The sequence below is a fragment of the Halosimplex halophilum genome (genome assembly GCF_004698125.1).
In the GTDB taxonomy this organism is placed as follows: Archaea; Halobacteriota; Halobacteria; order Halobacteriales; family Haloarculaceae; genus Halosimplex; species Halosimplex halophilum.
In genome coordinates, this window is record NZ_SRHV01000005.1 from 165,652 (window position 1) to 223,322 (window position 57,671).

General features: G+C 69.7%; 43 protein-coding genes and 1 tRNA gene (2 of these 44 only partly in view). 24 read left to right on the forward strand and 20 right to left on the reverse strand.

The window, feature by feature from the left end; genetic code table 11:
* The 3 genes in view from E3328_RS17315 to pdhA are tightly spaced (at most 3 nt apart) and all read right to left on the reverse strand, a layout consistent with a single transcriptional unit that may run on beyond the window.
* On the reverse strand, nt 1-1,077 hold the 5' portion of the coding sequence (locus E3328_RS17315; RefSeq protein ID WP_135365895.1) for a dihydrolipoamide acetyltransferase family protein. Its footprint begins 630 nt before the window's first position; 1,077 of the gene's 1,707 nt are visible here — the first part of the coding sequence; its start codon is at nt 1,075-1,077; its stop codon lies beyond the left edge, outside the window.
* 3 nt (nt 1,078-1,080) lie between these two features.
* Nucleotides 1,081-2,115, reverse strand: coding sequence for an alpha-ketoacid dehydrogenase subunit beta (locus E3328_RS17320; RefSeq protein ID WP_135365896.1), 1,035 nt, complete (start codon nt 2,113-2,115; stop codon nt 1,081-1,083).
* 2 nt (nt 2,116-2,117) lie between these two features.
* Complete coding sequence (gene pdhA / locus E3328_RS17325; RefSeq protein WP_135365897.1) at nt 2,118-3,221, reverse strand: pyruvate dehydrogenase (acetyl-transferring) E1 component subunit alpha; 1,104 nt, start codon at nt 3,219-3,221, stop codon at nt 2,118-2,120.
* Between the two features lie 397 nt (nt 3,222-3,618).
* On the opposite strand from pdhA, the gene E3328_RS17330 reads away from it, so the two are divergent.
* The 3 genes from E3328_RS17330 to E3328_RS17340 are packed head-to-tail and all read left to right on the forward strand — an operon-like array spanning nt 3,619 to nt 7,263.
* Nucleotides 3,619-4,482 (forward strand): DUF8171 family membrane protein, encoded by an 864-nt coding sequence (locus tag E3328_RS17330; RefSeq protein WP_246023046.1) that lies wholly within the window; start codon nt 3,619-3,621, stop codon nt 4,480-4,482.
* A gap of 19 nt (nt 4,483-4,501) precedes the next feature.
* Nucleotides 4,502-6,307: an ABC transporter ATP-binding protein gene (locus E3328_RS17335; protein WP_135365898.1), complete on the forward strand. Its 1,806-nt coding sequence runs from the start codon at nt 4,502-4,504 to the stop codon at nt 6,305-6,307.
* Entirely contained in the window at nt 6,304-7,263 is a 960-nt protein-coding gene (locus tag E3328_RS17340; protein WP_135365899.1) for an energy-coupling factor transporter transmembrane component T family protein, read from the forward strand. Before E3328_RS17335 ends, E3328_RS17340 begins: the two co-directional genes overlap by 4 nt.
* 40 nt (nt 7,264-7,303) lie before the next feature.
* Here the strand turns inward: E3328_RS17340 and E3328_RS17345 are convergent, their stop codons facing one another.
* The 5 genes from E3328_RS17345 to E3328_RS17365 all read right to left on the reverse strand — a co-directional run bounded on the left by E3328_RS17345 (nt 7,304) and on the right by E3328_RS17365 (nt 11,965).
* Complete coding sequence (locus tag E3328_RS17345; RefSeq protein WP_135365900.1) at nt 7,304-8,080, reverse strand: PHP domain-containing protein; 777 nt, start codon at nt 8,078-8,080, stop codon at nt 7,304-7,306.
* Nucleotides 8,080-8,817, reverse strand: coding sequence for a 2-phosphosulfolactate phosphatase (locus E3328_RS17350; protein WP_135365901.1), 738 nt, complete (start codon nt 8,815-8,817; stop codon nt 8,080-8,082). The genes E3328_RS17345 and E3328_RS17350 overlap by 1 nt, the downstream gene beginning before the upstream one ends.
* 96 nt (nt 8,818-8,913) lie before the next feature.
* Nucleotides 8,914-9,843 carry a lipoyl synthase gene (gene lipA / locus E3328_RS17355; protein WP_135365902.1) on the reverse strand — a complete coding sequence of 310 codons (930 nt, stop codon included), beginning with the start codon at nt 9,841-9,843 and terminating at the stop codon, nt 8,914-8,916.
* 86 nt (nt 9,844-9,929) lie between these two features.
* Nucleotides 9,930-10,757, reverse strand: coding sequence for a class I SAM-dependent methyltransferase (locus E3328_RS17360; RefSeq protein ID WP_135365903.1), 828 nt, complete (start codon nt 10,755-10,757; stop codon nt 9,930-9,932).
* A 74-nt stretch (nt 10,758-10,831) separates the two neighbouring features.
* A complete protein-coding gene (locus E3328_RS17365) occupies nt 10,832-11,965 on the reverse strand; it encodes a M48 family metalloprotease (RefSeq protein ID WP_135365904.1) in 1,134 nt (377 codons plus the stop codon).
* Between the two features lie 106 nt (nt 11,966-12,071).
* Between E3328_RS17365 and E3328_RS17370 the strand changes: the two genes are divergently transcribed.
* The 4 genes from E3328_RS17370 (at nt 12,072) to E3328_RS17385 (ending at nt 17,484) form a co-directional block, all read left to right on the forward strand.
* Nucleotides 12,072-13,466 carry an MATE family efflux transporter gene (locus tag E3328_RS17370; protein ID WP_135365905.1) on the forward strand — a complete coding sequence of 465 codons (1,395 nt, stop codon included), beginning with the start codon at nt 12,072-12,074 and terminating at the stop codon, nt 13,464-13,466.
* Nucleotides 13,467-13,601: 135 nt separating this feature from the next.
* Nucleotides 13,602-15,944 (forward strand): DEAD/DEAH box helicase, encoded by a 2,343-nt coding sequence (locus E3328_RS17375; protein ID WP_135366445.1) that lies wholly within the window; start codon nt 13,602-13,604, stop codon nt 15,942-15,944.
* 354 nt (nt 15,945-16,298) lie between these two features.
* On the forward strand, nt 16,299-16,547 hold the full coding sequence (locus E3328_RS17380; RefSeq protein ID WP_135365906.1) for a DUF8028 family protein: 249 nt from the start codon (nt 16,299-16,301) through the stop codon (nt 16,545-16,547).
* Between the two features lie 217 nt (nt 16,548-16,764).
* Complete coding sequence (locus E3328_RS17385) at nt 16,765-17,484, forward strand: endonuclease NucS domain-containing protein (RefSeq protein ID WP_135365907.1); 720 nt, start codon at nt 16,765-16,767, stop codon at nt 17,482-17,484.
* Between the two features lie 12 nt (nt 17,485-17,496).
* Here E3328_RS17385 and E3328_RS17390 read toward each other — a convergent pair whose 3' ends face one another.
* A complete protein-coding gene (locus tag E3328_RS17390) occupies nt 17,497-18,150 on the reverse strand; it encodes an HAD family hydrolase (protein WP_135365908.1) in 654 nt (217 codons plus the stop codon).
* A gap of 93 nt (nt 18,151-18,243) precedes the next feature.
* Here E3328_RS17390 and endA point away from each other — a divergent pair, with 93 nt between their 5' ends.
* Nucleotides 18,244-19,311: a tRNA-intron lyase gene (gene endA / locus E3328_RS17395; RefSeq protein WP_135365909.1), complete on the forward strand. Its 1,068-nt coding sequence runs from the start codon at nt 18,244-18,246 to the stop codon at nt 19,309-19,311.
* Nucleotides 19,312-19,380: 69 nt separating this feature from the next.
* Here endA and E3328_RS17400 read toward each other — a convergent pair whose 3' ends face one another.
* A complete protein-coding gene (locus E3328_RS17400) occupies nt 19,381-20,163 on the reverse strand; it encodes an MBL fold metallo-hydrolase (protein ID WP_167837449.1) in 783 nt (260 codons plus the stop codon).
* A 417-nt stretch (nt 20,164-20,580) separates the two neighbouring features.
* Here E3328_RS17400 and E3328_RS17405 point away from each other — a divergent pair, with 417 nt between their 5' ends.
* Together E3328_RS17405 and E3328_RS17410 are read left to right on the forward strand one after the other, a co-directional pair.
* On the forward strand, nt 20,581-21,633 hold the full coding sequence (locus tag E3328_RS17405; protein ID WP_246023047.1) for an inorganic phosphate transporter: 1,053 nt from the start codon (nt 20,581-20,583) through the stop codon (nt 21,631-21,633).
* Nucleotides 21,634-21,653: 20 nt separating this feature from the next.
* A complete protein-coding gene (locus tag E3328_RS17410) occupies nt 21,654-22,259 on the forward strand; it encodes a hypothetical protein (protein ID WP_135365911.1) in 606 nt (201 codons plus the stop codon).
* Nucleotide 22,260: 1 nt separating this feature from the next.
* Here the strand turns inward: E3328_RS17410 and E3328_RS17415 are convergent, their stop codons facing one another.
* A complete protein-coding gene (locus tag E3328_RS17415) occupies nt 22,261-23,673 on the reverse strand; it encodes a signal recognition particle protein Srp54 (protein WP_135365912.1) in 1,413 nt (470 codons plus the stop codon).
* Between the two features lie 182 nt (nt 23,674-23,855).
* Between E3328_RS17415 and E3328_RS17420 the strand changes: the two genes are divergently transcribed.
* Together E3328_RS17420 and E3328_RS17425 are read left to right on the forward strand one after the other, a co-directional pair.
* The gene (locus E3328_RS17420) at nt 23,856-24,794 is read left to right on the forward strand and encodes an ABC transporter ATP-binding protein (protein ID WP_135365913.1); all 939 of its coding nucleotides are present in this window, start codon (nt 23,856-23,858) and stop codon (nt 24,792-24,794) included.
* Nucleotides 24,791-26,509 (forward strand): ABC transporter permease subunit, encoded by a 1,719-nt coding sequence (locus tag E3328_RS17425; protein ID WP_135365914.1) that lies wholly within the window; start codon nt 24,791-24,793, stop codon nt 26,507-26,509. The genes E3328_RS17420 and E3328_RS17425 overlap by 4 nt, the downstream gene beginning before the upstream one ends.
* A gap of 55 nt (nt 26,510-26,564) precedes the next feature.
* Here E3328_RS17425 and E3328_RS17430 read toward each other — a convergent pair whose 3' ends face one another.
* The 3 genes from E3328_RS17430 to E3328_RS17440 all read right to left on the reverse strand — a co-directional run bounded on the left by E3328_RS17430 (nt 26,565) and on the right by E3328_RS17440 (nt 29,589).
* On the reverse strand, nt 26,565-27,650 hold the full coding sequence (locus E3328_RS17430) for a type 2 periplasmic-binding domain-containing protein (protein WP_135365915.1): 1,086 nt from the start codon (nt 27,648-27,650) through the stop codon (nt 26,565-26,567).
* Between the two features lie 167 nt (nt 27,651-27,817).
* Entirely contained in the window at nt 27,818-28,666 is an 849-nt protein-coding gene (locus tag E3328_RS17435) for an ABC transporter permease subunit (protein ID WP_135365916.1), read from the reverse strand.
* Nucleotides 28,663-29,589, reverse strand: a complete 927-nt coding sequence (locus E3328_RS17440) for an ABC transporter ATP-binding protein (protein ID WP_135365917.1) — start codon at nt 29,587-29,589, stop codon at nt 28,663-28,665. The genes E3328_RS17435 and E3328_RS17440 overlap by 4 nt, the downstream gene beginning before the upstream one ends.
* Before the next feature lie 359 nt (nt 29,590-29,948).
* Between E3328_RS17440 and E3328_RS22165 the strand changes: the two genes are divergently transcribed.
* The 8 genes from E3328_RS22165 (at nt 29,949) to E3328_RS17475 (ending at nt 45,811) form a co-directional block, all read left to right on the forward strand.
* Nucleotides 29,949-30,119, forward strand: a complete 171-nt coding sequence (locus E3328_RS22165; RefSeq protein ID WP_167837450.1) for a DUF7331 family protein — start codon at nt 29,949-29,951, stop codon at nt 30,117-30,119.
* Between the two features lie 284 nt (nt 30,120-30,403).
* Nucleotides 30,404-30,475: transfer RNA gene (locus E3328_RS17445), tRNA-His, on the forward strand.
* A gap of 548 nt (nt 30,476-31,023) precedes the next feature.
* On the forward strand, nt 31,024-31,872 hold the full coding sequence (locus E3328_RS17450; RefSeq protein ID WP_246023048.1) for an ATP-binding protein: 849 nt from the start codon (nt 31,024-31,026) through the stop codon (nt 31,870-31,872).
* Nucleotides 31,873-33,768 (forward strand): vWA domain-containing protein, encoded by a 1,896-nt coding sequence (locus tag E3328_RS17455; RefSeq protein WP_135365919.1) that lies wholly within the window; start codon nt 31,873-31,875, stop codon nt 33,766-33,768. It begins immediately after the preceding gene.
* Nucleotides 33,769-33,772: 4 nt separating this feature from the next.
* On the forward strand, nt 33,773-38,212 hold the full coding sequence (locus E3328_RS17460; protein WP_135365920.1) for a HEAT repeat domain-containing protein: 4,440 nt from the start codon (nt 33,773-33,775) through the stop codon (nt 38,210-38,212).
* A gap of 221 nt (nt 38,213-38,433) precedes the next feature.
* Nucleotides 38,434-41,622: a coiled-coil domain-containing protein gene (locus E3328_RS17465; protein WP_167837451.1), complete on the forward strand. Its 3,189-nt coding sequence runs from the start codon at nt 38,434-38,436 to the stop codon at nt 41,620-41,622.
* Between the two features lie 337 nt (nt 41,623-41,959).
* Nucleotides 41,960-42,895, forward strand: coding sequence for an AAA family ATPase (locus tag E3328_RS17470; protein WP_167837452.1), 936 nt, complete (start codon nt 41,960-41,962; stop codon nt 42,893-42,895).
* A gap of 3 nt (nt 42,896-42,898) precedes the next feature.
* A complete protein-coding gene (locus E3328_RS17475) occupies nt 42,899-45,811 on the forward strand; it encodes a hypothetical protein (RefSeq protein ID WP_135365923.1) in 2,913 nt (970 codons plus the stop codon).
* A gap of 29 nt (nt 45,812-45,840) precedes the next feature.
* On the opposite strand, the gene E3328_RS17480 is transcribed toward E3328_RS17475, so the two are convergent.
* Together E3328_RS17480 and E3328_RS17485 are read right to left on the reverse strand one after the other, a co-directional pair.
* Nucleotides 45,841-46,296, reverse strand: a complete 456-nt coding sequence (locus E3328_RS17480; protein ID WP_167837453.1) for a GNAT family N-acetyltransferase — start codon at nt 46,294-46,296, stop codon at nt 45,841-45,843.
* A gap of 378 nt (nt 46,297-46,674) precedes the next feature.
* Nucleotides 46,675-47,667 carry an alpha/beta hydrolase gene (locus E3328_RS17485; RefSeq protein ID WP_135365925.1) on the reverse strand — a complete coding sequence of 331 codons (993 nt, stop codon included), beginning with the start codon at nt 47,665-47,667 and terminating at the stop codon, nt 46,675-46,677.
* Between the two features lie 267 nt (nt 47,668-47,934).
* Here E3328_RS17485 and E3328_RS17490 point away from each other — a divergent pair, with 267 nt between their 5' ends.
* Nucleotides 47,935-49,794 carry a hybrid sensor histidine kinase/response regulator gene (locus E3328_RS17490; RefSeq protein WP_135365926.1) on the forward strand — a complete coding sequence of 620 codons (1,860 nt, stop codon included), beginning with the start codon at nt 47,935-47,937 and terminating at the stop codon, nt 49,792-49,794.
* Nucleotides 49,795-50,021: 227 nt separating this feature from the next.
* Here the strand turns inward: E3328_RS17490 and E3328_RS17495 are convergent, their stop codons facing one another.
* Nucleotides 50,022-50,780 carry a class I SAM-dependent methyltransferase gene (locus E3328_RS17495; RefSeq protein ID WP_209452232.1) on the reverse strand — a complete coding sequence of 253 codons (759 nt, stop codon included), beginning with the start codon at nt 50,778-50,780 and terminating at the stop codon, nt 50,022-50,024.
* Between the two features lie 200 nt (nt 50,781-50,980).
* The gene (locus tag E3328_RS17500) at nt 50,981-51,883 is read right to left on the reverse strand and encodes a DUF7351 domain-containing protein (RefSeq protein WP_135365927.1); all 903 of its coding nucleotides are present in this window, start codon (nt 51,881-51,883) and stop codon (nt 50,981-50,983) included.
* A gap of 185 nt (nt 51,884-52,068) precedes the next feature.
* On the opposite strand from E3328_RS17500, the gene E3328_RS17505 reads away from it, so the two are divergent.
* Nucleotides 52,069-53,097 (forward strand): LLM class flavin-dependent oxidoreductase, encoded by a 1,029-nt coding sequence (locus E3328_RS17505; protein ID WP_135365928.1) that lies wholly within the window; start codon nt 52,069-52,071, stop codon nt 53,095-53,097.
* Between the two features lie 103 nt (nt 53,098-53,200).
* The gene (locus E3328_RS17510; RefSeq protein ID WP_135365929.1) at nt 53,201-54,523 is read left to right on the forward strand and encodes a hypothetical protein; all 1,323 of its coding nucleotides are present in this window, start codon (nt 53,201-53,203) and stop codon (nt 54,521-54,523) included.
* Nucleotides 54,524-54,601: 78 nt separating this feature from the next.
* On the opposite strand, the gene E3328_RS17515 is transcribed toward E3328_RS17510, so the two are convergent.
* Both E3328_RS17515 and E3328_RS17520 read right to left on the reverse strand, forming a co-directional pair.
* Entirely contained in the window at nt 54,602-56,740 is a 2,139-nt protein-coding gene (locus E3328_RS17515; RefSeq protein WP_135365930.1) for a coiled-coil domain-containing protein, read from the reverse strand.
* Nucleotides 56,737-57,339 (reverse strand): hypothetical protein, encoded by a 603-nt coding sequence (locus E3328_RS17520; RefSeq protein ID WP_135365931.1) that lies wholly within the window; start codon nt 57,337-57,339, stop codon nt 56,737-56,739. Before E3328_RS17520 ends, E3328_RS17515 begins: the two co-directional genes overlap by 4 nt.
* A gap of 137 nt (nt 57,340-57,476) precedes the next feature.
* Here E3328_RS17520 and E3328_RS17525 point away from each other — a divergent pair, with 137 nt between their 5' ends.
* Nucleotides 57,477-57,671, forward strand: partial view of a hypothetical protein gene (locus E3328_RS17525; protein WP_135365932.1) — the 5' portion only. It continues 93 nt past the right edge of the window; 195 of the gene's 288 nt are visible here — the first part of the coding sequence; it begins with the start codon at nt 57,477-57,479; the stop codon falls past the right edge of the window.

The window sequence follows — 57,671 nt, forward strand, 5'->3', positions numbered from 1 at the left end:
CTTCGCGCGCTCCATCGCCTGCCCGATGGTCTTGCGGACGCCCCGGTAGGGTTCGCGGCGGTCGCCCTCCGCCGCGTCGACCGTCCGGGCGGCGTCGCTCTCGGCCGCCCCCGCCGGTTCGGCGCCCGCGACGGGTTCGGCCTCGGTATCGCCGGCGCTCTCGGCCTCGGCGAGCGCCTCGGCGTCGGCCTGCTGGGCTTGCTTCTGGGCCTCGGCGTACTCGCGGACGGCGGCCTCGTCGACGAACGCCCGGCCGTCGCGCACCTCGTCGGTCGGCACGTCGTCGATGTCGACGCCCAGCTCGTCGGCGACCTTCCGGGTGGCCGGCGCGGCCAGCGTCCGCTCGCGCCCCGCGGCCTCGACGGAGGTCGCCCCGGCCCCGGCTCCGCCGGCGCTCTCGCCGTCGTCGACGCGGGAGACCGCCGACTTCAGCCCGTCGCCCACGCTCGATCTGCCGTCGCCGGACTCGCCGTCGTCGATCCGCGAGACGGCGGACTTGAGCTGTTTGCCGTCGTCGCTCTCGCTCCCGGCGGAGTCGCTCCCCCCGGTGCTGCCCGCGTCGTCCTCGGCCGCGGCGCGCACGTCGGCCTCGGTGACCCGGCCGCCGGGGCCGGACCCGTCGACCGCGGCGATGTCGACGCCGAGTTCGCGGGCGAGCCGCCGCGCGCTCGGCGCTGCGAAGACGCGGCCGCCCTTGCCGTTGACCGACGACTCCGCGGTCTCGGCGGCTGTGGCCCCGGTCTCACCCGACGACTCCGGGGCGGTCGCTCCCGCGTCGACCGCCTCGCCGGACGATTCGCTGTCGTCCGCCTCGGCCGCTGCCTCCGCCGGTTCCTCGCCCTCCACGTCGAAGGTGATGATGACCTCGCCGACCGGGACCACGTCGCCGGGCTCGGCGAGCAGCTCGCGGACGGTGCCGTTCACCGGGGCGGGCACGTCGACGACGGCCTTGTCGGTCTCGACCTCGGCGACGACCTGGTCCTCCGTGACCTGGTCGCCGGGCTCGACGTGCCACTCCAGCAGTTCGCCCTCGGCGACGCCCTCTCCCACGTCGGGGAGCTTGAACTCGCGGACCATGGCTCAGAAGTCGACTGCATCCCGTATGCCGTCTTCGATGCGCTCGGGCTCGGGGAGGTAGTAGTCCTCCAGCGCGTACAGCGGGTAGGGCACGTCGAAGCCCGTGATCCGCTCGACCGGCGCCTCCTGGTACAGCAGCGCCTCCTCCTGGATGGTCGCGGTGATCTCGCCGGCCAGCCCGCCGGTCTTGGGCGCCTCGTGGACGACGGCGGCGCGGCCGGTCTTCTTGAACGACTCGACGATGGTCTCCTCGTCCATCGGCGAGAGCGTCCGCAGGTCGACGACCTCTACGTCGACCTCGCCCGCCAGGTTCTCCGCGGCCTCCATCGTCGGCCGGGTCATCGCGCCCCAGGTGTAGACGGAGATGTCCGACCCCTCCCGTCGAACGGCGGCCTCGCCGAGCGGCACGGTGTAGTCGTCCTCGGGTACCTCCTCGCGGAACGCCCGGTAGATCAGTTTGGGTTCGAGGAAGATCACCGGGTCGGGGTCCCGGATGGCCGAGGCGAGCAGCCCCTTCGTGTCGTAGGGCGTGCTCGGGATCACCACTTTCAGGCCGGGCTCGTGGACGAAGAACGCCTCCTTCGACTCGGAGTGGTGCTCGGGCGCGCGGATCCCGCCGCCGTAGGGCGCCCGCACGACGAGCGGGCAGGTGAACTCCCCGCGCGAGCGGGTCCGCAGCCGCGCCGCGTGGGAGACGATCTGGTCGAAGGCGGGGTAGATGAACCCCATGAACTGGATCTCGGGCACCGGGCGCAGCCCGTAGGCGGCCATGCCGATGGCGGTGCCGACGATCCCCGATTCGGCCAGCGGCGTGTCGATCACGCGGTCCTCGCCGAACTCGTCGAGCAGGCCCTCGGTGGCGCGGAAGACGCCGCCGTTCTGGCCCACGTCCTCGCCCATCACGAGCACGCGGTCGTCGCGGGCCATCTCCGTCGCCAGCCCGTCCCGGACCGCCTGGACCAGCGTCAGGCTCTCCGTCTCGCCGCTCGATACGTCGTCGGTCTCGGTCGCGGTGTCGGATTCGGTGGTCTCGCTCATGGTCACTCCAGCAGGGCTTCGTCGCCGTGTCGTTCGCGCAGCCGCCGCAGGTACGCGAGCTGTTCGTCCAGCCGGTCGGGCATCCCCTCGTAGACGTGCGCGAACAGCTCCTCGGGGTCGGGCCGCTTGACCGACTCCGCCGCCGAGATGGCGTCGGCCACCTCGTCCTCGATCTCTTCCTGGATGGCCTCGACCCGCTCGTCGTCGAGGGTTCCCCGCTCGCGGAGGAACGTCTCCATCCGCGGGATGGGGTCTTTCGCCCGCCACTCCTCGACCTCCTCGTCGTCGCGGTAGACCGAGGGGTCGTCGGCCGTCGTGTGGGCGCCGAAGCGGTACTGCACCGCCTCGATCAGGGTCGGTCGCAGCTCGTCGGGGTTGGGGTGTCTGGCCTTCTCGACGGCGGCCTTCGTCACCTGGTAGACGGCCAGCGGGTCCATCCCGTCGACCTGCACGCCCTCGAAGCCGTAGGCGTCGGCCTTCTGTGCGAGCGTCTCGCTGGCGGTCTGGCGCTCCCGCGGGACCGAGATGGCCCACTGGTTGTTGTTACAGAAGAAGACCGCCGGCACGTCGAACACGCCCGCGAAGTTCAGCCCCTCGTGGAAGTCCCCCTCCGACGTGGCGCCGTCGCCGAAGTAACAGAGGAAGACCGTGTCCTCGTCCTGCAGCTTCGCGGCCCACGCCGCCCCCGTCGCGTGGGGGATCTGCGTGGCGATGGGCACCGCCACCGAGAAGACGTTCTCCCCGTCGCGGACGTTGCCCTCCTCGTGACCCATCCAGTACAGCAGGGTCTGTTTCAGCGACAGCCCCCTGTGGAGCATCGCGGCGTGCTCGCGGTAGCTCGGGAACAGCCAGTCGCCGTCGGCCAGCGCGTGGACGCTCCCGATCTGGGCGCCCTCCTGGCCGCTGAGCGGGGGATAGGTGCCCATCCGTCCCTGGCGCTGGAGGCTCACCGCCCGCTGGTCGAAGTGCCTGGCGAGTTTCATCTCCCGGTACATCTCGACGAGCCGCTCGTCGGACAGGTCCGGGACGGTCGCCCCCTCCCGTACCTGCCCGTCCTCGTCGAGGACCTGGACCCGGTCCTCCGGGTCGCGCTGTAGAGTACTCACGAAAACTCCCTCCTCGGGAACATACCCGAGTCAACGGGGGCTGTCGGCTTAAGGATTTTCGTAAATAGCTTTCGCTGTGGTCCATTCTTGCCGGTCGCGGTGGGCGAAACGGTCCGATCGGGGTCGAGATACCGACGATTTCCGCGTCTACGACGGGCGGAAACTGGTCATTCGTCCAGTCGGATGGATCTACCTTCGTGGGCGCGCCGGCCCGTTCGAGGAGCGGTTCCGCGCCGCTCGCCCGACCGTCGGTGACGTTGCGGGTCCGTCGGCTATCGTGACCGCTCAATAGGTATGGGGTCGTCTACCGTGCGGACGTTCGGGTACCGAACCCTCTGTTCGGCGATAGAGCGCTCATACCAGCGGTTAAGGGGTGTGTCGGTGGATCGCCGCCCGCATGGCAACGACTGCATCCGCCGAATCGGGTGGGGTGTTCAGCTTCGACCACAGGGACATGATGGCGTTCATCCTCGTCATGTCGCTGCACGGTCTGCAGAGTATGATCACGGAGCTCCTGCCGGAGTTCTCGGTCGGCGGCCTCGGCGTCTCGATCGGACCGTTCTGGTTCGTCGCGATGTCGGTCGTCCTCCTCTTTCGGTCCTTCTGGGCGTGTCTCGCGATCCCGGTCGGCGGGATCGTCTTCGGCGAGATCCTCATCGGCGATTTCAGCGCGCTGGGCGCCGTCGAGGGGCTCGTCGTCATCACGACCTCCTGGTTCTTCGCGATGTCGCTCATCACCGACCCGTCGGACGTGAAGCAGGTCGCGGCGGTCGGCTTCCTCGCGAAGGCGATGGAGGAGACCGCCGCGTGGTTCATCGACGTGGGGAAGTTCTACGTCGGCGTCGAGGAGCTGGAGGCCATCTCCTGGCTCCCCGCGACGGTCTGGGCGACCGAGGGGATGGGCGCGCTGGTGCAGATCGTCGTCGCGGGCGTCGTCTTCGGCGCGGTCCCGACGCTGTTCCTCTACCCGCGGCTGCGCGGGAAGATCGAGCCGCTGCTCGGCATGAACCCCGTCGAGGGCCGCGACGGTCCGATGTTCACGCGCACGTCGCTGAAGCGACTCGTCGCGTGGGTGGGGCTGCTGCCCGTGGCCTTCGCCGTCGAGACGCTCAGCGAGACCAGCGGCGGTCTCGTCACGTTCACGCCGCAGTTCGTCGAGACCTACGGGCAGACGTTCCTGTTCGTGCCGATCGCCGCCGCCGCCCTGATCGCGTTCGGCCTCGTCGCCTACCGCCAGCGCAAGGTCGAGGGCGGAGTGTAACCCGGACGGTCCCGTCTTCATGAGTTCATCAGACATCGTCGTCGAGGACCTGACGTTCCAGTACCCCGGGGGCGACGAGCCGGTGTTGCGCGACGCGACCCTGCGGATCGAGCCAGGCGAGTTCACGGCCGTCGTCGGCGGCAACGGCAGCGGCAAGACGACGCTGTGCAAGACGTTCAACGGGCTCGTCCCGCACTTCTTCGAGGGGCGGTTCGACGGGCGGGTGTCCGTCGCGGGCACGGACACCCGCGAGTCGGACGTGGCGGAACTCTCACAGACCGTCGGCTACGTCTTCCAGGACTTCGAGAACCAGCTCGTCCAGGAGACCGTCCGCGACGACGTGGAGTTCGCGCCCCTCAATCACGGCCTCGACGACTACGCCGAGCGGGCGACCCGCGCGCTGGAACTCGTCGGGCTCGACCACCTCGAAGACCGGTTCGTCTGGGAGCTGTCGGGCGGCCAGCAGCACCTCGTCGCGCTCGCGGGCGTGCTCGCGATGGACCCCGAGTTCGTCTTCGTCGACGAGCCCGCCGCCCAGCTGGACCCCCAGAACGCCCGCGAGACCTACGACCAGCTCCGGCGGCTCCACGAGGACCACGGCAAGACGGTGATCGTCATCGAGCACCACTCGGAGTTCATCGCCGACTACTGCGAGGAGATGGTCCTCGTGTCGGACGGCGGCGTCGCCTGGAAGGAACCCGTCGAGGTCGGGCTCAACCGGCTGGACGACCTGGAGGCCCACGACATCCACCCGCCGCAGGTCACGGGGATCGCCGCCGACCTGCCGGGGGGTGCGGGCCGACTGCCGGACGGCCGATACCCCGTCACCGTCGACGAGGCCGCGACCGCGTTCCCGTCCGCCGACGCGAGCGAACGGCAGGCAACTGCCGACGGCGGCGAACGGGGTCGTCACCGCGAGAAGCCGGCCGACGACGGCGCCCCCCTCGTCACGCTCGACGGGGTCGGCCACGGCTACCCGACGCTCCGGGAAGGGTACAACCGCGTCCTTGACGGCGTCGACCTCGACCTCTACGCGGGCGACCGGGTGGCGCTGGTCGGCGCCAACGGCGCCGGGAAGTCGACGCTGCTCCGGCTGATCACCGGGCTGGAGTCCCCCGACGAGGGGACGGTCACGGTCCTGGGGAAGGACACGAGCGAGACGCTGCCGGAGACGCTGGCCGACGACACCGTCTACATCCACCAGAACCCCGAGGAGATGTTCGTCGAGGACACCGTCCGGAAGGACATCGGCTACTACCTGCGGAATCGCGGTGCCGAGGGCGCCGACGAGCGGGTCGCGGAGATCGTCGACTACCTCGACCTCGAGGAGTTCGCCGACCGCGACGGTCGCCTGTTGAGTCTCGGCCAGCAGCGGCGCGCCTCGCTGGGGATCGGCCTCGCGACCGACCCGACGGTCGTCCTGCTGGACGAGCCGACCGGGAGTCTCGACCTGCAGAGCCGGCGCGAGGTGACCGGGATGCTCCGGAAGGCCGAGAGCCGCGTCGAGACGGTCGTCATCGCCTCCCACGACCTGCAGCTGGTCGCCGAGTGGGCGGACCGGGTCATCGTCATGGGCGACGGGGCGGTACTCGCCGACGCCGCGCCGGGCGTCGTCTTCGACGACCCCGACCTGCTGGCGCGGACCGGCCTGCGCCGCCCGCAGGTCGCCGAACTGAGCGACCGCCTGGGCGTCGACCCGCCCGCGCTGACCGCCGACGGGATGGTCGAGACGCTGACCGCCGCCGCCGAACGGGCCGACGCGCTCGCCGACGGCGGCTCGGATACCGGCGACGCCGGGAGGGACCGACGGGGTGACCGACGGTGAGATACGTCGACGCGGTCACCGACATCTCGATCGCCGACATCAAGGTCGACCTGATGCGGACGGCCTACGACAACGACCGGGCGCTGTTGAACTCCTTCGACCCGCGGGTCGTCCTGCTGTGGACGGTCCTGTTCATGATCGTCCCGTGGCTGTTCTACGACCCGCTCCCCCTCGCGGTCCTCCTCGCCGCGGCGTTCGTCCTCGCCGCGCTCTCGCAGGTCAGCAAGTACCTGCTCGCCCTGCTTCTGTTCGGTCAGGTCACGAACGTCGGCTTCTTCGTCGTGATGGTGCCAGCCGTCGGCGGGGCGATCCGGGCCGCCGGCTACCTCGGGGACAACACCGGCCGCGTCACCGAGGGGCTCGCGGCGCTCGACCCCGCCGTCCTCGGCGAGGTCTGGTCGATCGCCGTCGGGGCGACCGCCCGCGGCGTCGACACCGCCCTCACCAGCCAGGAGGTCGGGATCGACGCCGTCGGCGCGGTCGTCCCCTTCTTCCTGAAGCTCACCATCATCTCGGTGATCAGCCTCGCCGTCTTCTCGGCGATGAGCCCGCGGAAGCTCTCGAAGGGGATGCTCCGGCTCGGCGTCCCCCGACAGCTCACCTTCGCCATCGCCTACGGCTACCGGATGATGCCGCTGCTCGTCGAGGAGTACCACGCCCTGGTCAACTCCTTCCGCCTGCGCAGCCAGGTGCCCGAGAACACGGGCTTTCTGAAGTGGCGGTACTTCTACTACCTGCTGAAACTCTCGGTGAAGGCCTTCTACCCGCTCATCTTCAACGTCGCCAAGCGCGCGCGGGTGACCGTCGAGGCCATGGAGACCAAGGGCTTCTCCCGCTCGCTCGGCGACGAGCAGAGCCGAGCTCTCCGGACCGAGGGCATGATGGTCCGGACCCGGGACGTGTCGTTCGTCTTCGGCTCGCTGCTGTTCGTCGCGGCCGTCTGGGCGTTCACCTGACGGTCGCCGACCCCCGTTCTCCGAAAAGTGCTACGCGAGGCTACCGTACGACCGCCGCCGGCTCGAACTCGGCCAGCGGGACCCCGTGCTCGTCGACGACCTCGCGGAGCGCGGGGACGCGGCGCTCGACCTCGGCGGGCGAGTGGCTGTCGGTGCCGAGCACGAACCGCACGCCACGGTCGCGGAAACAGTCGAGCATCGCGGGGTCCGGGTGCACGCGCCCCAGCGAGTCGTGGACCCGGCCGGCGTTGATCTCCGGGACGGTCGACGAGTCGGAAAGCGCCGCGGCGACCCGCTCGTAGTCCTCGCGGCGGGCGTGGCCGCGGAGGGCCGCCATCCGCTCGGGCAGGTCGAGGTGACCGAGCACGTCGAACAGGCCCGACTCGACGGCCGCGACGACGGCGTCGTAGTAGCGCTCGACGGCGGCCCGCCGTTCCGCCTCGCTCGCGTCGGCGTACCCCGCGGCGGTCGTGTAGTCGTACTCGCCGGCGAAGTGGACGCTCCCGATGGTGTAGTCGAAGCCGGCGGCGGCGAGGAACTCCGCGGTCTCGGCTTCCGCGTCGGCGACGTAGCTCACCTCGGCGGCGTCGTAGACCGTGAGGTCGGTCCGCGGGCGGAACCGCTCGATCGCCTCGCGGCGGCGCTCGTAGGTCTCGACGAGGCGGTAGCGCTCCCGGCGGCCGAAGTCGTCGTCGACGACGATGCAGTGGTCGGTGAAGCCCACGGCGTCCAGGCCCGCCGCCTCGGCGGCGCGGCACATCTCGGGGAGCGGCGACCCGTCGGAGTAGGTGGTGTGGGCGTGCAGGTCGGCGCGCATTACTCCTCGCCTACGTCGTGGAGCCGCTGGCCCTTGAGTTCCGGGACGACCCCGCTCTCGCTGAACCGCAGGTCGTACTCCAGGAGGTCGTTCAGCCGGATGTCGGCCTTCTGTTCGTACTTCGGTGCCTTGCCGAGCTTGGCGACCTGCCTGTAGAGGTCCCGCTCGGCGTCGGTCGGCGAGTCGCCGTAGACGTGGCGGCCGACGACGACGGCGCCGACGGTGTCCTCCGGCGAGGGCTTGCCCTTCGACCCCGCGGCGACCATGTAGGTCGGCTTCTCCGCCCCGTCGAGGTGGTCGGCGACCGCGCGGGCGTTCGCGAGCGTCCCCACGTACACGTCCACGTCGTCGCCGCCGGCGAGCCGGAGGTCCGTCACCGCCGCCCCGCCGTTGGTCGAGGTGAGCGCGGTCGGGCGGCCGGCCACGTCGGTATCCTGGACCCACGTCGGGGAGTTGAAGAAGTCGTACCCCTCGGTGGGGGTGTAGTCGTCGCTCGAACCGCCGCCGATCCGCGCCTCGGGGTGCTCGTCCCTGAACGCGTGCTCGTCGCCGCGCTCCTCGGTGACGTGGACGTACTCGGCGCCGTTCTCGAACAGCTCGACGACGGTCGTCGAGAAGTGGGTCACGTCGATGACGACGTAGTTGCCCGCCGGCGGGTCCGCGGGGATCCGGGCCCGGGACGGCAGGATGCGGTCGACGAGTCGGTCCTCCAGGTCGGTGTCGGCGAGCGACGCCATACCCGTGCTCGCGCGGACCGGACGGAAGCCCCTTGCTAAGAGCCCTATTGTCGGCCGCGTTCGGGTCTATAGCCGTACCGAGCGGTCCGTCCGGTCTCAGTCGCCGGCCCGCGCCTCGGCGCGCGCCCGCTCGACGCTCTTGCCGTCCCGGAGGACCGCGTCGACGAACAGCTCCCCCGCCCGGTACGACGACCGGACCATCGGGCCGGCGGCACAGTACAGGAAGCCCAGTTCCTCCTCGGCGACCCGCCGCCAGGTGTCGAAGGCGTCGGGGTGGACGTACTCCGAGACTTCGAGGTGCGACCGGGAGGGCTGGAGGTACTGGCCGAGCGTCACCACGTCGACGCCGACGCTCCGCAGATCCGAGAGCGTCTGGTAGACCTCGTGGTCGTACTCGCCGACGCCGAGCATCAGGCTGGTCTTGACGTACGAGTCGGACTCCCGGGCGGCCTGGCGCAACACCGACAGCGACTGCTCGTAGCCCGCTCGGCGGTCCCGAACCGGCCACTGCAGGCGGTCGACCGTCTCGACGTTGTGCGCGAACACGTCCGGTTCGGCGTCCAGTACTTTCCGGACGAGCCGCTCCTCGCCCTGGAAGTCGGGGACGAGCGCCTCGACGAGAATGCCCGGGTGGCGCTCCTTGATCGCCTCGATGGTGCGGGCGAAGTGGCCGGCCCCCTGGTCGGGCAGGTCGTCGCGGTCGACCGAGGTGAGGACCACGTAGTCGAGGCCGATCTCGGCGACCGCCTCCGCGACCTGCTCGGGTTCCTCCTCGTCGAGCGGGTCCATCCCGCCGGTCGCCACGTCGCAGAAGTTACAGCCCCGCGAGCAGCGGTCGCCCATCAGCATGAACGTGGCCGTGCCGGGCCCGTCCCGACCCGACCAGCACTCCCCGAGGTTCGGGCAGTTGGCCTCCTCGCAGACCGTGTTGAGCCCGCGGTCGCGGAGGGTCTCTTTGATGTCCGTGAAGCGCTCGCCCGAGGGCGGCCGCATCTTGAGCCACTCGGGCTTGCGAGCGCGACTCATTGGCGAGGCTTGGGCTCGGTCGGGCAAAAGGATGCGGGAGTCGGCTCCGTCCCGGTCCCGGACCGGCGGCCCAGCGGCGAGTCCCGCTACGCCCGACAGACGGCGAGCATGTGCGCGGACATATCGGCGACGGTGCGGTCGTCGCGGCAGTCGTCGACGAGCCGGCGGACGCCCGCGAGTTGCGCCTCGTCGAGGTCTTCGGCCACCCCTCGGAGCGACCCGGCCGAGAGGACCGACGCCAGCCCCTCCAGCCCCACGAGTCGCTCCACGTCCAGTCCCGCCCCAGCCAGCAGGTCCTCGAACTCGTCGGCGCGGAAGAAGTGGGTCTCGGCGAACGCCGAGTCGTAGTCGATCCGGTCGACGAACGCCCGGTCGTAGTCGCCCGTCTCGGCGAGTTCGTCCGCGCGCCGCAGGTGCTCCGCGCCGTCCACGAGGTAGAGGACCAGCCAGTTGAGCCGCCCCATCACCGACGCGAACACGGGACCGCCCCCTGCGGTCACCCGGCGGAGTTCCGCCGCGGCGGTCGCCCGCTCGTCGGCGTCGAGGACGTGCGAGAGCGGGCCGCCCAGACACAGCGTCGCGTCGAAGGCTCCAGTATCGAAATCGAGGTCGCGAACGTCCCCCGGGCGGACGGTCACCCGGTCGCCCAGGCCGCGCTCGGCGACCTTCCCGCGGGCGACCGCCCGCTGGCCCTCGCTCGGGTCGACGAGGGTCACGTCGTGGCCCCGCTCGGCCAGCCAGACGGCGTAGCGGCCGGCGCCGCCGCCGACGTCGAGCACGCGGCCGGACTCGGGGAGCGCCCGCTCCAACTGCTCGACGGTCCCCTCCCACTCCAGGCGGCCGTGGAGGCTCGACGCGAGCCGGTCCCACTCGGCCTCGCCGTGGTCGTCGTAGTAGGTCTCGGGGTCGTCCACGCCCGGCGAGTGGCCGGCGGGGGTGATATATTTTGTGCGGAGCTGACAGGAAGGGCGGACGGGCCGGAACCACCTCAACCGGCGCGCGGACCCGTCGAGTGACTCCGCAGCCGGTCGATCCGATCGCCGAGCGGCGGGTGATGCGAGAGCAGGCCCGACCACCCGTCGCCGCCCGCGGCGACGTAGCGGCGCTCGGCCAGCGTCTCCAGCGCGTCGGCGAGCGCCGCCCCGCCGACCGCCTCCGCGGCGTAGGCGTCGGACCCCTCCTCGGTCCGGCGGACGACCCAGGCGAGGGCGACGGCGAACGGCGGCGCGCCGAGGAGAATCGCGACCAGCGCGGCGTCGGGCGCGACCGAGGCGGCGCCGAGCGCGGCCCCCGCGGCGACGGCGACCAGCGCGTACCGCAGGAGGACGTGCCCGTGCTCGTGGTGGCCGACCTCGTGGGCGACGACGGCGCGCAGCTCGTCGCCGTCGAGGGTCGCGAACAGCGACTCGGTGAGGAAGACGTACTCGGCGCCCGGGACGATCCCGGCGGCGAAGGCGCTGCCGAGCCGGGTGCGGTCGTCGACGACCCGCAGCCGGACGCCCGCCGGGAGGGCGTCGCCGACGGCCGCCCGCTCCTCGTCTGTCGGCCAGCGGGTCCGCAGCGCGACGACGAGGGCGACGGGCGTCAGCGCCGTCGCGACCAGCCCGAGGCCGACCGCGGCGACGACGCGAGGCCAGCCGGCGGGGACCAGCGCGACGGCGGCGGCGAGGACGACCCCGAGGAAGCCGACGCCGTCGCGTTCGAGTTCCCAGGCGGCGGCGTCGCGGTAGCGCAGCCGGAACCCGCGGACCGCGCGGCGGTAGGGGACCGTCGCCAGCCGGACGGCCACGGCGACGGCGACGACCGGCAGCGCGTAGACGGCGACCGCGGCGGCGACGCCGGCGACCGCGCCCGCCGTCGGCCCGGCCGCCTCGGCGACCGCCGCTGTCGCGTCGGCCTGGACCGAGCGGGCCAGCCCGGACAGGCGGGTGAGGGCGGCGGTAACGACGGTACCGACCGCGACGCCGCGCCGCCGGAGGCGCCCGAGCGCGGCGGCCGTCTCGGCGTCGTCGGCCGGTCCCTCGTAGGCCGAGCGGGCGCGCCACCGGACCGCCGCGCCGACGACGACCGCGACCGCGACCTGGAGGACGGCGGCGACCGGCGGGGCGAGGGCGGGGCTCACGCGTACGGCGACGACTCCGACCGTCAAAGTGTCACCGAACGGTTCGGTGGAAAATTCAACAGGTAGAAACAAATATTTAACATGTATCGGCGCGGGATAGTCGGATATGTTCGACGTGACGCGCGACGACATCGTCGGTGGCTCGCTGTCGCGCGCGCTCGTGGTCCTGGCGGGACCGCTGGTCGCCCAGAACTTCGCGCTGGTCGCCCAGTCGGTCGTCGACCTGTTCTGGGTCGGGCGGCTCGGCGGGACGGCGGTCGCCGCCGTCGGCCTGGCGACGGTGGTCGTCGCCCTGCTGACGGTGCCGCTGCAGGCGTTTTTCACCGGGAGTCAGGTCGTCACCTCCCAGCGCGTCGGGGCCGACGAGGCGGCCGCCGCCCGGCGGGTCCCGTTCACCGCCGCCGCCTGCGCGGTGGCCGTCGCGGCCGTACTGGGGGTCGGTCTCGTCGTCGGCGCCGAGACGGTCGCCGGCCTGTTCACCGGCGACGCGGCCGTCCGGCGGCTCGCCGCGGAGTACCTCACCGCCTACGCGCTCGCGCTGGTCGCGATCGGCGCCAGCGACACGCTGGAGAGCGGGTTCACCGGCTGGGGCGACACGACGGCGGCGCTGTACGTCAACCTCACCGCCATCGTCGTCAACGTCGTCTTCGACCCCCTGTTGATCCTCGGATGGGGCCCGTTCCCGCGGCTGGAGCTGTTCGGCGCGGCGCTGGCGACAGCGGTCGGCTACGCCGTCGGCGCGCTGTTCGCGCTCGCGCTCGCCGCGCGCGGCCGAGAGGGGTTCCGGCTCACGCGGCGGGCGCTCCGGCCGCACCTCGACACCGCCCGCGAGGTGGCCGACGTCGGGCTGCCGGTCGCCGGCCAGCAGAGCGGCCGGCAGGTCGCCCGCCTCGGCATGATCTGGGTCGTCTCCGCCGTCGGCGGGCCGGCGGCGCTGGCGGCCTACCACATCGGCTCGCAGGTCGCGACCGTCGCGTTCGTCCCCGCACAGGGGGTCGCCCAGGCCGCCACCAGCGTCGTCGGGCAGAACCTCGGCGCCGACCAGCCCGCCCGCGCCCGCCGCGCGACCTGGATCGGCGTCGCCATCGCCGCCGTCGGGCTCTCGGCGTTCGGCGTCGTCCAGTGGTTCGTCCCCGCACCCATCGCGCGCGTGTTCGTCCCCGACCTCTCGGGGCAGGCCCTCGCCTACTCGGTCCTGTACCTCCAGATCCTCGCCTACGGCTACTGGGCGCTGGGCGTCATCTACACGGTCGAGGCCGGCTTCAACGGCGCCGGCAACACCGACGTGAGCATGTACTCGACGCTCGCCCAGTACTGGGCGGTTCGCCTCCCGGTCGCGCTCGTCGGCGCCTACGCCCTCGACCTCGGCGCGGCCGCCGTCTTCTGGGGCGTCACGCTGTCGAACGTCGCCGCCGCCCTCTGGCTGACCGCGTACTTCCACCGCTCGGCCGACCGCGGGATGCTCGACCGCGCGGCCGACGACGCCGCCGCGTCGGACTGACGGTCCGTCGCCGTCGCTCCCCGGCCGGACACCGCGAGCGGCCTCGCCGACCACTTCCACTCCGCCATAGAAACGCATATGCCGACGGGGCCCCCGGGTTCGTCCGTGTCACGGCACGCCGACGGCGAGACGGAGCTGGCGGTTTCCGAGGTGCTGCCCGACTACGCCGACGCCTTCCCCTTCGAGCGGTTCAACCGGATGCAGTGCGAGGTGTTGCCCGCGCTGCTCGACTCCGAGGAGAACGTCGTCGTCAGCGCGCCGACCGCCAGCGGCAAGACCGCCCTCGCCGAGGTCGCCATCTGCGAGGCCATCGAGGCCGACGGGACCGCCCTCTTCCTCGCGCCGCTGCGCGCGCTCACCAACGAGAAGGAGAGCGAGTGGGAACGGTTCGAGGATCTGGGCTACTCCGTGTACGTCGTCACCGGCGAGCGCGACCTGAACCCGCGCCGCGCCGAGCGGGCGGACATCCTCGTGATGACCCCCGAGAAGGCCGACTCGGCGACGCGCAAACACGACTCGCCCCGGTACTCCTTTATCACCGACGTTGACTGCTGCGTCATCGACGAGGTCCACCTGCTCGACTCCGAGAAGCGAGGCTCGGTGCTGGAAGTCACCGTCTCGCGGCTGCGCCGGCTCTGCGACCCGCGCGTGGTCGCGCTCTCGGCGACGATGCCCAACGTCGACGACGTGGCCGGGTGGCTGGACGCCCCCGCCGACAACACCTTCGAGTTCGGCGACGACTACCGGCCGGTCCCGCTGCACGCCGACGTGCGGACCTACACCCACGGCGACAACGCCTTCGCCGACAAGTACCGCCGGCTATACCGCGCGCTGGACATCGCCGAGCCGCACATCCGCGACGAGGGCCAGGCGCTCGTGTTCGTCTCCTCCCGGCAGGACACCGTCCAGGCCGCCAAGAAGTCCCGCGACGAGATCGTCGAGCGCGACATCCCGATGGGCGCCCGCGGCGACTACGACTTCCACAACGACGCCGCCGACCTGTCCAACGAGACGCTCCGGCAGTCGGTGCTCGACGGGGTGGGGTTTCACCACGCCGGCCTCTCGAAGGAGGACAAGGACCTCGTCGAACAGTGGTTCAAGGAAGGGAAACTGCAACTGCTCTTCTCCACCTCGACGCTCGCGTGGGGCGTGAACCTCCCCGCCCGCTGCGTCGTCATCCGGGACACCAAGCTCCACGACCCGCTGGAGGGCGAGGTGGACATGAGCCCGCTGGACGTGCTCCAGATGCTCGGCCGGGCCGGCCGCCCCGGCTACGACGACAAGGGCTACGCCTGGGTAGTCTGTGACTCCTCGGACGCCGACAAGTACCGCGCGCTGTTGCGCGACGGCAAGGAGATCGAGTCGCGGCTCGCAGAGGACCTGGACGCCCACCTCAACGCCGAGATCGCGCTCGGAACGATCGGCGACATCGACGACGTGATGGACTGGCTGGAGACGACGTTCTACTACGTGCGCGCCCGCAGCGCCCCCGACGAGTACGCCTCCGAGAGCGCGCTGCGCGAGCGGGTCAGCGACACGCTGCGCTCGCTCGTCGACCGCGGGTTCGTCGAACGGGAGGACATGCGCCTCGAACCCACCCCGCTCGGCCGGCTGGCCTCGAAGTTCTACCTGCGGCTCGACACCGCCCGGGAGTTCGCCGACCTGGCCGAACAGGCCGAGGAGAACGGCCTCGACCAGGACGGGATCCTGCGGGCCGTCGCGACCGCGGCGGAGTTCGACAGCGTCAGCGCCCGCTCGGACGAGCGCGACGCCGTCGCCGCCGTCCTCGGGGAGACCGGGGACCTGGACCCGGGCGGCCGGAAGGTGCTTGCCATCCTCGAATCGCGGATGCGCGGGACGACCCCCGGCGAACTCCAGAGCGACGCGTGGGTGATCACCCAGAACGCCCTGCGCCTGCTCGCCGCGCTCAGGGCCTTCCTCGACCGGCTCGCGGGGGCCGAGGCCGCGAACCTCGCTTGCCGCATCGAGGCGCGCATCGAGAACGGCATCAGCGACGACGCCGTCGGACTGACCGCCATCGACGGCGTCGGCTCCGGCCGGGCGAGCAAGCTCGCCGCCGAGGGGATCACGACGCCCGCCGAGGTCCGAGAGGCCGGCGTCTCCGGCCTCGTCTCCGCGGGCCTCTCGGAGGGCGTCGCCGAGCGCGTCGTCGAGAGCGCGGGCGACCTCCCGAACGTCGTCGTCGAGTGGGGCGACTTTCCCGAGGGCGTCGCTGCCGGCGAGAACGACATGCGGGAGGTCACCGTGCGCAACGTCGGCGGCGACGCCCGCGCGGGCCTGCGCGTCACGGTCAACGGCGTCGAGATGACGGCGAAGAACCGCTATCTCGGCGAGGCGGACCTCCCCGTCGGGGTCTTCGGCGGGACCGCCGACGAGATGGAGTACGCCGTCGAGGTGGCCTTCCCCGAACTCCCGCTCCACCCCGTCGTCGAGACCCGCACGGTCCGGGTCGAGTGACCGTCCGGCGCGCCCGCCCAGGCGCCGCGCGCTCGACTCGTCGGACTGCGCGGACCCCCACCCGACTCCGCGGGCCGACCGCGCCGGCCGTCCGACCGCCCCCCGAATTCGACCCGAGACGTGGCGTGCGTCGGCACCTGTCGAACACATATTGGAACTGCCACTTCTCCGCTCAGATTCGGTTTTAAATCTTCTAGGGGGTTCTGAGGCGTTCGTAAAACGTTCGGTGGCTGACTGAAAGGTCGCTGCGGGAGGGGTAAAATCGGGACGATCGGGAGAAACGACGCGAAATCACCCTAGCGGTCGTTCCTTTATATGGGGTATCCGATGCAAGTGGGAGGTAGGTGACGAACGATGTCAAGCGCCTCCCCCTTCCGTCGGTCCGCCCCCGAGTTCCCCTCGGCAACCGGTGTACAGCGCCTCCAGTCGCTCGCGGTCGGCTCGGCCCAGTTCGCCGGCTTCTGGTCGGCGGTCGTCCTCCCGTTCGCGATGCTCGCGCTCGTGGTCTCGGGGTCGGTCGCCGAGCAGGCCCCGCTGCTCGTCGGCCTCCTGCTCGCGAACCTCGTCGCGCTCCGGATCGGCCACGGCCACAACCGGGACTGACGCCGCCCTCACGGAGGCCCGTCCGCCCGACCCCCCCTCGTCGCCCCGGACGAGACCGGCGCGCCCGTCCCCGCGGTCACCTGCCGCCCCTCCACCGATCACCTCCCGACCGGCCGTCTCCCCGTCGGTCGCCTCCCCACCGGCCACACCCGCCGCCCCTCCCGCACTCGCCGCTCGCTCCTGAACTTTAAGTCCGAGAGCCGGACCACGCCGACCCATGCACGACGAGGTGCGCGTCGTCGCGGGCGACTGCACGGCGACGTTCGACGGGCGAACGGAGCGCGAACACCGCGGCGACGTGGTCACGGTGGTCAAGCCGGACAACACGGTGCTGGTCCACGACGCCGACGGCTACCAGCCGGTCGCCTGGCTCACGCGAGCGGAGAGCGTCCAGTTCGTCGACGGCGTCCTCGACGCCCGCGAGGGCGACCAGCACCTCCGCGTCGAGGTCCACGACGAGCACGGCGCGGCCCGCCACCCCGTCTCGCGGGCGGGCGTCCCCGTCGGCGGCTGCCCGACCTGCGAGGGGCGGCTCGTGCTCGCCCGCGGGTCGGTGCTGTGTCGGACGTGCGACGACGAGTACTCGATCCCCCGCGACGGCGCGGTCCTCGACGAGTCCTGCCCGGTCTGCGGGCTCCCCGTGCTCCGGGTCGAACGCGGCGCCGAGTTCGAGGTGTGTATCGACCGCGACTGCCAGTCCATCGACGACCGGGTGACCGAACGCTTCGACCGCGAGTGGGACTGTCCGAACTGCGACGGCGACCTGCGGGTCCTCCGCCGGGGCGGGCTCATCGCCGGCTGCGAGCGCTACCCGGAGTGTGACACCGGTTTCGGGATCCCCACCGGCGTCGTCGACGGGACCTGCGACTGCGGGCTGCCGGTCTTCGAGACGCCCTCCGGGCGGCGCTGTCTGGACACCGACTGCGCGGGGGCGTAGCGCCCGACCGGGTCAGGCGGACTCGCCGTCCGCGCGGGCCAGCAGGTGTTCCCGGAGGTCCGCGGGCGAGTTCGCCACGTAGTCGGCGCGGCTCCGGTCGGTCTCGTCGGCGGCGCCGTGGCGGAAGCCGACGACGTGCATGCCCGCGCGGCTCGCCGACTCGATCCCGTGGACGGAGTCCTCGACGGCGACCGTCCCGGCCGGGTCAACGCCGATCCGGTCGGCGGCGTGTTCGTAGACCGCCGGCTCCGGTTTGCCGGGCCCCTCCAGCGCGTCGGCGCTGACGACCGCGTCGAACGCCAGGTCGAAGCGGTCGAGCACCACGTCGATCCAGTCGTGGGGCGACGAGGAGACCAGCGCGAGGGTGACCCCGCGGTCGCGCAACCCGGCGAGCAACTCGTCGGCGCCGTCCAGCAGCCGCACGTCCTCGCCGTAGATAGTCGTCGCCGTCTCGTCGTACCACCCGAGGAACTCCCCGCGGTCGGCCTCGATCCCGTAGGTCCCGTCGAGGTACTCGTAGATCTCCCGGTAGTTCATGCCCGTGATCTCGTCCAGATCGAGGTCTTCGAGGCCGACCAGCGGCAGCAGTTCCTCGCGCTCGTAGGGGTGCCAGTAGTCCTCGGAGTCGACCAGCACGCCGTCCATGTCGAAACAGACCGCGTCCATACCCCGTGGTCGCCCGGTGGCGTGGAGTGTCTTTTGGATACCCCCCAACCCGTGATCGCAGGTGCTTTCCGCCCCGGCAGGTTGCTCCCGTACATGCACGCGACGCTCTCGGGGGAGGTTGTGCGGGCGGGCGAGCGGGCCCGCGAGCGGTTCTACGACTCCAGCGGCTACGGCCACCCGGTCGACGGCGGCGCGCTCGAACTCGCGCCCGTCGAGGCGGCCCACCTGCTGTACCGCGGCGACCTGGCGGCCGTCGAGGGGCCGGACGGCGCCGCGATGGACTTCCGCGCCTTCCTCAGTTCCGCCGCGGTCTCGGAGATCGCCTTCCTCGTCTACAAGGACCTGCGCGACCGCGGGTTCTACCTCTCGCCGGCGCGCGAGGGGTGGAGCGACGCGCCGGCCGCCCGCGACGCGGTCGACGACGGCGCGGTCGACTTCGTGGTCTACCCCCGCGGCTCGGGCCCGTGGGACGACGAGGTGGCCCACCGCGTGGCCGTCGTCAGCGAGCGCGAGGGCGTCCCGGCCGACGCCCTCGGGGACCTGGTGCTGGCCGTCGTCGACGAGGAGAGCGCGCTCACCTACCTCGCGACCGAACACCGCGAGGTGTCGGGGACGAGCGAGACGGACCTGCCGGCGGGCGTCGCGGGCGACCTCCTCTCGGACCGGCTCTTCCTCTGGGACCCGCCGGCCGCACTCTACGACGCGGGGTTCTACGGCCAGCCGCTCGACGACGGGGCCGGCGACGTGATCCAGCTCTCCCTGCTCGAAGCCGCGTATCTCGCCCGCGAGGGCGTCCTCGACGTGGACGGCGGGGCGGAGGCGGTGGTCGAGCGCGGCCGCGAGGTCGAGGGCGAGCGCTTCGACCGCCGCCTGCGGGTCTACGAGTCGCTGCGCGAGCGCGGGCTCGTCCCCAAGACCGGCTACAAGTTCGGCGCCGACTTCCGGACCTACGCCGACGTGGACTCCGTCGAGGACCTGGGCCACTCCGAGTTGCTCGTCCGCGTACTGGAACGCGGTCACTCCTTCTCTCCCCGCGACCTGGCGCTGGACGTGCGGCTCGCCCACGGCGTCCGCAAGGAGATGGTGTTCGCGCTGGTCGACGGGGACGCCGACGACCGCGACGGGGTCGAGTGGCTCTCCGTGACGCGACTGACGCCGTGAACCCACGGCCGCTGAATCGGGGGACCGAACCCGGACCCGGACTCGAACGGCTCCGTCCCGGCGGTCGAGCTACAGGGTGACGCGGTCGAAGTCGCTCCAGACCTCGAACGCCGAGGCGTCGTCGAGGTCGTCGGTGTGGCATTCGAGCATGTGCTCGGAGACGTTCGTGGCGACGACCCGGTCGGCGTCGAAGCGGCGGGCGCCCGCCCGGAGGTCGTCGGCGTCGCCGTGGAACTCGGCGCCGAGCACCGACCCGTCGAAGAAGAGGAGATCGGCGCCGGTACAGAAGTCGGGCACCGAGTCGACGCTGTCCACGTCGGGCGCGTAGATGACCGTCGAGTCGCCCGTCGAGACGGCGTAGCCCTGCGTGGGGAAGGCCTTGGTGCCGTGGTCGATGCCGAACGCCCGCACGTCGAACGCGTCGGTGCGGACCGCCTCGTCGGGGTCGAGCGGGACGTACTCGACGTGGTCGAGGATGTGCGGGAAGGTGTCCTCGGTGAACGTCCGGACCGGCCGGGAGCCGTAGACGGTGACCTCCTTGCCGAAGGTCGGGTGGTCGAACTCGCCCTCGTTCTGGACGTGGGTGTCCATCGCGGCCTGGTTCAGCTCGTTGATCCCCCAGTAGTTGTCGAAGTGCGCGTGCGTCGCGAAGAACCCGTCCACCTCGTAGACCTCCAGCTCGTGGAGCTGGTCGGCGATGTCGGGGCCGATGTCGAGGACGAGCCGCCGGTCGTCGACCTCGACCAGCACCGCCGGGCGCCGGCGGCGCTCGCTGGCGGCGCAGTACTCGCAGTCACAGAGCGGGGCTGGCACGCCGACCGCGTCGCCGGTCCCCATGAGAGTGACGCGCATGCCCCCGTTTGGGCCGACCCGCCGAAACCCGTTTCGTGTATCAGATCCCGAACCGGTTCGGGACGCGACGCCGCCGGGAGCGCCCGGTCCGGCGACGGCGGTCTGTCGCTCCCCGGACATCGACGTTCGGTACCGACTCACACGGTCCGTGAAGTTTATTACGAACCGCAATCGATCGTCGACCGAATCGAGGGTGTCAGCGACGGCGTCGCCCGCTGGCGCCCGTTCTCGTCGCAGTCAGTTGCGGGCCGCGACTCCGCGTGCTCGCGGACGCTCCGCGAGGATCGACACATCGACGGACGTGTCCCGGAGCGGCGCGACAGCCGCGGGTCGCGCCGTCCGCACCGCCGGGCTCCACGGTTCGGGACGTGGCGCCGTTGCAGTTCGGACGTGACGCAGTACGTGGAGGTGACGACAGTGAACGTGCTCCTCGGACTCGCGATCGCGGTCGCGGTGTTCGTCGGCGTGAACATCGGCGGCTCCTCGACGGGCGCGGCGTTCGGGCCGGCGACCGGCGGGGGCGTCGTCTCGATGCGCCAGGCGTCGGCGCTGATGGCGGCCTTCGCCCTGCTGGGCGGGTTCACCGTCGGGACCAACGTCGTCGACACGCTCGGGACGGGCTTCGTCCCCGGGTCGTACTTCACGCCCGCCACGTCGGCGGTCGTGTTGCTGTTCGTCGGCCTGGGCATCCTGCTGGGGAACGTCCTGGGCGTCTCGACGAGCACCAGCATCACGGCCGTCGCGACGGTCGTCGGGATGGGCGCCGCGCTGGGCGGGCTCGACTGGGCGACCGTCGGCACCGTCGTCGTCTGGTGGCTCGTCGCCCCGGTCCTCGCCTTCTGGGTGTGCGCGTTCCTCGGCCGGTACCTCTACGACGACGTGGTGGGCCGGCTCGACGACCTCGCCGGCGACCGCGACGGGATAGTGGAACTGCTCGTGATCGGTATCGGCTGTTACATGGCGTTCTCGGCGGGCGCGAGCAACGTCGCCAACGCCGTCGCGCCGCTGGTCGGCTCGGGCGCGGTCGGGATGACCCCCGGCGTCGCGCTCGGCGGCGCGGCCATCGGCGCCGGCGCCTTTCTGCTGGGGCCGCGGACGATGGAGACGGTCGGCGACGACATCACCGACCTGTCGCTGGAGGCGGCGCTGGTCGTCGAGACCGTCGCCGCCACGGTCATCACCGGCCTGAGCTGGGCGGGCATCCCGGCGAGCCTGGCGATCATGCTGACGACCTGCGTGATCGGCCTCGGGTGGGGCCGGGCCAGCCGCCGGGTCCCGCTGTCGGCGCTGGTCAGCCCCGAGGGCCTCGGCAAGGCCGAGCGCGCGACGTGGGCCAGCGACCAGCTGGACCTGTTTGACCCGCGGACGGTCAAGCGGGTGGTCGCAACCTGGGTCGCCTCCCCGACGGTCGCCGGGCTGGTCTCGTTCGCGACGTTCGAGGCCGCCCAGCGGCTCCACCTCGTCGGGTGAACCGGACCGTCACTGCCACCATGATCGGACCGCTATCGCGACGCGGCGAACGCACCGAGCGCGAGACACAGTTCTACGTCGAGCTGGCCTACGGCCTGCTGTTCATCGGCGGGTTCGCGTTCCTCGCCGTCCGCGTCGACCCGCGGGTGGCCGCCTTCGAGGGCGGGCTCGTCGTCGGCTACCTCCTGCGGGTCTACGAGAAGATGGCCATCTACGAGCGCGTCCTCGAATCCGCCGTCTCCGCCGAGGCCGAGAGCCAGGTCGCCGAGGCCGTCGACGACCAGGTCGGCGACGCCGTCGCGGCCGAACTCGACGACCGCGTCGAGACCGAGGTCGCGGCCGAAGTCGACGACGCCGTCGCCGAAGAGGTCGAGGACGCCGTGGCGGCGGAGGTCGACGCCGAACTCGACGACGCGGTGGAGGCCGAAGTCCGGGCGGAACTGGACGACGCCGTGGCCGAGGAGGTCGAAGCGGAACTGGACGATGCGGTCGCCGAGGAGGTCGAAGCGGAACTGGACGATGCGGTCGCCGAGGAGGTCGAAGCGGAACTGGACCGGCGCGACATCGACGGCGACGGTGACGGCGCCGCGGCGGAGGCCGACGGCGCGGAGAGCGGGGACGGGTAGCTCAGTCGCCGAACGGGCCGCCGCCACCGCCGCCGCCCATGCCGCCCATACCGCCCATGCCGCCACCGCCGCCGCCCTGCATCTGCTTCATCATCCGCTCCATGTCGGCGTCGCCCATGCCCTGGAACTGGTCGAGCATCTGGCGCATGGCGTTGTACTGTTCGAGCAGCTCGCGGATCCGCTCCTCGGGCTTGCCCGAGCCGCGGGCGATGCGCTCGATGCGGCTCTTGCCGACGACGCGCGGATTTTCGAGTTCCTCGTCGGTCATCGAGTCCATGACCACCTCGAAGTCGTGCAGGCGCTCCTGGGTCACGTCCATCGCGTCGTCGGGCAGCTGGTCCATGAGCCCGCCGCCCATCCCCGGGATCATGTCCATCACCTGGTCGAGCGGCCCCATCTTGTTCATCGTCTCCATCTGCTTGCGCATGTCGTGGAGGGTGAACTTCCCCTCCATCATGTCCTCGGGGTCCCACTCCTCTTCCTCCTCGCCCGTCTCCTCCATCGCCCGCTCGACGCGCTCGGTCAGCTGCTTCAGGTCGCCCATCCCGAGCAGCCGGGAGATGAACCCCGACGGCTCGAAGCGCTCGATGTCCTGGACCGTCTCGCCGGTCCCGAGGAAGGCGATCGACGAGCCGGTCTCGTTGACGGCGGCGAGGGCGCCCCCGCCCTTCGCCGTCCCGTCGAGCTTCGTGATGACGACGCCGTCGATACCGATCGAGTCCTCGAACTCCTGGGCCTGATCCTTGGCCGACTGGCCCATCGCCGCGTCGAGGACGAGCAGGTCCCGATCCGGCTGGACCTCCTCCTCGATGTCCTCGATCTGGTCGATGAGTTCCTCGTTGAGCCCGTCGCGGCCCGCCGTGTCGACGATGCGCACGTCGGCGTCCTCGGTGGCCTCCAGGCCCTCGCGGGCGATCTGGACGGGGTCGTCGGCGTCGGGGTCGCCGTAGAAGTCGACCTCGGCGCGCTCGGCCATCTCCTTGGACTGGTCGTAGGCGCCGGGGCGGTCGGTGTCGGTCTGGATGATGGCCGGCCGGAGCCCCTTCTTGGAGAACCACCACGCCATCTTGGCGGAGGTGGTGGTCTTCCCCGACCCGTAGAGGCCGGCGAGCATGATCGTCTGCGATTCGAGCGGGAGTTCCGTGGAGTCTCCGACGAGGTCGACGAGTTCGTCGTAGACGACCCGGAGCACCCAGTCGTGGGCGGAGGTGCCGGCGGGCGGCTCCTCCTCCAGCGCGCGGGTCTTGATGGAGTCCGACAGCTCCATCACCAGGTCCACGTCCACGTCGGCCTGCAGCAGCGACCGCTGGATGTCCTTGACGACCTCCTCGACGTCCTCCTCGGAGATGCGGGACTGGCCCCGGAGGTCGTTGAGGGTGCTCCGGAGCGACGTTCCCAGATCGTCGAGTACCATTTGCGAGCGAGTACGCGGCCGGCCCGGTAAAGGCTTCGCCCTCGCGGGCGGCGGGACCGCGGCGCCGACGAGTGGCGACCGCCCGGCCGCCGGACCGGGGGAGGGAGCGACCCAGCGACGCCGTCCGGTCGTGTGCGTAGATTAATGATGACGGAGACGTATTTTCGGAGCAATACGTACCGATGGCTGTCATCAACCTGGACGGAGTCACCAAGGAGTACGGCGGGACGACGGCGGTCGAGGACCTCGACCTCGAAGTGGCGGCGGGCGAGGCCTACGGCTTCCTCGGGCCGAACGGCGCCGGCAAGTCGACGACGATCAACGTCATGCTGGGGTACGCCACGGCGACGGCGGGCAGCGCGACGGTGTTCGGGCTGGACGCCGGGCGCGAGTCGACGGCCGTCCGCGAGCGGACCGGGATCCTCCCGGAGGGATACGCCCTCTACGACCGGCTGACGGGGCGCGAGCACATCGAGCTGGCGAACGACCTCCAGGGCGCCGACGACGACCCCGACGCGGTCCTGGAGCGGGTCGGCCTGGCCCCCGAGGACAGGGACCGGCGCGTCGGCGGCTACTCGACGGGGATGACCCAGCGGACCGCCCTCGGGATGGCACTGGTGGGCGACCCCGACCTGCTCGTGCTCGACGAGCCCTCCAGCGGGCTGGACCCCAACGGGATGGCCGACCTGCGGGGGATCGTCCGCGAGGAACTGGAGCGGGGGACGACCGTCTTCTTCTCCAGTCACATCCTCGACCAGGTCGAGGGGCTCTGCGACCGGGTGGGCATCCTCCGCGACGGCGAGCTCATCGCCGAGGACACCCTGGCCGGGCTCCGGGGGGCGCTGGGCGCCGAGTCCCGGGTCGCCGTACACGTCGACGAGGTCCGGCCGGTCGAGTTCGACGACATCGAGGGCGTCACCGGGCGAACGACCGGCGACGGCACCCTCCGGGTCCGCTGCCGCGACCCGGCCGCGAAGGCGGCGGTGATCCGGCGGGTCGAGTCGGCGGGCATGGCGGCCGAGGACGTGACGGTCCGGGACCCGTCGCTGGAGGACCTGTTCGCCGCCTACACCGACCGGGAATCCGGGAGCGGGACCGCGGTCGCGGAGGGACGGCCGTGAACGCGCTGACGGTCGCTCACAAGGAAGTCCGCGAGGCCCGGCGGTCGCGGCTGGTGTGGGCGCTGGTCGGGCTGATCGGGGTCGTCACCCTCCCGCTGGTCGCGCGGGCCTCGGAACGGCTGTTCGCGAACTCCTCGGTGGACCGCATGGCGCTCGTGTTGCTGAACGGCTTCGAGCGGCCGGTGGCCCTGGCGGCGATACTGGTCGGCGCGCTCGCGGTGGCCGCCGAGCGCGAGCGCGGCAGCCTGCGCGTCCTCTCGGGGGTCTCGCTGGCCCGGCGCGACCTGGTCGTCGGGAAGGTCCTCGGCCGGGGCCTCGTCCTGGCGGCGGTCGTCCTGGCCGCGAAGGCGCTGGCCGTCGGGATCCTCGTCGTCCGCCTCGACGGGGTCTCGCCGTCCGCGCTCGGGCTCGCGACCGCGCTGACGCTCCTGTTGGCGCTGGCGTACTTCGGCATCGCCGTCGGCGCCTCGCTGGTCACGGGCACGCGCCTCCGCGCGCTCGCGCTGGCGCTGGGCGTGTACGTCTTCTTCGCGAACTACTGGGAGGGTGTCGTCGTCCGCCCGGTCTTCCGGTTCCTGAACGGGCGTCCCCCGGTCCAGGGCGAGCTGGATTTCGTCATCGCGGCCGACCCGGAGGCGATCCAGTACCTCCAGGTGCTCAACCCGAACAACGCCTACACCGGCGCGAACCACTTCCATGGGGCCATCGACTGGTTCTCGCTCGGCGTGCTGGTCGCGTGGGGCGTCGTGCCGGTCGCGGTCGGCTACCTCCGGTTCCGGAACCGGGACCTCGACGCCGGGGCGGGCGGCCGACTCGCGGCGCTCCGCCGGCGGCTCGACGCGGTCTCGGTGTCTCGACCGCAACTCCCGACGCCCTCGCTCCCGGTGTCGGTCCGGGACCGCCCGGCGCTGAGCTACGCGCTGGCCGACCTGGCCGCGATCGGGCGGTCCTGGCTGGTCCCGGCGCTGGTGGTCGTGCTGGTCGGCGAGTTCGTCCTCGCCGCGCTGCGCGTGCCGGGGCCGAGCGCGGCGGCGGAGGCGTCGCTCCCCGCGCTGGGGACGGCGTACGGCCCGCTGTTCGGCGAACTCGGGACGCCGTATCCGGTCGTCATCGCGACGGTCCTGCTCGGCGCACTCGCTATCGTCGACGAGACGGAGACCGGCCGCCTCAAGGTCGTGACCGAGTATCCGGTCACGCGGCGGGACGTGGTCGTCGGGAAGCTGGCCGGTCGAGCGGCGCTCTACGTCGCCGCGGTGCTCGTCGGCGCCCTCGCGGCGGTGGCCATCCTGTGGGTCCGGCCGACGGCGGTCGACCCCGGGCCGCTCGCGCTGGGGGTCGCCGCCATGGCGGGGGTCGGGCTCTCCCTGTTCGGGATCTCGGTCGGCATCTCCGCGTTCGCCGGCGGGCGGATCACGGCTATCGGGGCGTCGTTCGGCGCGATCCTGGTGATAACCAGGCTGTGGCGGACACTCGTCGGCGTCCCCTACTGGCTGGTCGAGGGGGAGTTCCCGCGAGGCGGCGACCTCGCGTACGCCCCCGGGTCGCCGCCGGAGTGGTACCACTACCTCCAGTGGGCCAACCCCGCGAACGCCTACGGCTCGCTGGGGATCGTCTCGGGGTCGCGCCGCTTGCTGCTGGCGGGCGTGCTCGCGTTCTGGTTCGTCGTCCCGGTCGCCGTCGGCTACTGGCGCTTCCGGTCGCGCGACATCGAGTGAGCGCGGCTCCGTGGCTGCGGGCCCGCGGAGCGCCCACGATCCGAACTCCGACCGGTTACCGGACCGCGATCAGTTCCGGATCGCCGCGGACCAGTTCGCGACCCACCGGCGACGTGAGCGCGTCGACCACGGCCGCCTCGCGCTCGTCGGGCGGCCCGCGGGTGTAGACCGCAACGGGATCGGTCGTCGGGTATCCCGGATCGCGCACGCCGTGGGCCGTCCCGTCGACGGCGACGGCCGGCGCCTCGAACCGGTCGGCGGCCGCGCCGACGCCCAGGTACGCGACCGCGTCGTCGCGCTCCTCGACGATCTTCGCGCGGCCGTCGTGCCGCCCGAACCGAACGTCGACCCCATCCATCGGCCGCGCTCCGAAGAACTCGCGTTCGATCCGCGGGTCCGGCGTTCCCGTCGGCCCCGCGACGACGTAGGGTTCGCGGTCGGGACCGCCGACGGGGGCCCAGCTTCCGACCTCGCCGGCGTAGAGGTCGCGGATCTCGGCGACGGTCAGCCGCGTCACCCCCGCCTGGGTCAGCGCGGGGCTGACGACGAACGCCTGCCCCTCGCGCGCGACGGTGTGGCCGACCGGGTCCGGCCAGTCCTCGCTTTCGGACGCGACACGGTCGACCGCTCCCCGGTCTGTCTCGCCGGCGTCCACGCGGCCGGCCGCGAGGTCGCGGGCGGTCGGTTCCGGGGCGGCGACCGACGTGAGGAGGCCGAACGGTGGGTCCGAACGGGTCCCCGTCGGGTCGATCCCGTGTTCGGCCGCGAAGTGGTCGGCGAGCCGCGCCTCCGCGTCGAGCGCCTCGGCGGCGCCCGACCAGATCCCCCCGCCCTCCGGCGACCGGTTGGCGTTCCACGCCCGCGCCAGGTAGCCGACCACCGGCCAGAGGTCGCCCGTGACCTGCAGGTGGACCGGCCCGACCGGCCGAGCCGTGGCGGTGGGCGTCCGCGCCGGGGAACTCCGTTCGGCCGGGCCGCTGCTCGCTGTCTCGGACGGCGGGGACGACCGATGGGGCGGCGTCCGGGTGTCGGCCGGTTCGGTCCCGACGAGGCCCGAACAGCCCGCGAGCGACGCCAGGAGGGCGGCGCCGGACCCGAGCACCGCGCGCCTGCTCGGTCCCCTCGGGTTGTTCGCTGTCATCGGCGGATCGCTCGCCCGCCTCGGCCTTGTAACCGGATACTCGCGGCTATTGAGGGCTATTGAGTCGAGCCAGTCCGAGGGCTCCGCGGACCCGGGGCTCGCCCCGTCGCCCCGCCCGTCCCCGAGACGAGCCCACCACCCCGCCGGACCGGACGGCGCGACCGCCCTCAGAGGTCTGCGGCGTCGAAGCGGAAGTACCCGACCGCGAGCGGGACGACCAGCCAGAACGCGAGGACGGCGAACCCGACCTCGGGGACGGCGTAGAAGGCGTCGACGCCCTGGCCGGCGAACGTCCGGGTCGGCAGCGAGTCGGCAACGCCGGGCAACAGTGCGGTGAGGGCGGCGGTGTAGGCCGTCGACGGCGGCACCTGCATCACGAGGACCGTCCAGTCGGGCATCTGCCGGGGGAGCGCGAAGCCGTTGGCGACGTAGACGGCGGCGATCGGCACCACGTCCCAGAGGAACTCGAAGACGACGAAGAAGCCGATAGCCAGCGTCGTCGCCCGCGAGGTCGAGCCGGTCGTCGCCGAGATGCCGACCACGACGGAGACGTACACCGCCGCGAACAGCAGCGTCACGGCCAGAAAGGAGAGAACGGTCGTCGCGTCCAGCGATCCCAGCATGGCGAAGGCGAACCCGAAGCCGACGGCCAGGCCGACCGCCAGCGCCAGCGAGAGGACGGCCGTCCGGCCCAGCAGCTTCCCGAAGAGCACGTCCCGTCGGCGGTGGGGAAGCGCGAGCAGGAGCTTGACGCTGCCGATCTCCCGCTCGCCGGCGATGGCCCTGTAGCCGATCACGATGGCCGACAGCGAGACGAACAGGCTGACGATCCCCGCCGTGAAGAAGACCAGCCCGCCGAGCGACGGGTCGGCCCCGGGGCTGACCAGCGCCGGGAACTCGACGTAGGCGTACGTGAGCGCGACCGAGAGGACGACGAAGACGGCCAGTAGCCCCCACAGCGCCCGCGACTGGACGGCGTCGCGGAAGTCCTTCTTCGCGACGGCGAGGGTGCTCACTGGGACACCTCCTGTCGCTCGGTCGTGTACTCGGCGAAGAGGTCCTCCAGCGAGGACTCGTCGATCGAGAAGTCGCGGATCTCGACGCCGCGCTCGTCGAGGGCCTTCAGCACCGCGAACTTCGAGCCGTCGCGGGTCAGCGTCACCTCCAGCCGGTCGCCCGCCAGCGTCGCGCTCGTGACGTAGATGCGGTTGCGGATCGCCTCGGCGTCCTCGCCGTCGGCGCCGCCCACGTCGATTTCGAGCGTCGTGACCGTCTCGGTCTGGCCGCGCAACCCGTCGATGGAGTCGACGGCCACGAGCCGCCCGCGGTTGATGATCGCCACGCGGTCGCAGATCGCCTCGACCTGCTCCATGATGTGGCTGGAGAAGAAGACGGTCGTCCCGCGGTCGTTCTCGGCCTCGATTATCTCCCGCATCTGTCGGGCACCGTTGGGATCCAGCCCCGTCGAGGGCTCGTCGAGGATCAGCAGATCCGGGTCGCCCAGCAGCGCCATCGCGAGGACGAGCCGCTGGCGCATCCCCTTCGAGTAGCCGCCGGCCCTCCGGTCGGCCGCCTCGGCGATCGACACCCGTTCCAGGATTTCGTCGATGTCCGCTCCGGCGACGTCCTTCGAGTCGACGACGAACTCCAGGTGCTGGCGCCCGGTGAGGCGGTCGTAGACGTGGTAGGCGTCGGGGAGGACGCCGATCCGCCGGCGGACCGCCAGGCTGTCGGTCTGTGCGTCCAGGCCCAGGACCGTCGCCGACCCCACGGTAGGCCGAACGAAATCCAGCAGCACGTCGATAGTCGTCGACTTCCCGGCGCCGTTCGGGCCCAGGAAGCCGAATATCTCGCCCTCCTCGACTTCCAGGTCGAGGTCGTCGACCGCCAGCACGTCGCCGTAGCGCTTGGTCAGCCCGTCGAGTTCGATCGCCGCCATCAGCCATCGTCCTCCGTACGCGTCCCGCCGGCCGCACCGTCCGCGCTCGTTGTCCCGTTCACACACCCACTCCGTCGATAGTCGCGATAAGTATTATCGAGTTATCTACACGTAACGGGCGGTTTACCCGGTGGTCGGTACGTACTACAGGAGCGATCGTACGTTCGTCCGTATCTGGGGCTAACGACCGATAAGTCGACCCTATCCCCACAACGAGGGCTCCCCCGGGGGGCTACACTCATAGCGTGGGGGGTCGCCCAGGGGTAACAGGCATTGAAGGGATACTTACCCCCGAACGGATCCTACCCGTATCCGAAGCGCTCACGGGGCGACCACCCGTGACTGTCCCCTCGATCACAATGACCGACACGACACACCACGACGCGACGCACGACCACGACGAACAGGGACGCCAGCGGTACATCACGACCCAGTACGGCCACGGCGACGACGAGATCACGCTCGTCCACGACACCGAGAACGACCAGGCCTGGCTCCAGTCCGACGCCGCGGTCGCCGTCGAGCGGTAACCCACCGCGACGGACACCCCGGCACCCCTCCACGATTTTCGTCGCCTTCGGGGCGATCTTCTCGGCTTGCTCCCACCAGCGAGGGCTCGGTGGATAATTTGGCGCGTCGGACCGCTGGCTGTGGCTGTTTCGATAGTAGCAACGAGAGCGTACTCGGTGGGTATGTACTGTTCAGCGTCCCGGCGTTCGTGGACTGATGCGTGACGCTACGTCACACGCCGGCCCGGGAGTCGTAACGTATTTCAATTCTACCCGGCTATCCCGATACGCCTCGACGGAGCGTGTCCGGGTTGGGGTAGTGGTTATCCTTCAGCCTTGTGGAGGCTGAGACGCGGGTTCGATTCTCGCACCCGGACTCAGAAATAAAGGCCCTCACGGCCTTGTTCTTCGGTTTCGATATCGTGGCTAGCCGCGGGTGTGCTATTCGTCGTCGAGATGAAGGGGTCGTGTTCTCCTGTTGGAATCGTCAATGATCGGGTTGCCGATTGGAGCGGATCGGTGATGCCCGACCGGATCCCGACTGTCGAAACGACCGCGACAGTCTGTCCCGAGTGCGGGACGCGGGCCCCTGCAGGCCATCACGATAATGAGCGATGTGATCTAATTTCCCAAACACAGGCCTCAATCAAGTTGATCTGTGTGATTGGTTCGGTTGTCCGAGTCGAGCCTCCTGACATTGCCTCCCAAGTCGTAACAAAGCCTTTACCAGATGAACCGGAAGATGTGCTGTCAACGGGGAATCTTCGGTGGGTTAGCTGTCATCTACGACGAGGTTCGGGTCAGTTCGGGTTCGCGGTAAGCGTTCATGGAACGAATGACGAACGGAAATTCAGTGAATTCGATGGCGAACGAGACTACGGCAGTCGGGTCACGCACGGGTGAGTCGTTTAGTGAACTGTCGATCTTGGCCGATACTGGCCACGAGAACATCCCATCGCTCGAACAGGACGCGTATCATCACCGACAGATCGAAGGTGATCGGACGGATGTCGAGATCGTCACCCGGGCGCTGGAACTGGAGATGAACGTCGTGCTCAAGGGCCCGCCGGGGGTCGGGAAGAGCTTCCTCACACGGTATATCTGCGCGATGACCAACCGGCCGCTGTACCGCGTGACGCTCTCCGAGACGACGTACAAGGAGGACCTGCTGGGTCACCTCCATCTGGTGAGTTCCGACGGCGGGGACACGGTCACGGAGTGGATCGACGGGCCGCTCACCCGGGCCGTTCGAGCGGGTGGGGTCCTGTTGCTCGACGAGATCAACGCGGCGGACGCCAACACCGTGGCGGCGCTGAACGCCGTGATGGAACAACGGGCGACCCGCTCGCTCACCATCCCCCAGACCGGCGAACAGATCACGCCCCACGAGGAGTTCCGCGTCGTCGCAACGTCCAACCCGGGCTATCAGGGCACCTACGAGCTGAACGACGCCTTCGAGGACCGGTTCCGGCACGTGAAACTCTCGTACCTGCCCCAGTCGGTCGAAGCGGACCTGATCTTCGACCGGACAGACCTGGACAGGGGGAAAGAAGCGCAGATCGCCGAGCTGGTGTCCTTCGCGAGTCGGCTCCGCGAGGCGTACATGGACGGCGAGCTCTCGACGCCGGTCACGACGCGAGAGCTAGTGCGGATCGCCCGGTTCATGGAGGACGACTTCATGCCGCTGCAGGAGGCGGCGCGGAGCGAACTCGTCGCCCGCGTCGACGAGTACGACGAATCGCTCGTCCGAACGCTCATCGACAAGCGACTGTAGATGCACCTGACAGAGGAGACCAGCACCGCCGACCTCGCCGCGCTTTCGACGCCCGAGCGGGCGTCCAAGGAGCGCCGCCGCGAACTCGAACGTCTCGCGTCGCTCTGTACGGACCGGGGGACGAACGTGACTGTCGCGCTTGACGAAGACCGGGCGCTGGCACGACCCGACGAGGAGGGACACGATGAGGCGTACGAGATCCTGATCCCCACGGAGAAATACGAGCAGTACGGAACCGACCTTCCACAGGGGCTCTGGGACCGGTCACTGCAGGTGGCGTTCCTGTTCCACGAACTCGGCCACGTCTACTACTCCGATTTCGACCGGTTCGGCGAGTGTCTGGAGACCGTCGGCGGCCGGTGGCGCGACCTGTTCCGGATGGTGTACAACACGGTCGAGGACGCGGTCGTCGAAACCCAGGTGGCCAACGAGTTCAACGTCACCGGCGATTTCGTCGTCCTCAACGAAGTGCTCGCCGAGCGCGCCGACCGCCGACACCGCCAGTACGTCGAACTGTTCGACCTCGAGACGGTCGACGCCGACCCCGTCCAGTCCTACACCGTCTTCGAAGCGCTGGCGGTCGGGCTGCTCGACCGGGGGTTCGTGGACAGCGGGCGGTTCGAGGCGATCGTCGACCCGGCGAACGAGCGGCGCGTCGTCCACAACGGCCGGCGAGCGGCGCTCGTCGACCTGGTTCCGGCGATGGACGACTACGTGACCGAGATGCTGTCCGAACCCAGCGGGACGAGACGCGTCGACCGGGCGCGCGAGTTCTTCGAGACCGCGAGAGCCGCGTTCGAGTCGCTCCCGCCGCTGCAGAGCACCCGACTCCAGACGGCACCGGTCCGTCCCGCGGATGCGCGGGCACGGCAGCGCTGGGGCGTCGAGCCGGCGGACGAACTCCCCGATAGACGAGCGGCCAGCGAACACGTCACCGGCGACCGACGCGGCGAGCGGGCGACACAGCCTAGAACCGGGCGGGGGACCGAGGCGGGTGCTCCTGATGACCACCGTCCGCCCGGAACGCTCGAAGACGAGACTGTTCGCCGCGTCGCTCGGCAGCGAACGCGGGCGCAGGCCTCACGGGGAACCGCGAGGCGGTCGCCGCTTGAACGGGAGGCACGGCGACTGCTCGGGATCGTCGACGACACGACGGACCTCGAAAAAGTCGTTGTCGTCGATCCGGTCGAGGAAGGGGATACGGAGCGATGGACCGCGGCCGTCGATCGGTCGCGCAAGCTCCAGCAGGACCTGGCGACGCAGCTCAGGCGCGAGCGGCGGCCCCGGGACACGGGCGGGCACCGCACCGGTCGCCTCGACGGCCGACGACTGGTCGCGGCGACCCGCGGAACCCAGCGCGTGTTCACTCGCCGCGAGTCCGGCACGATGAAAGACTACTCCTGTCTCGTCGTCCTCGACCGGTCCGGGTCGATGGACGGCGACCCGATCCGAACGGCCGAGACGGCGACCGCGCAGCTCGCACACGCGTTGTTCGAAGTGGGCGTCGACGTCTCCGTCCTGTCGGTCTGGGAGGGCCATCCCTGTCTCGAAGTCCCGTTCGGCGCACGCCCCGCGGACCACGTCGACCGCCTGATGACCGAGCGCGCGAACTGGGGGACGCCGCTGTCGACAGCGGTCGCGGTGAGTCGACAACGGATCGACCGCGGCGACGGCTCGTACCCGTTCGTCGTCGTCGTTACCGACGGTGAACCCGACGACCCGACGCGGTACCGGTCGGAGCTCGAAAAGTGTACGTTCCCGGTGTTCGGCGTGTACATCGGGGCGGAACCGGGAGCGCACACCGAGTTCTTCGACCAGATCATCTACGCGGATACGGACTCGCTCGAACGGACGCTCCAGCGGCTCGTCAGGACGCTGCTCTCGACGGAGGCCTGATCCCGTGACGGGCGAATCACCGAGACAACTACGCGCCGCACTCGCGACCGGACGTTCGACGCCCGACGACGTTATCGACCGCGCGCTCGCGCACCTCGACGCCGAACCAGACCCGGTACGCGAACAGGCGCTCCGGACCCTCGTCGCGGCGACGGAGACGCGTCCGGACCGCGTCATCGACGCCGTCGACACGGTCGAGTCATCGTTACGTCCGGGGCGCGCACTGACCCCCGAGGAACTGGCCGCGCTGCGCGGTCTCGCCCGTCGACGGCCGCGCGCCCTCTCGCCGCTGGTGGACTCGCTCGGAACGGCGCTCTCGAACCCCGCCGAGTCAGAAGTCCGTCCCGCGCTCGCTGCTGCGCTCCTCGGTGACCTCGGTGAGGCTGCGCCAGGCGTCGTGAAACCGGCTCTCGGGCCGCTCGTGGGCCTCACCGAGAGTGCGGTGACGGACACCGCGGTCGAGGCGGCGTGGGCCGTGACGAGAACCGCGACGGACGAACCCGCGATGCTCCGTCCGGTCATCGCCGGTCGAGTCTGGGACCTCGACAGTGACGACCCCGCGACTATCGTCGACGCGCTCGAAACCCTCGGCCGGATCGGGTGGATCCTTCCCGACCACCTCGCCGGTCTTGACGAGGTCGCGGCGCGTGTCGACCACCCCGTATCCGATGTGCGGGCAACGGCGATTGAAGCGCTGGGGCGTGTCGCGGACATCCAGCGAACCGCGACGCTCGGAACCCCCCGTCCGGACCGCGTCGAACCGTATCTGGACCGGATCGCCGCTCGGCTGGCGGATCCGGACTCCGACGTCCGAGGCGCGGCCGCGATCGCGCTGAAGCAGGTCGCTCGCCAGAACTCCAGCGCAGTCCGCGAATACCGCGACGACCTCCTGCGGGTGACCGATGACGACGACTGGGAAGTCCGTCACGCCGCGCTCAAAGCACTCGAGTACACGTTCGATCCCGCCACCGTCGACTTACACCGGTTACGGGAACGAGTCCTCCCGCGTCTCGCCGACGGCGACGGCGATGTCGAGGGGGCTGCGATCAGCCTGCTCCTGACCGTCGTCGAGGAGATCCGGACGGATTCCCCCGACATCGCGGCCCACGTTGTCGACATGCTGGTCTGGGCTCAATTCACGTCGCAAGGCCTCTTCGAGACCCTGAACCCGCTCTACGAACTCGAGGACCGCGGCGTTACGCTCCCCGACATCCCGCGGTACGTGGAACTCGCCCGAGCGATCTCCGAGATGGGCGGCTTCGCGGACCAGCAGGCGACGGCGAAACTGTGCGGCGTTATCGCTCGCCAGTCACCCGACCACCGATTGGCGGCGATCGGGATACTACAGTCGCTCCTCGCGGACGACGGTGAAGGGGCTCGCAGACAGGTGCTCGAAGAGTTCGAGACGCTCGTCGAAGCCGATCCGGCCGTCGCTCCCACGCTCTGGCACGTTACCGAGAGCGTCTTCAAATACGACCCCACAGTGAGAGACGATGCGGCGCGCGTACTGACGGCGTGTGACACGCGGAACCCGGCGTTCCTCGGCGATGCTATCGAATTGCAGCGTCGCTTCCTTCGAGACGAGCTGGAGAGCGACGGCGAATCCGAGGACGAAGACGAGGACGGGGACGGTGACCTGGGCGATCTGTTCGGCTCCGAACCGAGTGGGCCTTCGCTCGAGCCGTTCGTCGACGCGTCACCACAGCTCGTAACTGACGCCGCGCTGACGCTGCTGGGCTCTTTCCCGACCGGACATGACTCTACGGAGTCCAGCGCGCAACTGCTCGCCCGGGCCGTTGCGAACGGCGGCACTATCGACCGGGAAACTGCCGAAACCCTCGGGGATATCGTCCGTGCCGAAGACACGTCACCGCCGGCCGTCGCGTGGCTCTCTACGGGTCTTCTCCTCGGCACAGCGGACACGGAGATACGCGACCGGGCTATCGACCGGCTTCACTCGTTCGCCGAACGCGACGAGGACACACCGACCCTCGCCTGTCTCCGCCTCCTCGCGGACCACACACCGAGATTTGCCGCCCGTATTCTGGTAAATCACCCGCCGATCGCTACGCTGCCGGAAATGAACGCCGAAACCCTGGCGGAGATCGTCACCGCTCATCCCCGCCTGTATCTCCGCTGTCGGGGCCGCGAATCGCCGTTCGGCGCCCGTCCGATAGCCCCTGGATACGCGAACGACACGGGATGGCTCGGCGGACTCGCCGAGACCATTCCCCAGACGGTCCCCGCGGCGAAGTGGCTCCGGGACGGGTTCTGGAGCGACGACGGCGAGCTCACGGCGAGTTTACTCGAAGCCGTCGGCCGTGATGCTGCCGCGCCCGGTGACGGCGAACTGGCACCGTGGACCGCACACCCGAGCCCCGATGTCCGCCGTGCTGCCACCGCCCTCGGCGAAGACGGCGCTGAACCTTCGGAGTCCTTGCCCACCCATCTCGAGGGCCCCGAAGACGCCACGATGGAGCAGGTCGACGAGATCGCGACCCATCTCGCGGCGACCGATCCCGACCACTGCCGGCGTGGGGCCGAACTGCTGGTAACTATCGGCGCCCACGATCCGGACCTTCGTCCCTACGTTCGCCAGCACCTCCTCGCGAGCGCCGTCGCCCTCGACGAGGCGGCGGCACCGGACACGCTCTTCGGGGCGCTCGCAACTCTCGCGCCCGAGCCCGCGGGTGGTTCCGCACCGGGGCTCGAATCGATCCCGCCCGGCGCTGTCGGACGAGACGCGCTCTCCCCCGTGATACGGCGGTACGCGCGATTCGGGACGCCGCCCGTCCGAGACGTTGCACTGTGTACGTTGCGCTCGCTCCCAGCGGAAACGGCCGATTCACCGGTCGAAGACGTGCTCGTCGAACGACTGCGCGACCCGGACGCCGTCGTCCGCGCGCAAGCCGCGCGAACAGTGGCTCACCTCGTCGGCGACGGACTCGATGTCACGACGCCGCTCGTCGACGCGGCCGCGGACGCGCTCGACGGGCCGCGCCACGTCACGATCGCCTGCTGCGAAGCGCTGGGTCACTGTGGAGCCGTCGACCCGACCGTCACTGACCGCGCCGTGTCGGAACTCGAAACCCGGCTTCGCGCCCGCGAACGAGGCGTCCGACGGGCCGCAGCCACCGCGATCGCCCACATCGGTGACGTCGAAGCCGGCGCGCTCGCGCCTATCACAGACACGCTCACCGAACGGTTCTGCCGGGACCGTGTCGTCCGGGGCGCACTCCTCCCGGCGCTAGCGACGCTTCCCCCGGACGAGATTCCGAGACGCGACCGCGTTGCCGAGACGGCGCTCGCGGCACTCGTAGAGACGGACCGTCCACCAGTCAGTCAAGCCGCCGGCCGCCTCCTCGCCGCCATCGCCGACGGCTCTCCCGGGTCGGTACGCAGACATCTCGACGCCATGTCCGACCGTCTGGAGGACCGATACGACGACGCGATCGTCTCTGATCTCGCTGACGTGGAGGTGCCACCGCTCTCGCTGTACTGGCTGCTTCGAGTCGTCGGCACCTGTACACGGGACAGTCCTCCCGTCGCCGACCGGTTCGACTGGCTGATCTCGGAAGCAGTTGGTTACATGGACGGCTCGGCCGCTGGCGGAACGTACGGAGTGTCCAGCGACGACCACGTCACCGCACGCGCCCTGGCTCGGGCTACGGCACGCGTGGCGGCGCTCGGTGGATTAGACTGCTACGAGACGGTACTCGAACGCTGGCCCCAAGACCCGACGAAACCGGACCCGGAACCGGCAGAGACTGCACACTTCCTCACGATCACGGAAGGGGCGTCCCGCACGGACACGCTAGAAACGTTCGTCGAGCACGCGTCGTCGGATCGCGTCGACTCTGTCATCGCGGAACTCCTCGATCACGAGATAACGCTCAATCGAAACGAAGCGATCTTCGACTCCCTCACAACGCTGCTCCCGCTCACAGGGGACAGACGGCTTCACCGGAGCGGTATCTCGGTCCTGCTCGACGCTAGCTCCGACCGCAACTGGGGAATTCGTGTCGATGCCATCGAAACGCTGACCGAACTCGGTGAGACAGATGTCGTCCCTGCTGACGAAGTCATCGCACACCTTTTCGGTCTGTTCAGCGATGGGACTCGGGTCCGCGAAACTGTCGTCGAAGCGGTGGTGAACCTGTTACAGCACGCGGAACTCGACCCCGAGACGGTGCTCACAGCTTCAGTCGAGTACTACAGTGAGTCGCGCGACCGGGGGAACGTGCGAAAGACGGCAATTCGTCTCGTCGGTGAACTCGGCACGCGTTACCCTGCCGTCCGTGACCGGGCAGTGACGACGCTTCTGGAGGCGGTCTCGGACGACGACCGACAGGTTCGCCGGCAGGCGGCCGACTGTCTCGCGGAACTGGAAGCCGTCGGGCAGGACCCACTCCCGCCGTATCAGGACCGTATCGAAGACCGCTAGCTGGTGTGGCGGAGCCGCGTTTCGGCCCGACTCTCCTCTTCGACGGTCCGTTTTGCGGCGGTCCAGTCGGGCACCGCTCGCCGCAGGCGAGGCGGTCCACGGAGCGATCGGTCGCCAGTGACCGGTGATCTAACAGTCCGCCCATCGAGCGAGACCGCGATCAGGTCTGTCCTTTGTCACTACCCGTACCTATAAGTCGCTAAATTGTAATGTGTCGTAGGATGGCTGTTCAGGACGAGTTCATCGATTTTCCGGATGTCGTTGTCGGTATCGGGGGTGCAGGAAAAAGCGTTGTTTACGACGCATTAAATACGGACTGGATTCTGGAGGCGGGACTCGATGACCAGCAGGGAAGCGGGCTGTTCGACGCGTACGTACTCGATACTGACCGGAGTCAGAGATCAACCGATCTAGACCAGATCGACGAAATTTCACGACGGATCGAAGAGACTGCACAGGCCCTCGGACAGGGGGGCGTTTCCCATCGGCTGGAGTATCTCGATCTAGCCGATGCCGCAGATGCGGTCGCAAATACAGACCTGCTCAGACAGGACCAGATCGCCCAACAGGTCATCGATTCCAGTGGACTTTCGACGTGGTGGCTGACTGCCGACGACACCGAGTGGGGTCTCGAGTCGTTCGCCCACGGAACGATACGTAAACGGGCGATCGCCAAGGGACTGTTTCACGCCGCGAAAGCGCGCGACGGGATGGACAGCTTACTGTCCTCCCTCAACGCGGGCGAAGACGCCGTCATTGTCGCCGGGCTGGGCGGGGGCACGGGATCCGGTGTGGCGTTAGATCTCGCGCGAGAAGCGGCGGCTGGAGCGAGTATCCACCTGTTGGGACTGCTCCCATCTCGGGATAGCAGCTCGGACGCACTGATCAACGCCTATACGACGCTTTCGGAACTCGAATACTGCTTTCTAACTGATCGATCCCCGTTCGAGAGCGTCGTGCTCGTCGATCCGCCCGGTGATGACTGGAGCGAAACGACGACGGTCGCAGTCAACGCCTTAGTCGGACACGCCAATCTATCACGCGGAGCTCGACGGCTGAACTCCTCCCTCGATGTGGGTCCCCCCAGGCATGCTCCATTTACCGTTGCGACTGCTGGTATCTCACAGTACACGACCCCGTCAATTGCGGAGTCTGAGGCGGTGTTTACTCAATTCCTCGAGGATAGAACCGAGTCTCTCGACCACGAGCTACAGTTCTACGGAGCGCTCGAGGCGGAATTACCGAATTACCTCGATACATACGAGACGGGTGATACCGGCGTGGAAACGGTCTTCGACGAGGGGCAACCGGAGCACCAGAACGTGGTTTTCTCTCGATTACAGGACCTGGAGGTGTTTGACCTGACCGAGCGAATTGAACACGTCCGTTCGCTACTCGAGGATGAGGTGCTCGGATCGGTTGCGACCGGTGCGATCGAAGACTGGCTGCACTGGTTCGATCAACTCGAGAGTAGTGTAACCGCGCCCAAATCTGATCTGTCGCCGTCCGAAGAGCGTCGCAGGAAACTGCGGATCATCTACGACAGGGACCCGGATATCGCGCCGGAGAAGTACGACGACATCACGTCGCAGAAGCTGACGGAATGCTTGAATTCCGAGCTTGCGGCTATCCGAGCGCGCGCTCGCCTGGTCGCAAGCGCACGGCTATTCGAAGCGGACCGCCCTCAAGACCTGCTCCGGGCGATACTCGACCGCGAGCATGGTCCCATCGTGCCGCAGCTGTTCGATGCGCGAGACGAGCTCCGCGACCGACTCGATGAGCTTTCGGACCGAGCTACAACGATCGAGCAAACTCGAGACGAGGTGGCGCATCTCGTCGAAGACGCTTCGCACGACTGGCTAGCAGACGTGCATACCGATCTCGAGTGGGTAGCCGCGTTCGAGAGCAATTATCGCAGGCTGGAAGAGCTACATACCGCGCTAGAGGAAGCGCTCGAACGCTTCGCTCACGATATCACGCAAGCCAGCTCTCCGGAAAACAGCCCGGAGTTGGAATTCACCCAGTTTCGGGAGCTGAACGACTTACGGCGGGAACTGGGTATGGAACCGATAGACGAGACTCGTATTCGGAACAACCTCGAAGCAGTCAGAGCAGCCAGGGAAATATATCTCAGCTCTGAACAGGCACACCTGCTGAAACGGTGGCTACGCGGGGACGAGTTACGCGACCAATATCACGACGCTATCCGGGGGATTCAGGACGACCTGTTCGAAGTCGAACCGAACGAACCGTTCGAAAGCCGATTTCGCTGTCGGTTCGTCGGTGGCTTCGACGCATCTAGGGTTCGAGATAAGTACGAGAAACGCATTGATCGAATCCTCACAGCGCTCGATGAACGTCGCGAAGCGCTTCGGGACGAACTCCTCGACAGGGTTCCCGACGAAGTAAACGGTGTTCGGTGGCCACCCGACGCCGAACGAGTCGGCCCCGAGCTTGAATCGGCGATTCAATCGCTGGAAACGGACTCGGACATCGAATCCGAGATCCGGACGATTGCGGAGCGTCGTCTGCGCGTTCAGTGGGTCGAACCGTTTGACGAGGCGCTCGACGCTACCGACGACCGGCTCGCCGATCTCGAACAGCGGCTCGAATTTCTCCGGGCCGTAGAGGAGATCAATCAAACGCATGCGACCGAGTTCACGCGCCGAGATGAGGATCACTGGGAGCACATCCGTTCGGAACTCGATGCGGTGATGTCGACCGACGATACGGAGATCTTCCGGCAGCTCTCTCCCGGGAGTCCAGAACGTTTCGTACAAGCGTCAGCACTGGCTGATGTCGAACTACGGGACGAAGACCGAGCGGCTCTGGAGGAGGCCCTTGCTGACTCTGTTTTCGCACAGGCCGACCGACTTCCGGTCGTGGAGGAGACGTACCACTCCGAGGGACAGCGAGTCGATCACCGGCGGGTCGAATCGGTATTCCTGAGTTCCGGGTTCGAACCCGGTGGCCCGCTCGACGGGCTAGAACTGTCCGAGGTCGGGGGGCCTCTGCGCCAGCGGTTCGAGGCCGACGGAGACACGTATCGGTCAACTGCTCTCCCCGGTGGCCCTCCGTGGGGCGTATCCGCGATGACTTTTGTCGGTGGCGTCTCGCTGGACGATCTCGAACCGGTCGCCGGTTCGGGAGGGTACAAACAAGCGTACGAGAGAGCCGTCGAGCGGGCGGACCCACCATTACTTCACCACGCGTACGGGTTGGACGGCGACGATACCCGGTTCGTCGAGGAGGGCGACGGGATGGTCGTCGCTCGGCAGTCGTTGCTGGACCTCACTGACGAGCGGGACCTGCAGTTACTACGAGACCCCGATGTTGCCGACTCTCTTCTCGAGGATCACTATCGGTTCACACCGTTCCATAGCAGCGTTACGGCCGGATCTGAACAGTAGAGGGCGCATGTATACGCGGCGACGCTCGCTATCTCTGTTTCGATCGGTGTCTCGCGCCTGCGACCGGTATCGCCGTTTTGAAGTGGTAACCTGATTCTCACACAACTGAATGGATCGGGGACCGTTCCATCGAGGGTGGGAATATCTCTATCAGTGAGTCGAAAACTGTTGGTAAACTACGAAGACACCCGACGGTGACACCATCGATCCGGCGTTTACAATGACCGCACAGGAAAGCCAGAGCGGGGAACTGATACCCCACAGGAGGCGCGAGGATTTCGATTACGCGGTCCCGGAGAGCGTGCCGCCGTTTCACGACACGGGTCAGTTGCGGCGGGTGAAGACAGTCGTTCGGAACGCCCGTGACGTCGAGAAACTCCCGCGGTTCTGGTTCACCGGGCCGACGGGCTGCGGGAAGACGACGGCGGTCCGCCGGCTCGCCCAGGACCTGGACGCGCCGCTGTTCACGGTGCAGGGGCTGTACGACATCCGCGAGACCGACCTGCTCGGCAGTCCGACGATGCTCGACGGGACGGTCTACTGGCAGGACGGGCCGGTGACCAGAGCGCTCAGGTCGAGCCAGCAGCGCCGGACGGTCCTCCTGTTCGACGAGGTGAACCGGGCTCGACCGGAGGCGAAGGGTATCCTGTTCCCGATCCTCGACGGGCGTGCCAAAGTTCACACCGGGCGAGGGAACGAGATCGTCGAGGCCGACCCGTACAACCTGGTCGTCGTCGTCACGACCAACGAGGGCCCGGAGTACTTCGTCGAACAGCTCGATCTCGCCGAGCAACGCCGTTACGGCAGCAAGTTCGAGATGACGTACCTCGCGCAGTCGGACTTCGAGGCCGCGGTCGAACTGGTCACGAACCGGACGGCGGTTCCCGGGCCGCTCGTACGGGTCGTCCTCACCGCAGTCAACGAGGTACGTGACACCGCGGCGCGCGCGGGGTCGTCGGTCGAGCGGGGGATCCCGACGGCGCTGGTGCTCGAGTGGCTGAAGACCGCCCGCATCTACGACGACGAGGGGATCGACGACCCGATGATGACCGCTTTCCGAGACGCGCTACTCCGGCCGTTCTACGACGAGCCGGACGCAGTCTCCACGGTCGTCTCGACGGTCCGGTCGTACGTCCAGAGCGCCCCGCTCGGCGAGGACGCCGCCAGGGAGTGGGTGGCGTCCGACCTCGCCGGCCGCGTCTCGGGCGACGACCGCTCGACGCTCGTCGAGAACGTGCTCGCCGGGAGCGCGATCGACGAGGACGACATCTGACCGATGACCGCGGGCGAGGACGGTTCCGACGCCGGGCGGGCGCAACTCCGGCGCGTGCTCGAGAGCCTCGGGTCGGTGTACGGCGACGACGAGGTCGACATCGACTTCGGCGACGAGCTCGGGGTCGAGGAGCGGCGAACGTGGGAGGACGGTCCGTCTCACGAGTTCGTACTCCCGGCCAGGGTCGACGAGTACCTCGACGCCGACCTCTCGCGCGAGCGGGAGTACGAACTGCTGCTCGACACGGTCAACCACCTGTCGTACTGTCGGCGGGTGGACAGCTGGGACCGGACCGAGTCGTTCGCGGCGGGGACCGCCCACCCGGAACCGGTCGCGACGTTCGTCCACCGGATGGTCGAGCACGCCCACGTCACCGCGGCCCGCCTCTCGGAGTACCGGGGGCTCGCGGGGGCATACGCCCGGCGGATGGAGGCGACGTTCGACGAGCAGCCCCGCGTGGACGGGCTCCGGGAGGACGCCGCGCTGCTCGAGGGCGTCCGCGAGCTTGCCTACACCGGGCGGGTCGCGGGGCTGGAGTCGGCCTCCGAGAACGTCCGCGGGACGCTGTCGTACGTCGGGACGGAACTCGACCGCGTCCGCGAACCCGGGGCCTCCGCCGAGCTCCGTGACGAGGTCGCGAACCGGGTGCTGGAGACGGTGGTCGACCGGCTGTACCATCCCCGGACGGCCGAGCGACACCTCCGCGAGGAGCTGGACCTCCCGTTTCAACACGCCGCGACGCTGGCTCCGGAGACGGACGCCGAACCGCGGGAGACCGGATCGGAGGAGTCCGACGAGCCGACCACGGCGAGCGACATCGTCGAGCTGATCGGGACGGTCCCGCTCCTCCCCGTCGTCCTCGCGGCACCGTACCTCGGCTTCGAGGACGCGCTCGAATCGTTCTACAGGCCGCTCCCCCAGGGGCCGTTCAACCTGCTCTTCCTCCTCTATCCGCTCCTGTTCCCGGTCTTCGTCGTCTGGGGGGCGTGTCGGTCCGTTACGGGACGCCTCGGCTACTGGGAGCCGATAGTCGACCGCGCCTCCGGCGCGTGGAACGGCATCACGGACGCGACCGCCCGGCTCCGGGGGGGCCTCAGGGGCGGGATCGAACGGGTTCGGAGCGCCGTCGCCTCGTCCGCGGGCGGGGCCGCCGACGCCGTAAACGCCCGTCTCCCCGGCGATCGGGCGGTCGATCTGGACTCGCTGCTGATGGGGTACACCCTGCTGTTCGTGCTTCCGTACGAACTCGCCGAGCACGTCGTCGGTGAGGACCACGTCGACCCGTTCCTCGAACCGTTCGCGGACTGGGGGCCGTCGGAGGGCATCGCGGTTGTCCCGTACGTGCTCTTCGTGCCGCCCCTGGTCGCCGCTCTGTTCCCGGTGTTCCTGGTCTGGCTGCTCGTCCGGCTGGCGGCGCTCGCCGCCGGCGTCTGGGAGCCGCTCGTCGCTCGCGCGGCGGGGCTGTGGGACGCCGCCGTGGCGACGCTCCGTCGGTTCGGGAACGCGGTCCGGGCGGGACTGCGCCGCGTCCCGGCGCTGATCGGATCCGCTCTGCGCCGAACGGCCGAACTACTGCGCCGGTGGTGGAACGGGCTCGTCTACGTCGCTCGGCGCGGCCTCGCGCGTGCCCGCGGCGACCACTGGAAGCGCGATCTCCCCGAACGCCTCGACGAAGAGCGTCTCGCGGCTCAGACCGGGGACGACACGGCCGCCGTTGCCGAACCCGGGCGGGGCGAGACCAACGGTTCCGACGGGAAAAACGGGGGCCGCGACGAAGACGACCCCGGAAGCGGCGACGGGGACGCGGCAACGGAGTCGGCGCCCGGGGACGCGACGACCGACGGCGTCGAGACCGACGAGGAGGACGTGGTCGCCGAGGCGGGCGAGTCGAACGAACGGAGGGACGACGCGTCGGTCGCCGCCGGGGATCCCGCGGAAACGGCCCCGGCGGGCGCTGGTGACGCCGATTTCACCGAGCGGCTCCTGGCCGACGCGGAGCGGCGGTCGGCATCGTCGCGGGGGGAAGTGAGCATCGTGGACGTCGAATACGAGGAGAGCGACGGGACGGTCATCGACGACGCGCTGGGCGACCTCGCGAGCCTGGACCGGCGGACGAGCAGCGAACTGCAGGGGCTCAGGGCCGACCGCGACGACCGGATCGGCGGGCACGGCGACCCACAGGAGGTGCTGGACGCGATGAGCGAGCGGGGGCTCGACGAGACGATCCGGGAACTGCTCGCGCAGTTCCCGCCGGAGGAGCGCCGCGAGGTGCGGGCACACACCGGCCATCGGCTCGACCTGCCGGCGGTCGCGCGGTCGGCGGGCGGGCGCCTCCCGAACGACGGCCTGTTCACTCGCCGCCGTCACACCGGGACCGGGTCGCGGTGTCTCGGCGTGGCGATCGATCTCAGCGGCAGCATGGACGGGTTCGAGGCGAAAGTCGCCCTCGCGTCGCTCGCAAGCGCGGCCGACCTCCTCGGCGACGAGTTCGTCGCCGCCGGGTTCCACGGGCGGGACCGTTCGGTCCCGCTCGTGACCGGCCCGAACGAACCGTTCGAGCCCGCGCACCTCTCCTCGGTCGGAACCGGCGGGAGCACTCCGCTCGCGGACGGGATCCGGGAAGGGCGCCGACTGCTGCGCGGCGCGAACGCGAACGAACGGATACTGCTAGTGGTCACGGACGGCGCGCCGAACGTCGGCCTGTCGGACAGTTCGGACCCGAAGTCGGACGCCCGCGAACAGATCGAACGGAGCCGACGGGACGGGATCGGGGTCATCGGCGTCGGCGTCGACTCGGCGTACGGGATGTCGGAGCTCTTCGGTGACGACGCCTACGTCGAAGTGAACGACCGGGCGTTCGCGGACCGTCTGTTGGACGTCTATCGCGACCAGGTCCTCCGGACGCAGCGTCACTGACGGACCGACTTCGGCGGGAACCGCAGTGGTCAGTCAGCGGCGTCCGCCGGTGTCCAGACGTAGATCCCAGCGGAGCACTCGCAGGGCGTCCCGCAATCGGGGCACTCGCGCTCGTCGTCGAGCGAGCGGTAGAAGTCCTCGACAGTGTCCATCCGCTCGAAACCCATCTTCTCGAAGAGGGCCGACGAATCGACGGTGTGAGGCCGGAGCCACGCCGTCCCGACGGCCGAGTCGACGCCGGCGCTCCGGGCGAACCGGAGCCTCGCGTCCATCAGGGCCGAACCGATGCCGTTGCCCTCCCAGCCTTCGCGAACGGCGCTGGCGTGAAAGATCGCGACCTCCTCCCCCAGCGGGTACTCGGACAGCGAGACATCGAAGCGCTCGACGGCGTCCGCTCTGGATACACAGATCACGACTCCGAACCCGAGCACGGTTTCGACTCTCGTCGCGACGAAGCCGTAGGCCGGCTTCTCGTCGTGGAACACGGCGTCCAGTACCCGAGCGATCCCGAGCCCGGTCCGGGACTCCCAGAGCGATTCGATCTCGCGTCTATCGATCGCCTCGGCCGCCCGTACCTCGACACCGGCCGGCAGGACGATCGGGTCGTCGGGACCTTCCATAGTAGCTCAGATCCGGATCGTTGGTTGCTGTAGCCGGGATGCGTTTCAACCACCGATATCGAATCGGTCCTCCCGTAAATCTCTATCCCCGGGACGGGTCCGAGTTCACTGGCCGACCGCCAGCCGGGGGCCGTGCAGCGTCGCTACCGGGTTCGCGTCCCGCCGGCGCCCCGGTCTACGGACGGTCCGCGATCCGAGACCACGACGCCGTGGCCCCTCGCGGCAGCCGCCGACCGGACCGGCTCACTCGATAGTCCGGTCGAGGAACCGCCGGATAGCCTCGGGGCCCGCGGGCGGGAGGTCGGCGAGCAGGGGGTCGGGCGACCCGCCCTCGACGTGTGTCGCCTCGTAGACCGACTGGGCGTGGGTCGGGTCCGCCGCGAGCAGGTCCATCGCCACGCGCTCGGACTCGATGTCCTCGACGTCCTCGACCCAGACGTGGTTCAGGTCGCGCAACTCGTAGAAGACCGCGTCCACGCCGGCCTCCTCCAGGGCGTCGAAAAAGCGGCGGCTGTGTTCCACGTCGACCACCTCGTCCTCGCGGCCGTGCATCAACAGCGTCGGTGGGCTCTCGGGCGTGACGTGCGTGACGGGGCTAGCCTGTGCCCACCGCTCGGGGTGTTCGGACTGGGGGCCGCCCAGCAACAGCGGAATGAGCCCGTCGCCCTCTTCGTCCCCATCATCGACGATCCTGAAGTCGGCGGCGCCGTACCAGCTGACGACGGCCTGTACGGCACCGGACTCGCCGGGCGCGACGGTCTGCTCGACCTCGTCGGCGAAGGCGTCCCCCAGGTCGGTGATGTCGTCGACGACGCCAGCGAGGAGGGCGAGATGCCCACCCGCCGAGGAGCCCCACGCGGCGATCTGCTCGGCGTCGTAGCCGTACTCGCCGGCGTGAGCGCGCAGCCATCGGATCGCGGCTTTCACGTCGACGAAGTGGTCGGGGAAGGCGCCCCGCGGGGTGGGGTTCGACGGATCGTACATCTCCTCGACGGCCGCCCCGTCGGGGACCGTCTGGAGTCGGTAGCTGACGCTGGCGATCGCACAGCCCCACTCGGCGGCGTACCGCTCGGGATCGGGGATGTTCGCGCGCGTCTCCGCGACCCACCCCCCGCCGTGAACGTAGACGACGAGCGGTGGGTTCTCCTGCTCCGGGAGGTAGAGGTCGAGTTTCAGCTCGCCGGTCTCGCGGTCGGCGTACGTGATCCCTTCGCGGACGGTGACGTCGGCCGTCATGATATCCGAAGAGGACGACCAGTCGGTATAGAACTACGGTTTCCGGAACCGCCCCGACCGGGGCGGGCCGGCCCCGGGATCCGGCCCGGCGGCTCGACGGTTCGGACGGGCGCTCCGGGGCCACGTCGGCGGCGGTTCGACGCCGGGCCGTCGGCGGGTACCGCCCAGCGACGGGACGGCCTGCCGCGGGAGCCGACCGCCGCTCGCGCACTCAGCGTTGATAGCTGCGACCCAACGCTTATTCGAGCGTTCGATCGAGTATCGCGAATGCAACCGTCGACGTCGATATCGGGGGGGATTCGGGTACTCCACGTCGATGACGACCCGGATCTCGGGGATCTCGTGGCGACCTATCTCGAACGCGAAGCCGAGCGACTCACCGTCGAGACGGCGACGAGCGTCGCCGACGGGCTGGCCCGACTCGACGAGGGGGCTATCGACTGCGTCGTCTCCGACTACGACATGCCCGGTCGGAACGGGCTCGAGTTCCTCGAGGTCGTTCGGTCGGACCGCCCCGAGTTGCCCTTTATCCTGTTCACGGGCAAGGGGAGCGAGGAGATCGCGAGCGACGCCATCTCGGCCGGCGTCACCGACTACCTCCAGAAGGAGACGGGCACCGAACAGTACGCCCTGCTCGCCAACCGCGTCGTCAACGCCGTCGAGCGAGCGCGGGCGGAACAGACCGAGCAACGGCACCTCCGGGCGATCGAGACCGCCCAGGAGGGCATCAGTATCCTCGACGCGGACGGCGAGTTCATCTACGTCAACGAGGCCTACGCCGAGCTCTACGGGTACGAGCGGACGGAACTGCTCGGCGCGCACTGGTCGCTCCTCTACCCCGACCGGGACACGCAGGAGATCCAGACGGAGATCCTTCCGGCCGTGCGGGAACACGGGTTCTGGCGGGGCGAGACGACCGGTCTCCGCGCGGACGGGAGCACGTTCGTCGAGGACCACCGGCTCGCCACGACCGACCACGGCGAGCTCGTCTGCACGGTGCTCGATACGACCGACCACCGGCGACACCGGGCGGCGATCGAGGAACTGCACAGCACCGCCCGCGCGTTCATCCAGGCCGAGACCGCCGAGGAGGTCGCGGAGATCGCCGTCACCGCGGTCCGCGACATCCTCGACATGCCCGCCAACGGGGTCCACCGCTACGACGAGGCGGCCGACGGACTGGTCCCGGTCGCGTGGACCGACCGGACGGAGGAACTCGTCGGCGAACCGCCGGTCTTCGAACCGGGCGAGGGGATCGCCTGGAACGCGTTCGCGTCGGGCGAACCGCTGGTGCACGACGACATCGCGACGAACGACGACCGGTACAACCCGGACACGCCGATCCGGAGCCAGTTGGCCCTCCCGCTCGACGACCGCGGCGTCCACCTCGTCGGGTCGCCCGACCCCGCCGCCTTCGACGAGACGGACGTGTCGCTCGCGAAAACGGTCGCCGCGCACGCGACAGCGGCGCTCGAACGCGTCGAACGCGAGCGGGAACTCGCCCGACAGAACGAACGGCTCGCGACGTTCACCGACATCGTGAGCCACGACCTGCGAAACCCACTCAACGTCGCGATCGGCCGCCTGGAGTTGGCAGAAGACGCGTGTGACTGCCCGCATCTCGGGGAGGTCGACCAGGCACTGCAGCGGACGGAGACACTACTCGACGATCTCCATGCGTTCGCCCAGGCCGGGACGACGACGCTTGAGCCTGAAAACGTCAATCTCTCGAACATCAGTCGATCGTGCTGGGAGCACGTCGAGACGGGCCCGGCGACGCTCGTCACCGACGCCCGGCAGGTGATCAACGCCGACCGGAGCCGCCTTCAAGAACTGTTGGAGAATCTCTTTCGCAATGCGGTCGAACACGGGGGGGATGCAGTGACCATCACCGTCGGTGATCTTGAAGACGGGTTCTACGTCGCCGACGACGGGCCCGGGATTTCGGCCGAGGACACGGATGTCGTGTTCGACTACGGGTATTCGACCAGCGAGGACGGAACGGGGTTCGGGCTCTCGATCGTCCGGGAGATCGCCGACGCTCACGGGTGGGAGCTTCGCGTCACCGACAGCGACGCGGGCGGCGCGCGCTTCGAGATCCGCGACGTCGAGACCAGCGGGTCGTGACCGATCCCGCGGCGCGGGCCAGCGACGTGAACCGGACGACCGCCGCCGCGAACCGGTACCCCTGCGAACGGCACCCGGGGCGGGTGGACACTGTCGCTGGCCGGGTGTCGGCGACGGTTTCGGGTTCGGGGTCGAGTTCTCGGGACTCGGTCGGAAGCCGGGGACCGCTCGCCCGCCGTCCGGTGGCTGTCGCGCGACTCGATCCTGACGGCGGCCCCGTCGAGGAGCTACCGGTGATCTGCCCCCTCGCCGACGGATCCGGGTGCGCTCGGTCGCGCCGTGACGGTCGTGATGACGCCGAGGAAGGCGGTGGCGGCGGACTCGACGGTCAGTCCAGCCTCGTCGACGAGGGCGAGCGGTTCCTGCGTCCACCGACAGCCCATCCTCTCGTAGTGGGCGTCCGCGCGCCACTCCTGGAAGCGGGCGAGCGGACCAACGTCGCTGCGGCCGTGTTCGACGAGCCGGATCTCCCCGCCCGGGCGACAGACCCGCTCCATCTCCCGCAGCGCGGCGACGGGGTCGGGGAACGTACAGGTCGACAGCGCCGAGACGACCGTGTCGAAGCTGTCGTCCGGGAACTCGAGCGCCTGCGCGTCCATCCGGCGGAGCGTCCCGCCCACTTCCAGTCCGTCGAGCGTCGCCGCGGCGCTCTCCAGCATCTCCGGGCTGATGTCGATCCCGACGAGGTCGACGTCGGCGGGGAGATAGCGGAAGTTCGTCCCGGTGCCGCAGGCGACGTCGAGCACGCGTCCGGTCGCGTCCCCGAACTGCCGGCGGCGGAACCGGCCGGTCACCAGCCGGTCGACCGCCTCGAAGCGGTCGATCCGGTCGGCGTACGTCGCGTAGATGTCCTCGATGTCCCCGGCCGACATCGACCGCTCGCCTGCGGGGTCGTCGGCGTCGGGGTCGCCGTCGAGCGAGCGGTCGGAGCGATCGCGGGAGGGCTGTTCGCGGCGACCGACGGGGGCGGTCTCGCCTGCGTCCATACCGATCGGTTCCGCCGCTACCGACGTAAGTATTATCGAATATTTTATGAATTAACGGCGCCGTTTCAAAACTGTCGTTGAGCGGTCGCCCGGTGTCGGGCCGGGGTTGGGGCGGGTTGGCGCTGTCGGCGACTCGGGTCGGGACGGTTCGGCTCAACCGCGCTTTCGTAATCGTTTCGAGGGGTTCGTCCCGCGGCGGGTCACCTGCGCCGGACGCGCTCGGTCCGCTGGACGGTCGCGGACGCGTCGAGGCGACAGCGGAGCGCGTCGTCCCCGTGGCGCAGGACGACCTCGTACTCGGCGGGGTCGGTGGCGACGCGTTCGGCGGTCCACCGCCCCTCGTAGAGGTGGTCGTTGAACGTCCAGAGCCCGCGGGTCGCGATGTCGACGCCGCGTTCCCGGTGGAACGCGACCGACGCGGGGTGGTAGGCGACGCCGTAGGTCAGCAGGGCGGTGTACCCGCGCAGACACTCCCGGCAGCGGTCGACGGCGAGCAGCGAGTCGGCGTCGGGAAAGGGTGACTCGTCGATGTCCCGGACCTCGGTCGACAGCGGCCCGGCGCACTGGGGACAGACGCCCCGGCGGACCTGCGCGTAGTCCATGGCCTGTTTCCGCTCGACGCTCCGGACCAGTTCCTCCCCCTCCAGCGACCGGACCTGCGCCGGCGTCACCGTGTAGTTCGAGACCGGCCGCTCGCAGGCCGGACACTCGACGAGGAAGAACTGGTGGTGCAGTCGGGCCCTGAGCGACCGCTCGCCGCAGAACGGGCACCGTCCGTCGGTCTCGACCGGCTCGAATTCCGGGGGGCGCTCGTAGTTCCCCGAGAGGACGAACCGGACGACCCGCTCGCCGGCGTGAGTCAGCGAGTAGCCGCTCTCGCCCTTCCGGAGGAAGGTCCCGGTCAGTTCCCCGAGGTGGTAGGAGAGCTTCGAGGTGTTGCCCACGTCGACGCGGTCGTACACCTCCGAGAACGCCAGTTCGGTGGGGCCCGCGTTCACCTCGTCGAGTTCCGCCTGGGCTCGCGCGACGGCCCGGAGGATCGCGACGCGCGTCTCGTCGGACAGCAGCGCGAACGCGTCGGCGGCCGACCGGCCCGAGCCCATCCGTCTCGGTGTACCCAGGGGGGCGGGACGGAAAAAGATTTCAGCCGGCGGTGGCGGGTTCGTCCCTCCGGTACCGGATACGTCCGCGGGTTCGGGGGCCACGGTGGCGTCCGCGCCGCCGCCGGTCGCTCCGTCGCGAAGCCGGCGACCGCCGAGGTTTTCCCCGGCCGCACCCGAGCGCCGGCATGGATCTGTCCGCCGTCGACCTCTCGCCAGTCCCCGAGGGCGGGACCGCGACCGAGGCGTACGAGCAGACCGTCGAGGCCGCACAGCAGGCCGAGCGACTGGGCTACACCCGGTTCTGGGTGGCCGAGCACCACGGCCGCGCCCGGACGCTCGCGGGGACGACCCCAGAGGTGTTGCTCGGCAACCTGGCCGCCGAGACCGACGCCATCCGGATCGGGTCGGGCGCCGTCCTGCTCAACCACTACAGCCCGCTGAAGGTCGCCGAGCAGTTCGGCGCGCTGGACGCGCTCGCGCCGGGCCGGGTCGACGCCGGGCTCGGGCGCGCCAACGAGTCGCCGGCGGTCGACCGGGCGCTGGGGACCGACCGCCGCGTCGAGGACCCCGACGCGGACCACCGCGAGAAGGTCGAGGCGGTCGCCTCGCACCTCTACGACGACTTCCCCGCCGACCACCCCTACGGCGACATCGAGATCCCGGGGTCGGCCGAGGGGCCGGCCGTCCCGTGGGTGCTGGGTTCGAGCCCGTCGAGCGCGGAGATCGCGGCCGAACTCGGGCTTCCCTACTGCTTCGCTGCGTTCATCCGCCCGGGGTTCGCCGTCCCCGCCTTCGAGACCTACCGCGAACGGTTCGAGCCCTCGGACCTGGCCGGCGGGGTCGACGAGCCGCGGGGGATCGTCGCCGTCAACGCCGTCTGCGCCGAGACCGACCGGGAGGCCGCGCGGCTACGCGCGGTCGCCGAGGCGGTCTTCCGCCGGATGGCCCGCGGCGACGGCGGGGTCCCCTCCACCGTCGAGGAGGCGGTCGACGAACTCGGCGGCGTCCCCGAGCCGACGCCGGAGCGGCTCGACGACGGCGAGTGGCCGCGGGCGATATCCGGGAGTCCGGAGACGCTCGCGGGCCTGCTCGACCAGCTCGCCGACCGCGCCGGCGTCGACGAGGTGATGATACAGCACGCGGTGCCCGACCACGACGACGCGCTGCGCTCCCACGAGCTGATCGCCGAGGGCGTCGGCCTCTCGGAGCGGTGACGGCCGAAGTCGAGCGTGACGGCGGCGGTACTCGGGACGGCGTCGAGGGCCGGAGGAGCGGCGTCCAGTGGGTTTATTATCGTAACTTGCCAATTACGTACCGATGACACCGGACCCGCTGTACGTCGCGTCCGTCGCGGAAACGGTCCGGACTTCGCTGCGGAACACCGACGACCCGGGCGAGATCCGCAGGTACCTGTACGAACTCCGAGATGCGCTCTACGAGGCGGAGTTCGACGGCGACCTGTCCGAGGAACTGCTCGACGAACTGGAAGGAGACATCGACAGACTGAGCCGCGAGTCGCTCGGTCCGGTCGAGGAGTCCTTCCGGAGCAAGGTGGTGGACCACGTGTACCGCGTCGAGCGGTTCTGTCAGCGCCGCCGGGACGACGGGTCGAGTCCGGACGGGTCGGACCGCGGCGGGTCCGGCGGGAGCGGGTCCAGCGGGAGCGAACCGGACGAGACGGACGGTCGGACGGTCACGTCGACCGACCAGACGGTCAGGTCGACCAGCAGTCAGAACATCACGATCAACTTCGGCCCCTCGGGGGACGGCCCGTCGTTCGACGGCGATGACTGGGAGTCCGATGACGGGGCGGGTTCGTCCGGGGCGGTCGACTGGAACACCGGAAGCACGGGGTCGACCGAAACGGGATCGACGTTCGGGGACGACGACGACGGGTCGCCCTCGCCGGGGTCGAACGGGAGTTTCGACGACGATGCGCAGTTTCCGGATCCGCTCGAACCGCACGAGTTCGAGGTCAGGGACGTTCAGTTCGACACCGCGAAAGCGGTGGAGGTCGTCAACGACTACGCCGAGGGTAGCCCGTACACGTACAACACCTCACCGATCGGCCCCGACCCCTCGGCGTACGACCTCGGGCAGTTCGCACCGGCGCTGAAGCAATACGTCGAACTGATCAACATGGGCGCGGGAGCCGACAGCAGCGACTCCTACCTGTATCCCGACAAGGAGTGGCCCAGGAAGCTCCGCCAGTGGGAGGCGTTCAGGGAGTACAGATACGGCAACGCGGGCGCGTCGGTGGCGAGCCAGTTCGGCGCCTCGCTGCTACACAGCCTGGACCTCCCGTGGGTCGTAAAAAAGGAGGAGGAGGTGGGCGGCGACGGGTGGACATCGACCGAGTACATCACGTACGTCGGGATCCGGTCCGGCGAGCTGTGGAACTTCAAGCGCGGACTGAAACGGTGTTACGACGGATTCCAGTCGAGCCACACGTGCCACGACGGGATGGACTACGTGGACACGTTCTTCGAGCGACGGGGCTACGAGTTCCTGCCGATCCTCGGCTCGTGGGCGGTGAAGATGCCGGGCGTGTTCAGCGTCGCGGGGCGGCCCGGGGTGGCGGACGGCTCCCCGATCCGGTACGACGAGGTCGAGGAGATGGCGAGCTGGGAACGGTTCTGACGCGACGACCCCGACTGAGGGCCGTAGCGAGCGGACTGCGCGACCGCAGCGACCGAACTGACCGAGCGGGCCGTGTGGTCAGACGAGGTCGAAGCTGATCATCAGGCCGCGGTCGGCGTCGATCTGTCGCCCGACGCCGCGGTCTTCGAGGCGGTCGAACGCGCGTTTGACGACGTGGGGGTCGTATTCGCGGTCGGCGACGACGTCGTCGAGGCGGACGCGCTCGCGGTCGGGGTCCTCGCGGGCGGCCCGTTCGAGTTCGTCGGCGCAGTCGACGACGGCCTCGGTCGGGAGTTCGTGTGCGAACAGCGAGCGGTTGTCGCGGAGGACGGGGTCCCGGTCGTGGAAGAACCGTTCGTCCGTCCGGAGGTCGACGAGGCAGACGCTCACGTCGGGGTCGAACACGGCGCCGGCCTCGATCTCGTCGACGACGCGGTCGCGCCAGCCGGTGGGCGAGCCGACCACCAGCAGGTGGTGGGCGTCGTCCTGCTGGCGGGAGTAACTCCGGTCGAGCGCCTCGCCGACGACGCCGTGTAGTTCCGACAGCGTCGCGGGCGCCCAGTCGGACCCCCGGTCGGCGTACGTGTCGAGCCTCGTGAGAGTGAGCCCCTCGACTACCAGCTCCGTGCGTTCGGCGTGGCCGAGCAGTCCCGTCGACTCGACGGTGGCGTACCGGACCCACGGTCGCTCGGGGTAGCGACGGACCCGGGCGTCGTCGGGCAGCTGCGAGCGGAGCGCGCCCTGGAACGACCCCCGTTCGACCCGCGAGTCGGCGTCCCAGTACCCCGGCTCGACGGCGAGCGTCTCGCCGTCGGGCAGCGTCAGTTCCGATACCGCTCGAAGCGAGCGTTCGATGCGGGCGAGGAAGTCCTGTTCGGACAGGCGCGCGACGCTGGCGGGGACGACCGCCGACCCCGCCACGGCCTCGCCGGTCTCGTCGACGGGCTCGGGCGGGGCAGGCGCCGTCTCCAGCGAGTCGACCTCCGCTTCGAGGCGCGCCCGCTCGCGCTCGAACCGGTCGACCAGCGCGTCCAGTTGCTGACGCCGCTCGTCGAGCTGGTCGAGTTCGCTGTCGATGAGCGTCTCGACCGCCTCCTGTGCGACGGACTCGCGGTGTCGCTTCACGCCCTCGATGGTGCCGTTCAGTTCCCGCTGGCGCTCGCGCAGCGTCGCCAGCTGGTCGTCGATCCGGTCGCGGGACTCCGAGAGCGACCGTTCGAGGCTGTCGACGATGTCGTCGCGCTGCTCGCTGAGGAGCGCGGCCACGTCCTCGGGTGTGAGCGTCTCAGCGTCGGCGTCGGACCGCCGCCGGAGCTCCTCGGAGAGGAACTCGCGGTGTTCCCGGAAGGCCCACTGCAGCTTGCCCGTCACGTCGTCGAGGCGGTCGTCGAACCGGTCGGCAGAGAGCAGCTCCGCCTCCAGCCGTCCGGTCGCCGCCTCGAGTTCGCTCACGTAGCGCTCGTGCTGGGTACGCAGCGCCCACTGGATCTGGTCCTCCAAGTCGGCGATCTCGGTCTCGATCGTCTCGGTGATCCGCCGGCGCGTCTCGGCGGCCTCGGCCGTTTCGAGGACCGCTTCCTCGAAGGTTTCGAGGATCTCGTAGAGGGTGTTGTCGGCGACGTACTGCTGGACGGCGGCCGACATCTTCGCCTGTCGGGTCTCGAGGACTCCCTGGAGGAACGACACCTCGCGGTCGTTCTCCAGCGCCGATTCGGGGACGTTGAGGTCCTGGATGCTGTCCTTGGTGTCGGTGACCTCCCGTTCGAGCAGGCGGTGGAGTTCGTCGTCCTCGTTTTCGATCAGGTGCGCGATCTGGTCCTCGTCGTACTCGTCGAGGACGCTGTAGCGGTCGAGTTCGAGGACGAACGCCGCGACCTCGGGCGCCTTCTGGTCGTACCGGTCACCGACCAGCCGGCTGTCGGCGCCGCGGTCATCGTAGCCCGCCGCGGCGAGGTAGAGGACCGCGCCGGCCATGGTCTCGAGGTCGTCGCGCTTGATCGACTCGCCGATGGCCTCGCGGAACTCCGAGCCGGCCGAGCCGTACCGCTCCCGGTACTCCTCGCGGTTGCGCAGGATCCGGTCGAACATCTCCCGTCGACCCGTCACGGGTTCGTCCGTCCCGTCGGCGGGCCTGTCGTTGGCCCAGAAGCCGACGCCGTCGTCGACGACGCGCTCGGCGGGGCCGACCAGGTCCTGGCGGTCGTCGTAGGCGGTCACGCGTCGAACACCTCCAGCGCTTCGGGGAGGAGATACCCGAGATCGCGGAGCATCCCGTCTTTCACCGCGTTCGGCGCCGGAGTCGGTCCGGTGAGCGCGAGTTCGAGCCGCGACCCCTGCTGGGCGTCGATCAGGTGGTACTCGACGGTCACGGTCGCCTCGCCAGAGTCGGGGGTGACCTCGTAGGTCGTCCCCTCGCGCTCCGAGGCCGACCACTTGTCGAGGAGGCTCTGGACCGCCCACTCCAGGCGGTCGAGCTCGACGCCGTAGACGCGGTCGATGCGAACGGTCCGTTCCTCCGAGGAGGGCGCGATGTCCTCCAGTTCGTACACCGAGAGGTGACTGGGATCGTCGACCGTCTCCTGAAGCGTCTCGTAGAGGTCGTAGAACTCCTCTCCGCCGACGATCCGCGTCATGCGCGGGGGCTTGCTCACCGACCCCGCGTAGTTCTCCAGCCGGTACTCGACGCGCCGGCGCTCCGAGCGCTCTTCGTAGTCGAGGCCGACCAGAAACCGCGTCCCGTCCTCGACCGTGCCGCCGTCGGCGCGTTCGCCCGACTCGTCCCGCTCGTCCGTCGCCTGTGGGTGGTTCCTCGACATCTGCCGGTCTCTACCTCCACCGTTCGTCCCGCACGGACAAGATTGTTTCCCCACTCACTCCCCGGTGTATTTCTATACACAAATCTGTGTTCTTGGAACAAATTTATATGTATGAAGTACCAAGTAGTGGGTGTAGCATGACAGTCGAACTCCGGCTACTGGGACTGGTGGCACTGGTGAACGTGCTGGGAGGGGTCGTCGTCGGCCTCCTGGTACTCAAGGGTCAGGAGGCGGCCCCGCGGATCGCGCCGCTGCCCGGGCTGGCGTTCGGCGGCTTCGCCGTCTGGGGGCAGCTGGTCGTCGGCGACCGGCTGAACCCGACGGTCCCGGAA

Bases quoted from the DNA above. Each gene is read 5' to 3' on its own strand.
- E3328_RS17320 (WP_135365896.1), bottom strand. From the start codon at position 2,115: ATGAGCGAGACCACCGAATCCGACACCGCGACCGAGACCGACGACGTA.
- E3328_RS17330 (WP_246023046.1), top strand. From the start codon at position 3,619: ATGGCAACGACTGCATCCGCCGAATCGGGTGGGGTGTTCAGCTTCGAC.
- E3328_RS17335 (WP_135365898.1), top strand. From the start codon at position 4,502: ATGAGTTCATCAGACATCGTCGTCGAGGACCTGACGTTCCAGTACCCC.
- E3328_RS17345 (WP_135365900.1), bottom strand. From the start codon at position 8,080: ATGCGCGCCGACCTGCACGCCCACACCACCTACTCCGACGGGTCGCCG.
- E3328_RS17350 (WP_135365901.1), bottom strand. From the start codon at position 8,817: ATGGCGTCGCTCGCCGACACCGACCTGGAGGACCGACTCGTCGACCGC.
- lipA (WP_135365902.1), bottom strand. From the start codon at position 9,843: ATGAGTCGCGCTCGCAAGCCCGAGTGGCTCAAGATGCGGCCGCCCTCG.
- E3328_RS17370 (WP_135365905.1), top strand. From the start codon at position 12,072: ATGTTCGACGTGACGCGCGACGACATCGTCGGTGGCTCGCTGTCGCGC.
- E3328_RS17380 (WP_135365906.1), top strand. From the start codon at position 16,299: ATGTCAAGCGCCTCCCCCTTCCGTCGGTCCGCCCCCGAGTTCCCCTCG.
- E3328_RS17385 (WP_135365907.1), top strand. From the start codon at position 16,765: ATGCACGACGAGGTGCGCGTCGTCGCGGGCGACTGCACGGCGACGTTC.
- E3328_RS17390 (WP_135365908.1), bottom strand. From the start codon at position 18,150: ATGGACGCGGTCTGTTTCGACATGGACGGCGTGCTGGTCGACTCCGAG.
- endA (WP_135365909.1), top strand. From the start codon at position 18,244: ATGCACGCGACGCTCTCGGGGGAGGTTGTGCGGGCGGGCGAGCGGGCC.
- E3328_RS17400 (WP_167837449.1), bottom strand. From the start codon at position 20,163: ATGCGCGTCACTCTCATGGGGACCGGCGACGCGGTCGGCGTGCCAGCC.
- E3328_RS17410 (WP_135365911.1), top strand. From the start codon at position 21,654: ATGATCGGACCGCTATCGCGACGCGGCGAACGCACCGAGCGCGAGACA.
- E3328_RS17415 (WP_135365912.1), bottom strand. From the start codon at position 23,673: ATGGTACTCGACGATCTGGGAACGTCGCTCCGGAGCACCCTCAACGAC.
- E3328_RS17420 (WP_135365913.1), top strand. From the start codon at position 23,856: ATGGCTGTCATCAACCTGGACGGAGTCACCAAGGAGTACGGCGGGACG.
- E3328_RS17430 (WP_135365915.1), bottom strand. From the start codon at position 27,650: ATGACAGCGAACAACCCGAGGGGACCGAGCAGGCGCGCGGTGCTCGGG.
- E3328_RS17440 (WP_135365917.1), bottom strand. From the start codon at position 29,589: ATGGCGGCGATCGAACTCGACGGGCTGACCAAGCGCTACGGCGACGTG.
- E3328_RS22165 (WP_167837450.1), top strand. From the start codon at position 29,949: ATGACCGACACGACACACCACGACGCGACGCACGACCACGACGAACAG.
- E3328_RS17455 (WP_135365919.1), top strand. From the start codon at position 31,873: ATGCACCTGACAGAGGAGACCAGCACCGCCGACCTCGCCGCGCTTTCG.
- E3328_RS17465 (WP_167837451.1), top strand. From the start codon at position 38,434: ATGGCTGTTCAGGACGAGTTCATCGATTTTCCGGATGTCGTTGTCGGT.
- E3328_RS17475 (WP_135365923.1), top strand. From the start codon at position 42,899: ATGACCGCGGGCGAGGACGGTTCCGACGCCGGGCGGGCGCAACTCCGG.
- E3328_RS17485 (WP_135365925.1), bottom strand. From the start codon at position 47,667: ATGACGGCCGACGTCACCGTCCGCGAAGGGATCACGTACGCCGACCGC.
- E3328_RS17490 (WP_135365926.1), top strand. From the start codon at position 47,935: ATGCAACCGTCGACGTCGATATCGGGGGGGATTCGGGTACTCCACGTC.
- E3328_RS17495 (WP_209452232.1), bottom strand. From the start codon at position 50,780: ATGGACGCAGGCGAGACCGCCCCCGTCGGTCGCCGCGAACAGCCCTCC.
- E3328_RS17500 (WP_135365927.1), bottom strand. From the start codon at position 51,883: ATGGGCTCGGGCCGGTCGGCCGCCGACGCGTTCGCGCTGCTGTCCGAC.
- E3328_RS17505 (WP_135365928.1), top strand. From the start codon at position 52,069: ATGGATCTGTCCGCCGTCGACCTCTCGCCAGTCCCCGAGGGCGGGACC.
- E3328_RS17510 (WP_135365929.1), top strand. From the start codon at position 53,201: ATGACACCGGACCCGCTGTACGTCGCGTCCGTCGCGGAAACGGTCCGG.
- E3328_RS17520 (WP_135365931.1), bottom strand. From the start codon at position 57,339: ATGTCGAGGAACCACCCACAGGCGACGGACGAGCGGGACGAGTCGGGC.